This is a genomic window from Flindersiella endophytica (assembly GCF_054779015.1).
On the sequence record NZ_BAAGYY010000009.1, the window covers coordinates 388,964 to 445,325 of the forward strand.

Here is a 56,362-nt window from a genome sequence, read left to right on the forward strand (position 1 = left end):
TCTTCTATCTCGCCGGCCAGAGCGTGCCTGGCATGAGCACCTTGGGCAACTGGAACATCGTGGTCGGCATGGGCCTGATGATCGCCGGGTTCATCGTTGCCACCCAGTGGGAGTGACTTCTCCCGGGTGAGCGGCCGGTGAACGCCGGCCGAACGATGTCCGACGCCTGACTTACACCGATGTTGTTCTCCACACCACTGTCCCCAGCTGTGGATAACTCCGCTGGGAGCCTGTCTAGGGCAGCGTGATCGTGCGTACGACCACGGCCACGATCGTGAGCACCATCACCAAGCCGAAGCCGAACAGCTGGACCTGGTCCCTCCGCTCGCGTGGCGCGTACGCCAGGAACGCTCCGAGCACCAGCCCGGCCACCAGTCCGCCGAGGTGACCCTGCCAGGACAGCTGGCTGTGGAAAAGAATGTTGATCACGACGTTGACCGCGATCAGCCCGACGAACCACGACATGTCCGCGCGCATCCGCCGGGCGAACATGAACGTCGCGCCGAACAGCCCGAAGATCGCACCGGATGCCCCGACGACGTGAATCTGCGGCGCCAGTACGTACGCAGCAGTCGAGCCGACCAGAGCCGACACGAGGTAGAGCGCGGTGAACCGGAGCCGGCCGAGCACGGCCTCCAGCGGCGGGCCGAGCACCCACAGCGAGAACATGTTGATCATGATGTGCAACGGCTGGGTGTGAGTGAACGCGGCAGTCAGCAGCCGCCACACCTCGCCACCCTCGACCCCGCCGGTCATGCCGATCGTCTCGGCGAAGCCGCTCCTGCCGATCAGCTCCAGGCGCTGGATCAGCGCCGGAGCCAGCAGGCCGAGGAGGAAGACCGCGACGTTGATCCCGACCAGCACCTTGGTGACGATCGCGCCCTCGCCGCGGATCACGCCGCCGAAGCGCGTCCGGGCAGCCGGAACGCCCTGCGAGCCTTGCTTCACACATTCCGGGCACTGGAAACCGACCGCCGCCTGCCGCTGGCAGTCCGGGCAGATGTTGCGGTCACATCGCTGGCAGCGAATGTAGGTCTCGCGTTCGGGGTGCCGGTAACACGTGGGCACCGCTGCCGAGCCGGCGGGCGACTCGGGCTCCGCCGGCTGGTCGCGCGTGGGCTCCTCGGCCATCAGCCTGCGGGTGGTGCGGCGTGGGAGATCTCCACGGACTCCACAACGATCGGCTGCAGCGGCCGGTCCATCGGGCCGGTCGCCACCTCGCTGATCGCCTGGACGACCTGCTGGCTCGCGGGGTCGGTGACCTCACCGAAGATCGTGTGCTTGCCGTTGAGGTGCGGCAGCCGCGGGTTGACCGTGATGAAGTACTGCGAGCCGTTGGTGTTGGCGCCGGCGTTCGCCATCGCGAGCAGGAACGGCCGGTCGAACCGCAGGTCAGGGTGGATCTCGTCGCCGAAGCGGTAGCCCGGGCCGCCGGTGCCGGTGCCCAGCGGGCAGCCGCCCTGGATCATGAAGCCCGAGATCACGCGGTGGAACGTCAGCCCGTCGTAGAACCGACGGGTGGTCTGCTCACCGGTGCCGGGGTCGACCCACTCGCGCTTACCCTCAGCGAGCTCGACGAAGTTACGTACCGTTTTCGGTGCGTGGTCGGGGAACAGCTGCACCTTGATGTCACCCATCGAGGTGTGCAGCGTCGCGACGGTCTGTTCAGTCACCGGTCACTCCTTCTAGTCCCTCCCCCGGGCCGAAAAGCGTCTGGTCGATCCTCCCACGACCATGCGGTGGGCGGCCAAGGTGCCCCGAGGTCCGTACGGTGGGTCTCCGCGCGTGTGCTGCCGGTTCGTACGTGACCATCGGCCCGTTTACACAAGCATGATCGGGAATAAAGCTGGGAAGGCAAGAACACGACCTACGCATAACCCCACAGACCTACCAGTAAGCAGCACGAGCAGGAGGCGCACGTTCATGCGACGCCACAAGAGAGACGGCGTAGTCGGCCAGGTCATGCCGTACGCCCACCGGGCACAGAAGAAGGCTGCGAAGGCCCAGAAGAAGGCCGGACCGGTCGTCGAGCAGGCCTGGGATCGAGTTGCGCCCGCGGTCGAAAGCGCCAAGGACCGACTCGGACCGGCCGTCGAGGAAGCGCGCGACAAGGCTGAAGCCGCCGTCGTGACCGCGATGGAAGTAAGTGAGCCCTACCGCAAGGAAGCGATGAAGCGCGGCACGGCCGCCTGGCTCGCCCTGCGCGGCGACCTCCAGGCCCCGGCTCCCAAGAAGCGGCACTGGGTTCGCAACATCCTGCTGCTCGGCGGGATCGGCGGATCGGCCTTCGTCGCGTACAAGATCCTGCGCAACGGCACCGCTTCGCAGTGGATGCCCAAGCAGGCCGACGCGCCGGAGCAGTCCGAGTCAGAGTCCGAGACCACGCCACCGGCGTCGTCCGGCGCCACGACCACGGGCCTGACCGGCAAGCACAAGGACGACGAAGCCACTCCGGTCAACGGGCCGGGCAAGAGCACCGACAAGCAGCCCGCCAGCACCGGCACGAGGAGCACGGCCAACCGCACCCCGCGGTCGGCGACCGACGGCAAGGACGCGTCGACCAGCTGATTCCGGCTACGACAGCACGTCCTTACGCAGGAACCGCCACCAGGCGAGCGCGATGAACGCCGTCGCGTAGACCAGTGCGGAAATCGTGCCCTTGGTCATCGACTCGAGCTGAACGGGATCGGCGAACCAACCCTGCCAGCCGGTGCCGAAGTGGGTGGGCAGCATGTTCCGGACCACGCCCAGCGCGTCGATCTGGTCGAGGATGTCCGAGACGATGACCAGCAGCACCGCACCGCCGACGGCGCCGAGCGGTGCGTCCGTACTGACCGACAGCAGGAACGCCAGGCCGGCAACGATGAGCAACGTCACGGCCAGGAACGCCACCATGCCGGCGGTCCTGGCCAGTGCCGCGCCCGGCGGGATGCTGTCGCCGAGCGGTGTGCGTAGCGGGTGCCAGCCGAACGCCGCCAGCCCCACGACGAAGGCCGTTACGGTCAGCACCGCGAGCGCGGTGAGCGACGACAGCAGGCCCACCAGCAGCTTCACCGCGAGCAGCCGGGATCTCGGCACCGGAACCGCCAGCAGGTAGCGCAGGCTGCCCCAGCTCGCCTCACCGGCGATCGTGTCTCCGCAGAACAGCGCGACCACGACCGTCAGCAGGAACGCCGACGACACCGCGAGTGTGAACACCGTGAAGTTGGCCGCGCTCGAGGTCGCGAGGTCGATGAACGACTGCTGCTGCGCGTCGCCGTCGCTGCCGAGCTCGAACGCCGCCACCAGAATGAACGGCAGCAGCACGAGGAATCCGAACGTCAGCCGCGTCCGGCGGCGGGTGAGCTGACGGCGGATCTCGGTGCCGACCGTCAGCGTCTTCAGCGGCTTCGACGGCTCCGTCGTCTGCACAGGCAGGTCGGTCATCGTTCACCTCCTCCAACGAGAGCGAGGAACGCGTCCTCGAGCCGGCGATGCGGCGAGATCCGTTCGACGCCGACACCGCCGTCAACCAACCGGCGGACGAGGTCGGCACGGCTCAGCCCGTCGAGATCGACGACGAGGCTGCCGTTGTTGTGGGCGACCAGCTGCACGCCTTCGATGCCCGCGAGCACCGACTGCGCGAGCACCGAGTCGGTCACGTCGACGACCACACTGGCGGAGTCACCGATCACCTCCGACACCGGGCCGAAGCCGACGCGGATACCGCGGTGGAGCACGACCAGATGCGTGCAGGTCTGCTCGACCTCGGCGAGCAGGTGACTCGACACCAGCACCGCCCGGCCGTCGTCGGCGTACCGGCGCAGGACGCGGCGCATCTCGGCGATCTGCGGCGGGTCGAGGCCGTCGGTCGGCTCGTCGAGCACGAGCAGCTCCGGCAGGCCAAGCATCGCCTGCGCGACCGCGAGCCGTTGCCGCATGCCGTGGCTGTATGTGCTGGTCTTGCGGTGAACGGCTTCGCCGAGCCCGGCGATCTCGAGCACCTCCTCGAGCTTCGCCTCCTCGAACGGACGGCCGGTCGCGCGCCAGTACAGCTCGAGGTTGGTACGGCCGGACAGGTGCGGCAGGAACCCCGGACCCTCGACGAGTGCACCGATCCGGCTCAACGTGGGCGCGCCCGGCGTGAGCGGGTGGCCGAAGATCAGGACCTCTCCGGTGGTCGGGCGGATCAGGCCCATCAGTGTGCGCAGGCAGGTGGTCTTGCCGGCGCCGTTCGGCCCGAGCAGGCCGACGACCTGGCCACGGCCGACCTCGAAGTCTATGCCGCGCAACGCCTGCAGGCCGTCCGCGTAGGTCTTGGAGAGGTTGCGGACGACCAGCACGGTGTCCTCGTACGCGTCGACGACGGCGATCTCGCGGCGCCTGGCGCGGCGCCGGAACACCAGCCACGTAACGGCGATGCCGAGCGCGAGCAGCACGACCACGGCGAGCAGGACCCAGCTCCAGATCACCGACGGATCGGTGAGCGGCTTGCCGTCGACGATCGGGAACGCGATGTCGCCGGCCGCCAGCCCGGCGACGTAGACCTGGGGCTCGGCCGGGCCGACGTATGCCTGGTCAGTGGTAGCGATGGCGAGCCTCAGCGTGTGGCCGGCGCCGAAGCGGTAGGAGATCGGAGGCAGGTCGACCGTGATCGGCTTGGCCTGGTCGATGGTTTTGGCCAGTCCTGTCAGGCGAAGCGGCTGGACCAGGCCGCCGGGCAGCGTCGCGCGGCCCTGCTCGTTGACGTCGTAGAGCTTGACGAACACGACGGCTTCGCCGGTGGCCGAGGCGACCTTGATCCGGACGCGGGGCGAACCGGTGACGTCGAGCGGCTTGTCGAGCGGCTGCGAGGCGTACGGCACGGCCTGGCCGGGGATGTCGGTAGCGAGCAGCTGGCTCGCGGTCCCTGTCGTCGTGGCCGGCTGGCCGCCGGTGCCGGGGATCGACGACAGCGCCGCCGGGTTGCCGCCAGGTGGGTTCGCGATCGGCAGCGGGGTGCCTTGCAGCGCGACGGTCTCGTCGCGCTGGCCTTGAATTCCGGGGTATGTGCCGGTCGTCCGGCCGACGGTACGGAACCGCTCGCCGCCGACGTCGATGCCGGACACGCGGCTGTAGGTGAACGAGGTGCCGGGATCTGCCTTGCCCCTGAGGTAGTGGTCGAGCCACTGCAGCGTCAGGCCCTTCGTCCGCTCCTCGTCACGGCTCGAGCCCGCGCCGCCGTCGTGCCCGCCGGAGAACCAGGCGACACGGACGGGAGTTCCGGCCCTGGCGATGCCGCGGGCGTTGGCGTCGGCCTGGTCGAGTGGGAAGAGGGTGTCGGCCGTACCCTGGACAAGCAGGGTCGGGGCCTTGATCTGGCCGAGTACAGGCTGTGGACTTGATCTGCGCAGCAGTTTGTGGAGCTCAGGGCTCGGCCGGCCGGTGGTCGCGGCCTGCTCGTAGAGCGCACAGACATGAGGATCGAACCGGCCGCACAACGGGTCGTTGACCTGGCTGGCAGGGAGCCGGCCGGTGGCGGCACCGTCCTTGCCCGAGGTGAACAGCGCGCCGGCCCAGCCCTTCTTGAACACACCGCCGGGGAACAGGGCCGTCTCGAGGTTGTTCCACGTGATGTGCGGGACGATCGCGTCGACCCGCTGGTCGTTGGCGGCGAGCAGGAGCGCGAGCGCGCCGCCGTACGAGCCGCCGACCACGCCTGCCTTCGGGTCGCCGGGCTTGTCCTTCGCGACCTGCGGCCGCTTGGCCACCCAGTCGAGCAACGCGCGCGCATCGTTGACCTCGTAGTCGGGACTGTCGAGGTGGATGTCGCCACCGGACCGGCCGAAACCGCGAGCAGTCCAGCTGAGCACGACGTAGCCCTGGGCGGCGAGCTCCTGGGCGTCCTCGTTGACGCTGTCCTTCGTACCGCCGAAGCCGTGGGCGAGCAGGACGACCGGTGCCGGATCGCCCTGCGTAGCCGTCTCAGGGACGTAGAGCCGGGTGTCGAGCAGCGTCGGCTCGCTTCTGTCCGGGCCGGACGGCAGCGTGAGCAGGCGGTCCTCGGTCTGGTACGGAGTGCCGGTGGGGCGGTTGGCCCAGATCGTCAAGCCGGCCAGCAACGCCAGCCCCACCACCACCGCGACGACGATGCGTGGGCGGAGCAAGCGCCGGAGCCGATTGCGCATGGAGCCAACGTACGCGGCGTTACTTGGAGTCGAGCGCGAGGCGGACGGCCAGCGCGCCGAAGATCGCGGCGCAGGCCTGGTCGAGCCGCCGGCGGATCTTGGCGCGGCGGAGCAGCCGGTCACGGGCCGTGCCGGCGAGCAGGCCGACCGTGCCGTCCACCGTCAACCCGACGGCGATGAAGAGCCCGCCCAGCAGCAGGAACTGCAGCGTCGCCGGCCAGCTGCCGGGGCCGGTGGTGAGGAACTGCGGGAAGAACGCGAGGTAGAAGAGGATCACCTTCGGGTTGGCGAGGTTGGTGAGCACGGCCATGACGTAGACCCGCCGGACCGACCGCTTCGGGACGGTGGGCTGCTCGGTGAGCTCACCCCTGCGGCTGGCGCGCCAAGTCGCGATCGCCAGACAGAGCAGGAACGCCGCACCGGCGATCCGTACCGCGTCGAGCACGGCGGGCGCGGCCTGGATCAGCGCCCCCAGCCCGAACGCGGCGGCGACCGTGTGCACCGCGAGACCCGTGGACATCCCGACCGCGGCCGTGATCCCGGTCCGCCGGCCACCCGCCACGGCATTGGCCACGATGAACATCATGTCCGGCCCAGGCGCCAGACTGAGCAGCAGAACAGCCACCCCGAACGCGACGACGACGGTGAGGTCCATCCCTGCAGTCTTACGGGTGCGGGCAAACTTTGTGCGATGAGCTCTTCGGAGGATCTGCGGTCGTACGCACAGTCGCTGCCCAAAGTGGAAGCGGCCACGCTCACGCGGCAGAGCCGCATATGTCACAGCGGCATGCCGTCGTTCAAGGTGAAGGGGAAGTCGTTCGCCGGCCTGCGAATCGACCTGCCGCGAGCTCGTCGTGCAAGCCTGGTGCCACCGCGCACCCAAACGCCTCGTGGCTACGTACGAGCAGGGCGAGTGAGCCGGTGCGGCTGACCGTCCACAACAGCGGCGTCGATCTGGCTGTCCAGGTTCGCGGCACCGGACGCCCGGTCGTACTGGTGCACGGGCACGGCACCAGCCTGCGAAGCTGGGACCTGCTGGCCGCTCGGCTCGAGCAGCAGTACACCGTCGTCGCCTACGACCGGCGTGGACATGGCCGATCGTCGAGCGCCGGCTCGTTCGCCATCGAGGCTTTCGCGGCGGACCTGGACGCCGTGGTGCGCCGGCTCGAACTCGAAGCTCCGCTGTTGATCGGTCACTCCGTCGGTGCCTGGGACGTGCTGACCTACGCCGCGAGCAAGCCGGCGGCCGGGGTGATCTGCCTCGACCATGCGATCGCCAGCCGCGATCCTTATTGGGCGACCGTCTACGGTGGGCCGGCGGACGGTCCCCGTGATCCGCGAACCATCGAGGCGGGCTGGACGACGGTCGGCGACGAGCCGTACGACGAGATCCGTTGCCCGCTCGTCATCATGCTGGCCGAGCACAACAACGGGCCGGTACACGACATGCTGCACCGGCTGGTCCGGCGGCGCGGGTTGCGGACGGTCGAGGTCGCCTCCGACCACGACATCCAGATCGAGCAGCCGGATGTCGTGAGCCGGATGGTGGGCGAGGTGCTCGGCTAAATGCGCGGGACACATGCGATCGAGCACGTGGACGGCGTTGTGGTCAAGCGGTTCCGGTCCTGGGACAGGGGCGAGCCGCGGCGGGAGTGGGAGGCGTTGACACTGCTCGCCCGGTACGCACCCGGCCTGGCGCCGGAGCCGGTGCGGGCGGAGCTCGCGGGTGATCCGCCGACGATCGTGATGAGCCGGGTGCCGGGCGAGCCGCTGGGCGAGCGCCCGATCGGGTCCGCGCAGCTCGACGCGCTGGCGGATGCGATCCACCGCCTGCACCGGGCGGTCCCGTCCGACGCCTTGCGTAACCTGCCGCGCGCGTTCTCGCCCAGTGTGCTTGCGGACAAGGCGGAACGCCTGCACGGCCGGCATCCGCCATCCGCCGATTCCCTGGTCCGCAAGGCGTTCTCGGTCGGCGGGGCATGGTTGCACGGAGACGACGTCCCACGGTTGCTCGCCGCCGAGGCGGAGCTGGTGTTCGGGCAGGGAGACGGCAACCTGGCCAACTGTCTCTGGGACGGCCGGCGCATCCGGCTCGTCGACTTCGAGGACTCCGGCAGCGGCGACCGGGCGTTCGAGCTCGCCGAGTTGGTCGAGCACCTGTCCGCCATCGACGCCGGGCTCGAAGTTGCCGCGCTGCTCGGGCGTTTCGACCTGACCCGGGCCGAAAGCGACCGTCTGTTTGGCTTTCGCCGGCTGGAGGCGCTGACCTGGTTCCTCATGCTCCTGCCCGGCGGTGCCGCGCACGTACGGAACCCGCCGGAAGCCCTGCCCAGGCAGGCGATCCGGCTGCTCACCCTGCTCGAGTCACCCGGCTGAGCGGCCTGCGGGGTCGTTTACCCCGGCGGCCAACGCGGAATCACTCAACCGTTGTCTCCATTCTCCGGCCGATGTCGGTGGCCCTCGCTAGGCTGCCGGAAGCAGTTCGCACCAACCTAGGAGGACCAAATGGCCTCTCGACTCAACCCCTACATCAGCTTCGACGGCAACGCGCGGGAAGCCATGGAGTTCTACCACGGCATCTTCGGTGGTGAGCTCAACCTCAACACCTTCGGCGAGTTCGGCACACCGGACGCACCCGAGGCAAACAAGATCATGCACGGCATGCTCGAGGCTCCCAACGGCTTCGCGTTGATGGCGGCCGACAACCCGCCCGGCATGGAACACACGCCTGGCACCAACATCACGATCAGCCTGAGCGGCGACGACGGCGACGAGCTTCGCGGCTACTGGCAGCAGCTCTCCGCCGACGGCAGCGTCGCGGTCCCGCTCGAAAAGCAGATGTGGGGCGACGAGTTCGGCATGTGCACCGACAAGTTCGGCATCGGCTGGATGGTCAACATCTCGCAACCGCAAGCCGGCTGACCGATTCCCGAAGCTCGGCGGGGTTAGGTTGGATTCGTGACGAATCGACCTAGGCGACCGCTGTGAGCTTTTGGGGACAATCGCTTGGACAAGGCTGGACGGAGCTGGGCTACCTCGGTGTGGCCCTGCTCCTTTCAGCGCTGATCGGCCTCGAACGTGAAGTCCGGCAGAAGAGCGCCGGGCTACGCACGCATACGTTGGTCGGTGTCGCGTCCGCGTTGATCATGCTGGTGTCGAAGTACGGCTTCTTCGACGTGCTCAGCGAGCACGTGACGCTCGACCCGTCCCGGGTCGCCGCGCAGATCGTGTCGGGGATCGGCTTCATCGGCGGCGGCCTGATCTTCGTACGCCGCGACATCGTGCGCGGGCTCACGACCGCCGCAGTGGTCTGGCTGACGTGCGCGGTCGGCATGGCCGCCGGTGCCGGGCTTCCACTGCTCGCGGTCACCGTGACCGCGGCGCATTTCCTCGTCGTGTTCGGGCTCAGTCCACTGGCGCGTCGGCTGCCCACCTCGCCCTACACGCCGTCGCCGCTCCGCCTGCACTACCTCGACGGGCAAGGCGTCCTGCGCCGGGCTCTGGCCGAGTGCACCGGACGCGGCTTCACCGTCGTCGAGCTAGGCACAGCGCACGCGTTCGAGCCGGAGGAAGCCGACCAAGCGGCGCGCCGCCGGATCGTCGAACTCGACCTGGAGCTGCAGGGCAAGGGCTCGATGACCGAGCTCGCCACCGCGCTGACCGAGATGAACGGCGTGATCTCCGTCCACATCGGCGACCGCGACCGGGCCGGCGAGTAACAAGCCGGTTCGGTCAGCTCACTCTTTCGCTGTCAACTGCGGCGGAACGGTGAAGTAGCCGTCGGCGCCGGGTGGGAAGTCGTACACGCCGATCACGGCCTCGAGCGGGAGCGTTCCGTAGACATGCGGAAACCGCGTCGAGGCCGGGTCGGCGGGATCGCCCGGCTCCCAGCGAACGGGTGCGGTGAGGCGGGCCGGATCGATCTCGAGCAGCACGAGGTCTTCCCGGCCGCGCATCAGCGCGTTCGCCGGCAGGTGAACCTGCTCGGCGGTCGAGCAGTGGATGAAACCCTCCGTCGCGAGCGTGTCGCCCTCGTACCAGCCGGCTGCCTGCGCGGCCATCCACTCGGCGCGCGGGCAGAAATGCAGGAGATTTGCCATGCCCAGCAGGCTACGGTCCTTGCGTGCGGATTTATCTCGGTGGTGGCGGATCGGTGCAGGACGAAGCGGCGCTGTGGAACGAGTTCCTGTCGCCCGGCATACGGATCGTCTACTGGCCGTTCGCGCTGGAGCCGTCGGCACACGCCGATGCGCAGGCCTGGTTGGAGGGCAGCCTGGCCGCGTGGGGCGACTTCCAGGTGTCGATGTGGACCTCGCTGTCCGGGCGGACGGCCGCGGACTTGACGCCGGATCTGTTGTTCGTCGGCGGCGGCAACACGTTCGCCCTGCTCGACGAGATCCTGCGGCACGACTTCCTGCCCGTCGTACGCGACTATCTCCGCGCGGGCGGCGCGATGTACGGCGGCAGCGCGGGCGCGATCCTGGCCGGTGCCGACATCTCGATCGCCGCGAGCGCCGACGCCAACGACGTGGGGCTGACCCGGACAGGCGCACTCGACCTGCTGGGTGGGCTGGTGGTGCAGCCGCACTACGCGCGTGAACAGGACGCCGAGCTGGTCGCGTTGACGGCGGCGGACGGCCGTAGCGTGCTCGCGATCCCGGAACGCAGCGGCGTCGCGGTCGTCGCCGATGTGGCACGTACGGTCGGGCCGGAGCCCGTCCACCTGTTCGGCCCGGCCGGCATCGCGAGCCACGCGGCCGGCGAGAGCTGGCAGCTGGCGGCGTCGGGCAACGAGTCGGCTCTGGCCTAGGCCATCGAGACGGCGGCTGGATTCCCGCGGGCTACGTTGATCACGGCGTTCCGGCCGCCACGCTGATCATCAGCTCCGCGAACGCCTCGGCTGCCGCGTCGGCGCGGGCCGGGTCGGTGGCGACCAGCCGGTCGATGGCGAGCCCGTCGAACGTGCCGAGGATCAGATCGGCCAGCGCCGGCGCCCGTTCAGGTGCGACCCCGAACGCGACCAGTCCGGCGCGCATCGGCTCCTTCCACGGGCCTCGCAGCTGCTCGGGTGCGCCGCGCCAGCGTTCCGGCTCCTGGGCGGCGAGTACGCACACGTCCAGGTACAGCCTGGTCACCTGGTTCGTGTGAGGCGAACTGATCTCTGCCCAGAGGTAGCGGATGACGTCGCCGACGTTCCGCAGGTCGCCGTCGGGAGGCTCCAGCGAGGCGGCCAACCGCTGCTGCGCGAGTGCCAGCACGTCCTTGACCAGCTGTTCCTTGCTGCCGAAATGGTAGATCAGCATGCGGTCGCTGGTGCCGAGCGCGGCAGCGAGCGGGCGCAGCGACAGCCCGGCCAGGCCGTGCTCGAGGACGTAACCCAGCGCCTGTTCGGCAAGCTCGGCACGGCGATCCACCGCTGAACTGTAGCAACCGCTTCGTGTAGCACCTGCTACATTGGCCGTGTAGCAGGTGCTACGTAGGTGGCGAGGGAGGGGCGGACATGCGGATCGTGGTCGGGTTGCTGGCACCGGTGCTGTGGGGTGCGCTGGCGGGCTGGCTGACGCCACGAGGTCCGCTGACCGTGGCGGCCGCGCTCGTGAGCATCGTCGTCAGCCTCGGGGTTGGCCTCGCGGCCGGCTGGATTCTCCGGTCCCGCTGGGCCCTGCCGGCGGCGCCGGTGCTGTTCTCCGGCACGTTCGAACTGGTCCGGCTCGGCGCGACCGGGCCGACCGTCGACGCGCCACACCTGAGCCTGCTCGGCGTGCTGGCGCTGGTCGCGGGGAGGGGGGTGCACGCGTTGCTGACCCTGCTGCCGATGCTCGTCGGCGCTGCGTATGGTGCAGGGCTCGCCCGCCGTCGATCCGGTGCTGCGCTTGAGAGCGGCCGGTTCCGCCGCTACGCCGGCCGGGCCGCCATCGGCGTACTCGCGGCGGCTGTCGCGCTGGTGACCGTCGCGGTCGTACTGCCCGCTCGTACCCAGCCGATCGCTGCGGGACCCGGCGCTCGCAGCATCGCTGAGTTGACCACTGTCACCAGCGGGTCGCACCGTCTCGGCCTGATGATCCGAGGCGCCGACGTACGAAAGCCCGTCCTGCTGTTCGTACCGGGCGCACCCGGCGCCGCCGAACGCGGTGCCGTCCGCGCCCACCTGTCCACAGCCCTCGAACCCCACTTCGTCGTCGCGACCCTCGACCGCCGCGGCGGCGGCAGCTCGTACCCGGCGCTCGAGCCAACCTCGACGCTCACACTGGACAGCGAAGTCTCCGACGTCCTCGCCACGGCGACCTATCTGCAGCAGCGCTTCCACACCGGCCGCATCTACCTGGTGGCCCACTCCGGCGGAACGATCCCTGCCGTACTCGCCGTCCAGCGCCGGCCGAACCTGTTCCGGGCGTACGTCGGCGTCGGCCAAGCAGTCGCAACCGCCGCCGCAGATCGCGCCCAGTACGCAGCAACGCTGTCCTGGGCCCGCCACCACCACGACGCGCAACTGGTCGCCGCACTGACGAAAGCGGGCCGGCCGCCGTACGCGCGCCTCTACGACTACGAGCCCATGCTGCTCGCCGAACCACGCGTCTTTCCGGCCTCAGGTGGAGGCCAGGGCGGCCTGGACGAAAGCCTGTCAGCGAACGAGTACACGTTCCTGGACAAGGCGCACGTCCTGTCCGGCTTCGCCGACGCGTACGACCAGTACTACCCCCGCACCCAGTCCGTCGACCTCCGCGTTCGTGTGCGTCACCTGCAGGTCCCGGCATACTTCGTGGACGGCGCCGGCGAAGTGCCCGCCCGCATCCCGCCCTTTCGCGACTGGTTCGACGCGCTCGACGCCCCACACAAGGAACACATCGTCCTGCCAGACAGCGGCCATCGCTCCCTGTACCAACGCCCATCCGCCTTCGCCACGATCCTCACCACCCGCGTGGCCCGCTAGTTCGTTGGCGCCTCGGACCCAACGCTGCGAGGGCGACCTGCTAGGCAAGCTCCTCCTGAACGAATGCCAGGTCACGCAGGTAGCCCGCGCCATACCGCCACGGGTCCGGTTGCTCCCACTGCGCCCGCCAGCCGGGCCGGTTCTCGGCCGCCCAGATCCGCATGGTGTCGTACGCCGCTTGGATCCGGATGGGGATGAGGGTCAGCAACTCCTGCCATTGCGCCTCGGAACACCCGTACCCACGGCGGATGAGGTCGAGCCGCTCGTGCGTCGCAGTGGGAGAAGGCCAGCCCATCATCGGGAGGTTCTCCGGCGCTGCCAGCGGGACGAACGTGTAGGCGAGGTAGGTGAGATCCCACATCCGCGGCCCCGGCGCGACCGTGTCCCAGTCGACGAACGCGAAGGCCTTCTGCTGCTGGGTGATGAGGTTCCAGGGCGCGATGTCGTTGTGACACAGGACCTCCGGCCGGCCGGCAGCTACGGGCGCGGCCTGCCAGGTCGAGGTTGACGGGCGCCAGCCGTCGACGGCGTCGTGGTAGTCGCGTAGGAGCGCGGCGACGCTCTCCAGAAGCTGTGGATCCGTCAGTTCCTCGCGGTTCTCGCCGGGTGGCCAGGGCGCGTTGCCCGCAACGTAGGAAAGGATCTCGCGCCCGTCATCGTCGATTCCGAGAAACCGTGGGGCACCGCCGAACCCGACGGACTCCAGATGCTGGAGGAGCTCGTGCACCGCCGGCGACCACGGGCCGACTGGACGCAGGACGGTGTCGCCGCGCCGCACGACGTGGTTGATTCCGCCGTCGAGCCTTTCGTCCATTGTGCGATTCTGGCCTCCTGCGTGGATATTCGCTAGTTTCGCGGGATCGGCCCGCCTATGCTGTCGCGACATGGGCGCCCACCTACGTGACGTAAGCCAGATCCTCGATTTGCTTGGCGTTCCGGCGGCGCACACCGCCGAGATTCCGGCGAACCACGGTCCGGACGGCAACGCGAACTGGCACGTCTGGCCGCGGTCGGGCGAGCCGTGCGTGCTGCGTCGCTATTACGCCGGGACCACTGTCGAGGACCTGGCGTACGAGCATGCGATCCCGCGGCAGCTGAGCGGCCAGGGCTGGTTCGTGCCGGATCCCCTGGCAGAGCCTCTCGAAGTGGACGGCCGCTGGTACTGCCTCACCCGTTACGTACCAGGGCAGTGCCGGACGCGGGAGACTCCGCAGCAGAGCCGGCAGCGCGGCGCCGACCTGGCCCGCCTGGATGTCGCCCTGCGGCCGTTGGCCGAACAGCTCGGTCAGCGGGGCGGCTGGCGCCCGCTGTGTGCAGGTCTTCCCGTGCTGACCGTGGCCGACTGGCAGGCGGGACTCGACGGGTTCGCGGCCGAGCAGCCGGCGCTGGCCACGTGGGCAGCCCACGCAGCCGCGGTGACGGTGGATGAGCTGGCCGGCCTCGGTGCCGTCGACGACCTCCCGCTCACCTTGATTCACGGCGACTTCATGGCCGAGCAGAACGTCCACTACGACGGAGATCGGCTCGCCGGCGTCATCGACTTCGGCGTCTCCCACGTCGGCACCCGGCCGTACGAGCTGATCAGCGCGCGCAGCTATCGCGCACCGGAGCTGGTCACCGCCTACGCCGACGAGCTCCGCCGGCTGGGCTGGCCGTTGAGCGAGCAGGAGAAGGCGGCGCTCGTACCTGTGGAGAGAGGGTTCCGGCTCGGCATGGTGGCCTGGCTGCTGCTCGCCGGCACGCGAGCCGGCCGCTTCGACACCGCCGCGATCGCGGCCCACCTGGCCCGCACCGGAATCGCGCGGCCGTAAACGCCCGAGAGGAGCGCACCGGACATGGACGACAAAGGCCGGTTCGACGTGAAACAGGCACGGGCGCTGGTCTCCGCGAAGTACGACCTCGGAGAGCCGACCGACATCCGGCTGCTGAACTCCGCGGGCAACGACACGTATGCGGTCACCGCCGACGGAACTCCATACGTGCTGCGGATCTACGGCCGGAACAGGTGGCACATCTCCGGTCCTGGCGACTATCGCTTCGAGCTCGGGCTGCTCGCCCACCTTCACGCCGAAGGCGTCCCCGTCTCGACACCGATCCCACGCCGCGACGGCGACCCGCTCGGACGTGCGTCGACGCCGGGCGGAGACCGCTACTTCAGCCTGCTCTCCTGGGCGCCTGGCACTCCCGGCCACACCGAAACGCTGACACAGGCACAGGCGTACACCATCGGCCGGACGCTCGCCGCCATCCATGTCGCGGCTGACGGGTACCAGCCGGGGCCCGGCCAGAGCCGTTACAGGCTGGACGAACCCAACCTCCTGGACCGCTTCGTCCGAAAGCTCGAGCCCTCCCTCGCGTACGACGATCCGAGTGACGTCGCGTTCATCCGCGAACAGGTCGACGACATTCACCGGCGGATCCGCGCCTTCGACCCGGGGCCGGGCGGGTGGGGCATCGTGCACGGAGACGTCCAAGGCCTGAACCACAACTTCACCGACACCGGCGAGATCACGTGGTTCGACTTCGACCTCTGCGGCTACGGCTGGCGCGTGTATGACATCGCGTACTACTACACCCGCATCCCCGAGCCGGTACGAGCGCCGGTGCTCGAGGCCTACGAGTCGGTTCGCCCGCTCAGCCAGAGCGAACACGAAATGCTCCCCACGATCGGCCGGCTCGCCTGGATCCGCGAGGAGCTCCGCTCGAAAGCCCTCGTCCAACGCCTGCGCGACCCGTACATCTAGCCGGCTCCGCCGCGATCGCTTCGACAACAGCAGCCGGCGACGAATCGGAGGACGATGCCGGCCGACCTGCGTATGAGAGTTGTGGAGACGAGGGGACTCGAACCCCTAACCCCTGCCTTGCAAAGGCAGTGCTCTGCCAGTTGAGCTACGCCCCCAGATGGGGCGGCGCGGTGTGCGCGCCAGGTTCAGTATCTCAGGGTGGGCAAACCGGTTAGCGGTCGCCGGCAGGGGAGACGGTGTCGGTCGCCTCTGCCCAGAGGTTCTGCTCTTCCTTGTCGGCCTGGATTCGCTTGTAGATGAACCAGCCGCCGAGCAGGACAAGTGCTGCCAGTAACAGTTTCTTGATCATCGGGGAAGCCTCCTTGCCACCGAAACCCCGGGCGCTACGCGCCGGCGGCGCAGTGCGGGTGGGCCTAACTGGACTTGAACCAGTGACCTCTTCCTTATCAGGGAAGCACTCTAACCAGCTGAGCTATAGGCCCCTCATCGCCGACCGAGAGTATCGCACCAAACGGTGCGACGCCAAAGCGGTATCCCCCTTAGCGGCGATCGAACATATGCGCTAATCTCGCGCGCATGACAGACGATCCCATCAAGTATCACGCCGGTACGGACGCCTACGGGCTGGCGCTCTGGGTCGACGGGCGGGTCGTGGAACGGGAGCAGCGGAACGACGGTGAGTGGCTCTACGTGCTGCCTGCCGGCGCGGCTGACGCCGACCCTGCCGGGCAGTGGGTACGCGGCGCCGACACCAGGCCGGCCGCCCGGCGATAGGCCGCGCACACCTGCTCCGCAACCACCTCAGGCCGGCGCGGATGCGGCACCGATCTGCCGGAGCAGGCCGAACATGTCGAGCTGCCCGTGGTGCTCGACCAGCAGGCCGTCGACGAAACGGTCGATGTGGATGACGCCCGCCGACACCTGGATCCCAGTCGCCGCGACGCCGGCGAACGGGCCGGTGTGGGTGCCGGTGAAACGGCAGCGGGTGACGAAGCGTTCCCCGTCGACGAGGAACTCGTCGACAACGTGGCGGCCGTCGGGGAAGCCGGTGTAGAACCCGACCTGTGCGCGCCGCCATTCCTCCAGGCGCATGGGTGGTGAGCTGCCGACCTGGATCGAGAGCGACGGTGAGACGAGTGTCTCGATCAGCGGCCAGTCCTGGGCGTCCAGCGCGGCGTAGAGCCGCACGCCGAGCCTGGCGACAGGCAGCGGCAGCCGTGACACCGCTGGCCTACTCCTCTTCGGCGAGCGTCACTTCGACGCCGCCCAGCAGGCTGGCGGACAAGTTGTACAAGAACGCACCAAGTGTGGCGATCGCCGTGATCAGCACGACGTCGACGACGCAGATCAGCGCCGTCACCCCCAGGACCTTCTCGAGCCCGATGTACTGCTCCAGGCTGAACGCGTTCTGCGAAGCGCTCCCCAGCACATCGCGCACGGTGCTGTTGACCGAGTCGTAGACGCCGGCGGCCTCGAGCACCTTCCACACCACGGTGACCGACACCATCGTCACGATGGCGAACGCGATCGAGAGCAGGAACGCGGTCTTCATCACCGACCACGGGTCGAGCCGCACGGCACGCAGCCGGGCTCGCCGAACGCGGCTGCGTTCCTGCTGGTTGCGCCCCTGCTGACCCGGCGGCCGAAGCGGCGAACGGTTGCTGCTCATCGGCACCGGCGAGGCGAGGCGACGGTCCGGGCGCACACCGTCGAGCGCGAGCTGCTCGGTGCGCGCCTCGTCTCGACGCTGGCCCTGCCCCTGCTGACTCTGCCCCGGTCCCTGCAGTCTGGGATCGGTGCGTCCTTCACCGCGGCCCGGCTCCTCTCGGGTTCCGGGCCGCTGAAGGCCGCGGTCGCTCCTCCCCGAGTCTCCGCCTTGGGCCTGCCCGGCAGGCACCTGGTCAGGGCGCTGACGCGGGCTTGGGCCGTTGGACGGGACCGTCAGATTGGTCAGGCCCTCGTCTGGTCCGCCGCTCCGTGTCACGTGCTGTCCTCCTGGCTATCGGTCCGGTCTTGCTCGTCCGGACCCTCGCTGCTGACCTCGGTGGACTGGTCGTCCCCCTCCTCTGTGGACTGGTCGACCGCCACCTCGTCAGCGTTTTCCTCACCAGCATCGTGCTCTGCGTTACGCGCGATCGCAACGACCGAGTCACCTTGCTTCACGCCGGCGAAGATGACACCCATGGTGTCACGACCCTTGGCGGGGACGTCGGACACCGGGCTTCGAGTTACCTGTCCACTAGCCTTGACGCACAAGACCTCGTCTCCGTTGCCTACGACGATCGCTCCGACCAGTGAACCGCGACTGTCGGTGATCCGCATCGCCTTGATGCCCAGGCCACCCCTGCCTTGCTTCCGGTACTCCTCGACAACTGTCCGCTTGGCATACCCGCCGTCGGTGACCGTGAACACATACTGCTGCTCGTCCTCGTCGTGACGAATCACACCAAGTGCCAGCAACTCATCGTCATCACGGAAACGCATTCCGGTCACGCCGGACGTCGCGCGTCCCATCGGTCGCAACTGTCCGTCATCGGCCTGGAACCGGACCGCCATCGCCTTCTTCGACACCAGCAGCAGGTCGTCTTCGGGGCCGACCAGGCGGGCGCCGATCAGCTCGTCGTCGTCCTCGCGGAAGTTGAGCGCGATGATGCCGGCCGCGCGGTTGGAGTCGTACTCCGCGAGCGGCGTCTTCTTGATCAGGCCCTTCTTGGTGGCCAGGACGAGGTAGGGCGCCTGCTCGTAGTCGCTGATCGCCAGCACCTGTGCGATCTCCTCGTCGGGCTGGAACGAGAGCAGCCCTGCGACGTGCCCGCCCTTGGCGTCGCGGCCGGCCTCGGGCAGCTCGTACGCCTTCGCGCGGTAAACGCGGCCACGGTTGGTGAAGAACAGGATCCAGTGGTGGTTACGCGTGGGGAACAAGTGGTCCACCACGTCGTCGCCCCTGAGCTGGGCGCCGCGCACGCCCTTTCCGCCGCGGCGCTGGCTGCGGTAGAGACCGGACTGCGTGCGCTTGGCGTAGCCACCCATCGTGATCGTGACGACGACGTCCTCGTCGGGGATCAGGTCGGCCGCGGTGAGATCGCCGTCGGCCGGGATGATCTGGCTGCGCCGCTCGTCGCCGTACTTCTCGACGATCGTTCCGAGCTCGTCGGAGATGATCTGACGCTGCCGTTCGGGCGACGCCAGGATGTCGTTGAGGTCGGCGATCTGCGCCTCGAGCTCTTGCAGGTGGTCGAGGATCTTCTGCCGTTCCAACGCGGCCAGCCGGCGCAGCTGCATGTCGAGGATGTGCCTGGCCTGCAGCTCGTCGATGTCGAGCAGCGCGATCAACCCGTCGCGCGCCTCCTCGACGGTCTGTGAACGCCGGATCAGTGCGATGACCTCGTCGAGCGCGTCGAGCGCCTTGGCCAGGCCACGGTAGAGGTGGGCCTCTTCCTCGGCGCGCCGCAGGCGGTAGCGGGTACGCCTCTGGATCACTTCGATCTGGTGCTGGACCCAGTACGACACGAACTGGTCGAGCGTCAGCGTGCGCGGCACTCCGTCGACCAGCGCAAGCATGTTGCAGCCGAACGAGTCCTGCAGAGCGGTGTGCTTGTAGAGGTTGTTGAGCACAACCTTGGCGACCGCGTCGCGCTTCAGCACGATCACCAGCCGCTGGCCGGTACGCGACGAGGAGTCGTCGCGGATGTCGGCGATGCCGCCCATCTTGCCGCTGTTGACCAGCTCGGCGATCCGCCTGGCGAGGCTGTCGGGGTTGACCTGGTAGGGCAGCTCTGTGACCACCAGATAGGTGCGGCCCTTGTCTTCCTCGACCTCGACGACCGCCCGCATCGTGACCGAGCCACGTCCGGTGCGATAGGCCTCCTCGATACCGCGCCGCCCGACGATCAGGCCCGCGGTGGGGAAGTCGGGACCCTGGATTCGCTCCAGCAGCGCCTCGAGCAACTCTTCGCGGGTCGCGTTGGGGTTCTCCAGCGCCCACTGCACGCCGGCCGCGACCTCGCGCAGGTTGTGCGGCGGGATGTTGGTCGCCATGCCGACCGCGATACCGCCGGGGGAGCCGTTGACCAGCAGGTTGGGGAACCGCGCCGGCAGGACGACCGGCTCCTGGTCGCGACCGTCGTAGTTGGGCCGGAAGTCGACCGTGTCCTCGTTGATGTCGCGCAGCATCTCCATCGCCAGCGGCGCCATCCGGCACTCGGTGTTGTGGCTGACGAATCCGTTGGTGATGAACGCGTGGTCGTCGGAGTCGACCCGGAGGCTGTAGACCGGCTGCACGCCGGCGTCGGTGACGGAGGCGACCTCGGCGTACGCGAACCGTCCGTCGGTCAGCGGTTGTGCGATCGACGCGCCCTCGTCGGTGATCCGGGTGAGCACCTCGTCGGCGCCATGCTCCCACTGGCCGAGCCGGTCGACGAGCGTGCCGAGCAGCCAGGCGCGGTCGACGTCGCTGCGAGCGGCCTGCTCGCGGAGGTAGGTTCCGAGGAACGGCACGTAGTCGGGCAGCACCGGCGAGAACTCCTCGTCGGTCTGCGAGACGTACGGCGGCCGGAGGTTCTGCATCGCGACGTAGTCGCCGGGACGGATCTCCGACAGCAGCTTCCACAGCAGCGTCGGCACACCGCCGAGGTCGACCAGGCACAGCACGGGGTGGTTGTGCGTGCCGGTCAGCTCATGCCCGGAAGCCGTACGCAGCTTCAGCGTCGGGTGTGAGCCGGAGTGGAAGAACTTCGACGCGTGGACGGGTACGCCGTCCTTGCCCATCAGCTTCAGGTCGACGTCGTGGTCGGAGTTGGGCTCCGCGTCCGGCACCAGGTCGGCGATCCGGATCCCGCCGTTCTCGTACGTACGGACGCGGGTCTCGCCCACCACGCAGTACCGCATCGCGGCCTGCTTGTCGTCGCCGGACGAACCGAAGTTGCCCTGGCCATCGACCAGCGGGTAGCGCATCGCCCACGGCTGAGCCAGCCGCGCGAGCGTGTCGTAGACCGCGGTGTCGCCGTGCGGGTGGTAAGTACCGATGACATCGCCGACCACACGCGCGCACTTGAAGAAGCCGCGGTCGGGCCGGTAGCCGCCGTCGTACATGGCGTACAGGATGCGCTGGTGCACCGGCTTCAGGCCGTCGCGGACGTCGGGGAGGGCCCGGCCGACGATCACGCTCATGGCGTACTCGATGTAGTTGCGCTGCATCGAGGCCTGCAGGTCGATCGGCTCGATCCGCTCCGGCTGCGCGGGAGGCGGGATGTCGATGGTGTCAGTCACGTGCGATTTCCTTCATGACAAAAGCAGGTGGGGCTGCGAGGAGAGACATGAGTCCTAGATGTCGAGGAACCGGACGTCCTTGGCGTTGCGCTGGATGAACGACCGGCGCTGGTCGACGTCTTCGCCCATCAGGATGGAGAAGATCTCGTCGGCCTGAGCCGCGTCGTCCAGCGTGACCAACTGCAGGATGCGCTGGGTGGGATCCATCGTGGTGTCCCACAGCTCGTCGGGGTTCATCTCGCCGAGACCCTTGTAGCGCTGGATCCCGTTGTCCTTGGGCAGTCGCTTGCCCGACTCCTGCCCGGCGGCGATCATCGCGTCGCGTTCGGTGTCGGAGTAGACGAACTCGTGCTCGCTGTTGCTCCACTTGAGACGGTAGAGCGGTGGCTTGGCGATGTAGACGAAGCCCTTCTCCACAAGCGGCTTCATGAACCGGAAGAGGAGCGTCAGCAGCAGCGTGCAGATGTGCTTACCGTCGACGTCGGCGTCGGCCATGATGACGATCTTGTGGTACCGCAGCTTGTCGATGTCGAAGTCGTCGTGGATGCCTGTGCCGAGCGCCGAGATCAGCGCCTGCACTTCGGTGTTCTGGAAGACCTTGTCGATCCGGGCCTTCTCGACGTTGAGGATCTTGCCGCGGATCGGCAGGATCGCCTGTGTCCGTGGGTCGCGGCCCTGGCGTGCGGAGCCACCGGCCGAGTCACCCTCGACGATGAAGACCTCACACTCTTCGGGGTTGGTCGACTGGCAGTCGAGCAGCTTGCCCGGCAACGAGGTGCCGCCGAGCAGTCCCTTGCGTCGTGTGAGATCGCGAGCCTTACGCGCGGCGACGCGGGCCGTGGCGGCCGCGATGCCCTTGCGTACGATGTCCTTGCCCTCGGTGGGGTTCTTCTCGAACCACTCGGTCAGGCGTTCGTAGACAACCGACTGCACGAAGGTCTTGGCCTCGGTGTTGCCGAGCTTGGTCTTGGTCTGGCCCTCGAACTGCGGCTCGGTGAGCTTCACCGAAACGATCGCGGTGAGACCTTCCCGGACGTCGTCGCCGGTGAGCCGGTCTTCCTTCTTCTTGATCATTCCCCAGTCTTCGCCGAACCGGTTGACCAGGCTCGTGAGTGCGCTGCGGAAGCCCTCTTCGTGGGTGCCGCCCTCGTGGGTGTTGATCGCGTTGGCGAAGGTGTGGACGGACTCGGTGAAGGCGCCGCTCCACTGCATCGCGAGCTCGACGCTCATGCCGACATCGTCGTTCTCGGCCTCGAGCGATATCACCGAACGGTGGACCGCTTCCTTGCTGGCGTTGAGGTGCTCGACATAGTCGATCAGGCCGTTCTCGAAGTGGTAGACCACCTCGCGAGGCTCGCCGGTGTCCGTCATGTCGGTGCGCTCGTCCCGCAGCACGATGCGCAGGCCCTTGGTGAGGAACGCCATCTCGCGCAGCCGGGTGGCGATCCATTCGAACGAGAAGACGGTGGTCTCGAAGATCTCGTCGCTCGGCCAGAACGCGATCGAGGTGCCGGTGCGCTCGGTGGCCTCGTGCCGCTCGATCGGCGCGTCGGGGACACCCATGTGGTAGGTCTGGGTCCAGCGGTAGCCGTCGTTCCAGACCTCGAGCTCGAGCTTGGACGACAGCGCGTTGACCACAGAGCTGCCGACGCCGTGCAGGCCGCCGGAGACCTTGTAGCCGCCGCCGCCGAACTTGCCGCCGGCGTGCAGGACGGTCAGCACGACCTCGGCCGCGGACCTGCCTTCCTGGGGATGAATGCCGGTGGGAATGCCGCGACCGTCGTCGACCACGCGGCAGCCGCCGCCGGCCAGCAGCGTGACGTCGATCTGGTCACAGCGGCCGGCCATGGCTTCGTCCACAGCGTTGTCCACAATTTCCTGGACCAGGTGGTGGAGGCCGCGTTCGCCTGTGGATCCGATGTACATGCCCGGCCGCTTACGGACCGCGTCGAGCCCTTCCAGAACCGTGATCGCGCTGGCGTCATAGGTGGGCCCCTGCTCCGCCGCGGCGGTAGATTCGTGGTTGGCCCCGTTGGTTTCCGGCTCGTTGCCGGGAGCGACCCCGGTTCCCGACACATCGGCAGTCGTCACGTGTTGCTGACCTCTCGCTCGTGCTCGGACACGAAAAGACCGCCCACGGTGCACGCCGGGCGCCCGACGGAACGTGGCGCCCCCTGACGGCGGAGCGGCCTTCTCAACGGTTCCAGTGTACCCGATGGGGTGGCCCGATATCGGCGAGGCGCGGCTCTAGGGCGGTTCTCGCCGCCCTAACCCTCGATCTCGTACCCCTCCACAGGATGACCGTCTCGCGCCGCCTGCCGGGCCTTCTTTTGGCCTCAGGGTCTGAACCGCCCAGATGGGGTAAGGCGGACTCATGGGCGAAAATCCGAATAGTACGAACCCTGCTGAAGACGTAGTTGGTGGCACGGATCCTGCGGTCGCGCCTGGTTCCACGTCGAACGTCGACAAAGTGGTGTTCGGGGTCGCTGCCGGACTCACCGTCGTGTTCGTCCTCTGGGGTGTGCTGAGCCGGCAGTCGCTCGGCGACATCTCGGGCCGCATGCTGAGCTGGCTGGAGGCCAACGGTGGGTGGGCGTTCGTCCTCGCGGCAAGCGGTTTCGTGGTGTTCGCGCTGTGGCTGGCGTTCAGCCGGTACGGACGGATCCGGCTCGGCAAGGACGACGAGGAGCCGGAGTTTCGTACCATCTCCTGGGTCGCGATGATGTTCAGCGCCGGTATGGGGATCGGGCTGATGTTCTTCGGCGTGGTCGAGCCCCTCGCGCACTTCACCGAACCCCCTCCAGGCACCGCCGGGGCAGGTACGAACGCCGCCCTCGACGTGTCGATGGCGACCACCTTGTTCCACTGGACGCTGCATCCGTGGGCGATGTACGCGGTCGTGGGACTGGCGATCGCGTACGGCACGTTCCGGCGCGGTCGTTCGCAGCTGATCAGCTCGGTGTTCACGCCGCTGATCGGCAAGCGCCGGACGGAAAGCGCTGCGGGCAAGGCGATCGACGTGATGGCGATCTTCGCGACGTTGTTCGGATCGGCCGCTTCGCTCGGCCTCGGTGCCCTGCAGATCGGACGCGGGATCTCGGCCGTCGGCTGGATGGACGAGGCCGGCACCGGCTTGCTGGTCGCTGTGATCGCCGTGCTGACGTGTGCGTTCGTGCTGTCGGCGATCTCGGGTGTGGCCAAGGGAATTCAGTGGCTCTCGAACACCAACATGGTGCTCGCCGTGGTGCTGGCGGCTTTCGTGTTCGTAGTCGGTCCGACCGTGTTCATCCTGAACCTGATCCCCACCGCGATCGGTGACTACGTCGCCGACTTCGCGTCGATGGCCGCCCGTACGTCTGCCAGCGGAGGTGAGGCGATGGCCGGCTGGCTGTCGACGTGGACGGTCTTCTACTGGGCGTGGTGGATCTCCTGGACACCGTTCGTCGGCATGTTCATCGCGCGGATCAGCCGCGGGCGGACGATCCGGGAGTTCGTCGTCGGCGTCATGCTCGTGCCGAGCGCGGTGAGCCTGCTGTGGTTCGCGATCTTCGGTGGATCGGCGATCGACCAGCAGCGTTCCGGTGTGGATCTGGCCGGCGCGTCGACACAGGAGGAGCAGCTGTTCGGGCTGCTCGACCAGTTCCCGCTCGCGCTCGTCACGTCGATCATCGTGATGGTGCTGGTGGCGATCTTCTTCGTGTCGGGCGCCGACGCCGCGTCGGTCGTGATGGGAACGATGTCGCAGCGCGGCACTATCCATCCGGCCAACACCGTTGTGGCGTTCTGGGGCGTGCTGACCGGCGCGGTCGCACTGATCATGCTGCTCGTGGGTGCCGGGGGAGGGAGCGCGCTGGAAGGCCTGCAGAACTTGACGATTCTGGTGGCGGCGCCGTTCGGCATCGTCATGATCGGCATGTGCGTGTCGCTGGCGAAGGACTTGCGCAACGATCCGCTGATGCGGCGTGAGGACAAGAGCACCGAAGTCGTCGAAGAGGCGGTGAAGCGCGGAGACCGCCGGTACGACGGCGACTTCCGGCTCGAGGTCCGCCCGACGAGCGTGCCTGGCCAACGTAGTGAACAGGAACAGCCGTCGGACGCCGGGCGAAGGTGACCGCGGCTCAGCCGTAGGTGTCGCGAGGGCCCCGGCCGTCGCGTACGGACCGCGGGCCCTTGCGCCAGCTCGGCGCCGTGGGCCCCAGCACGTTGACCTTCTTCACGGTGCCGTCGCCGAGCTCCTCGTTCAGGCGCTTCACCAACGTCGCCGCCAGCAGGCGCACCTGCGTCGCCCACGCGGTCGAGTCGGCTCGGACGGTCAGCTCGGCGTCGGCGAATCGCTCGGCCTTGCAGTGCGCGGCGACGTCGGCCCCGACGATGTGGTCCCAGCGCGCGATCGCGCCCGCGACCGCGACGTCGGTCGTCCAGCCACGCTCGGAGACGAGCCGCTCCAGCGTCGCGTCGAGCAGCTGTGGATCCCGGTCGTCTGGACGGGCACCGGAGGACTTCGCCGGCTCACCGGACTTCGACCGGAACGACCGGCCGCGGCCCTTCCGGAAGCCGAAGCGGTGCGCGTTGGTTCCAGCCGCGGCCGCGACCGATCTCGCCACCGCCCGGGCCAGCTCCAGCCCGGTCGGCTGCCAGCCCTCGGCATCGTTCCCGGGCTGTTCTCGCTCGTCAGGAGGCTCCGTCGACAAGGCACACCTCCCCTTGTTTCACGGCAAACCGAATACCGGTGAGCTCCTCGGGCACGTCGCCGTCGACGGCGGCCGTGACCAGGACCTGCTCGGCCCGCGCCACCAGCCCGGCCAGCCGGCTCCGCCGTCCGGAGTCGAGCTCGGCGAACACGTCGTCGAGGATCAGCACGGGTTCGCCGCCGTCCTCGCACATCAGGTCGTACGACCCGAGCCGCAACGAGAGCGCCAGCGACCAGGACTCGCCGTGGCTGGCGTATCCCTTGGCCGGAAGGCCGTTCAGGCCGATGACCAGGTCGTCGCGGTGGGGGCCGACCAGCGAGACACCGCGGCGTAACTCCTCTTCGCGTTTCTCGGCGAGCGCGTCGGTCAGCGCGGCGCCGAGCTCGGCAGGCGAGACCGAGTCGCCAAGCGGGGTTGAGGATTTGTAGTCGACCGTGACGTCGGCGTCGCCGGCTGCGACCTGCACGTAAGCCTTCTGCATCGGCGGTCGCAGCTGGTCGATCAGCGAGAGTCTGGCCGCGAGCAGCTGTCCCCCGAGCTGGGCGAGATGGGTGTCCCAGGCTTCCAGTGCTGCCAGCGACCCGCCGGCCCGGGTCGCCTGTCCGGCGGTCTTCAGCAACGTGTTGCGCTGCTTCAGCACCCGGTCGTAGTCGGCGCGGACGCCCGCGAACCGGGGCGTCCGGACCACCAGGAGGTCGTCGAGGAATCGCCGCCGCGTGTCGGGATCGCCCTTGACCAGGGCCAGGTCCTCGGGCGCGAACAGAACCGTGCGCAACACTCCGAGTACGTCCCGCGGCCGGGTTACCGGAGCGCGGTTCAGCCTTGCCCGGTTGGACTTTCCGGGGTTGATCTCCAGCTCGATCAGCGCGTGCCGGCCCTCGTGGACGATGTCGCCGCGGATGATCGCGCGTTCGGCGTCGGTACGGATCAGGGGAGCGTCGTAGGGCACTCGGTGTGAGCTGTGGCTGGCGAGATAGCCGATCGCCTCGACGAGGTTGGTCTTGCCCTGGCCGTTGCGGCCGACGAAAACCGTGATGCCGGGACCCAGCTCGAGCTCGACCGCGGGATAGCTGCGGTAGTCGATGAGCGACAAGTGGGCGACATGCACGAGTCGACGTTACCGGTTCGGGACGGGGGACGACAGCGGAAGCTGCGGCTACGGTGCTTCCGTGTCGGGCCGTGCGGACGTCGAGTCGGGATGCGTCGCGTGCCCGCCGAACTGGTTGCGCATCGCCGCGATCGCCTTCATCGCCGGCGAGTCTTCCTGCCGCGAGGCGAACCGGGAGAACAGCGCGGCGGCGATCGCGTTCATCGGCACGGCGTTGTCGATCGCGGCCTCGACCGTCCAGCGGCCCTCGCCGGAGTCGTCGGCATAGCCTCGGATCTTGGCGAGGTCCTGGTCTTCCTCCAGCGCCCGGACCAGCAGGTCGAGCAGCCAGGAACGGATGACCGTGCCCTCCCGCCAGGAGCGGAACACGTCGGGAACGTTGTCAACGATGTCGGTCGCCTCGAGCAGTTCGTAGCCCTCGGCGTAGGCCTGCATCAGGCCGTACTCGATGCCGTTGTGGACCATCTTGGCGAAGTGGCCGGCGCCGACCTGGCCCGCGTGGACGAAGCCGAACTCGCCCTCGGGCTTCAACGCGTCGAACGCCGGCTGCACCTTCACGACGTCTTCGGCGTTGCCGCCGCACATCAGGGCGTAGCCGTTGGTGCGGCCCCAGACGCCGCCGGACACACCGCAGTCGACGAAGCCGATACCCTGCTTGGCCAGGCGTTCCGCGTGCATCCGGTCGTCGGTCCAGCGGGAGTTGCCACCGTCGACGACCACGTCGCCTTCCGACAGCAGGTCTTCGAGCTCGTCGATCACCTTGTGGGTGATCTCGCCGGCCGGAACCATCACCCAGACCACCCGTGGAGTGGGCAGCTGCTCGACCAGCGCGGTCAGCGTGTCGACGTCGGCGATGTCGGGGTTGGTGTCGTAACCGACGACTGTGTGGCCCTTCTCACGCAGGCGATCCCGCATGTTGCCACCCATTTTGCCGAGGCCGACGAGCCCGATGTCCATGCTGAGGTCTTCCCTTTGACGCGGATCGCGGAACTAGCTCTGCAAGCGTACGGGCATCAGCAGGTAGCGGTAGTCGGGGTTGGGCTCGGCGTCGGCCGCTGCGACCGCCGTGAGCACGGCCGGCTTACCGGCCTGAGTGAAAGCGAACTGAACCCACGGTGCGTCGACCACGCCGAGCCCGTCGAGGAGGTAGTGCGGGTTGAAGCCGGTGGTGATCGCTTCGCCTTCGATGTGAGCCTCGAGCGACTCCGACGCCTGCGCCTCGTCGCTGCTGCCGGCGTCAAGCGTGGCTTGGCCGTCCTCGAACGTCAGGCGTACCGGCGTGTTGCGTTCGGCGACCAGCGCGACGCGCTTCAGCGACTCGACCAGCGGGGCGGTCTCGACGCGGGCGAACGTCTGCTGCTCGGCGGGGAACAGCGTGCGGTACTTCGGAAACTCGCCGTCGAGCAACCGGGTCGTCGTGCGGCGCTGAGTGCCGCCACTCGAGCCGGAGAAACCGATCATGCCTTCGCCCGAACCGGATCCCGGCGCCGAGAGAGCGATTGTGACGTCGGACCCGCCGGCGAGTGACTTGGCGGTGTCGAGCAGGACGCGGGCCGGCACCAGCGCGGTCGCGTTGTGGTCGGGACGCTCGGGCGACCAGGTGAACTCCCGGACGGCCAGGCGGTAGCGGTCGGTCGCGGCGAGCGTGACGGCCGTGCCGTCGATCTCGATCCGGACGCCGGTCAGCACCGGCAGCATGTCGTCGCGGCCGGCGGCGATCGCCACCTGCGACACGGCGTTGGCGAACGCGTCGCCCTTGACCGTTCCGGAGGCCGCGGGCATGTCGGGCAGCGAGGGGTAGTCCTCGAGCGGGAGCGTCTGCAGCGTGAACCGGGAGCTGCGGCAGGTGAGCACCACCCGGCCGGCCTCCGCGGACAGGTCGACTGGCTGGGCGGGGAGGCTCCGGCAGATGTCGGAGAGCAGGCGGCCGAGGACCAGCGCCGAGCCTTCCTCCGCGATCTCCGCGGGGACGGTCACTCGGGCGGAGGTCTCGTAGTCGAAGCCGGACAGCACGAGCTCGCCGTCGCCGGCGTGCATCAGCAGACCGGACAGGACCGGCAGCGACGGCCTGGTCGGAAGGCTACGGGCAACCCAGGCCACGGCGTCGGCAAGCACATCACGGTCTACACGGAACTTCACCGCAGCTCACCCCCTTGAAGGGTTGTAGAGACAAGCAAGTCAGGAGAGCACGACCGTACACCGACCTGCCGGTCGTCCCGGTCATCGGGCCAGAGCGAAGCAGATGTCCACAGATGGGCGCCGGAGTGGATTGCAGGCGATGTGTGATCCATGTAGTTCCCAGTCTTCGTTATAGCTTGTGTGGACACTGTGGACAGGTCACCGTCTGCGCAGGTCGGCACCGCTTTTGTTATCCACGTGGGGTGTGGGTGGAGCTGGGGATGTGCACAGGTGCCCGTGGACGGCCGAGAGCTCGTACACAGCCATCCACAGGTCGTCCAAAGCTCGTCCCCGTTTCTTCCACAGCGTTGTCCCCAGCTGTGTGAACCTCGCTGTGCCTTTCCGGGGACGACCCCGGACCCCGAAAACGCAGATGGGTCAGCCTGAAAGTCGGTTCTGAACGACCCTCGGTTACGGCAGCGGCGGCCGCGAGCGGCAGCCTCGTACGGCCCGGGCGCCGTTGGCACCGAGGCGAAGGAGGGGTGGGCCGGCTTACGGCTGCGAGCGGGCCTGCTGCTTGATCCGGTTGGTCAGCTCGGTGACCTGGTTGTAGACGCTGCGACGCTCGGCCATCAGCTGCCGGATCTTGCGGTCCGCGTGCATGACGGTGGTGTGGTCGCGGCCGCCGAACTGCTGTCCGATCTTGGGTAAAGAGAGGTCGGTGAGCTCACGGCAGAGGTACATCGCGATCTGCCGGGCCGTCACCAGCACCCGGCTGCGACTCGAGCCGCACAGGTCGTCCATCGACAGCCCGAAGTAGGCCGCCGTCTGAGCCATGATCTGCCCGGCGGTGATCTCCGGCTCGGAGCCGGTGGGGATCAGGTCCTTCAGCACGATCTCGGCGAGCGCGAGGTCGACCGGCTGACGGTTCAGGCTCGCGAACGCCGTGACCCGGATCAGCGCGCCCTCGAGCTCGCGGATGTTGGTCTGGATCTTGCTGGCGATGAACTCCAGCACCTCCGGCGGCGCGCTGAGGCGTTCCTGAGCGGCCTTCTTCCGCAGGATCGCGATCCGCGTCTCCAGATCGGGCGGCTGGATGTCGGTGATCAGACCCCACTCGAACCGGTTGCGGAGCCGGTCTTCCAGCGTCTCCAGGCGCTTCGGCGGCCGGTCGGACGAGATCACGATCTGTTTGTTGGCGTTGTGGAGGGCGTTGAACGTGTGGAAGAACTCCTCCTGAGTTCGTTCCTTGCTTTCCAGGAACTGGATGTCGTCGACCAGGAGCACGTCGACGTCGCGATATCGGCGCTGGAACGTCGGCGCCTTGTCGTCGCGGATGGAGTTGATGAAGTCGTTGGTGAACTCTTCGCTGGAGACGTAGCGGATCCGGGCGCCGGCGTAGAGGTTGCGTACGTAGTGGCCGATCGCGTGCAGCAGGTGGGTCTTCCCCAGCCCGGACTCGCCGTAGATCAGCAGCGGGTTGTAGGCCTTGCCGGGCGCCTCTGACACCGCGACGGCCGCGGCGTGCGCGAACCGGTTGGACGACCCGATCACGAACGTGTCGAAGGTGTACTTCGGGTTGAGCCGCGGTGGCTCGGTCTCGCGCTTGCGCGCTTCCACAGCCGAGGCCGGCGCGAGCGTGAAGACGTCCTGCCCGTTGCCGCCGGGCTGCTGGTGCTGCGGGATCGAGTGGCTCGGCGAGCCGATGGGCGTGCCGATCGGAGACATCTGCGACGGCTCGCCTGTGTCGTAGCCGCGGTGGTGGTCGGGCGTCCGGCTGTCGTCGCGGCCCTCACGCACGTCGCGGATGTCGTCGACGGGCGAGGTCATCTCGTGCCCCCGGCCCGTCTCGGACAGCCCGGAGTGATAGTCGGAGGACCCGTCGTACGAAGGAGTGTCGACGTCGGGCCGCTCGTCGAGCGAGAGCGACGGGTCGACGGTGACGGCCAGGCGGATCGGCTGGCCGAGCTCCGCGGTCAGGGCCTTCTCCAGCCGCGGCCGCAGCTTCGCCTCGAACTGGGTGCGGGTGAAGTCGTCGCGAACGGCGACGATCGCTGTGGTTCCGTGCAACGTGACCGGGCGACTTTGAGCGAGCCACGTGCGATGCGTGACGGAAAGCTCCTGATCCAGATCCGCACGGATCCGCGACCAGATGGCGGCCAGTGCACTGGATTCAGTGGCCACGCGATCTACACCCCTCTCATCAGCCTGCCCGTAGGCGCGTAGGAAACCCTCGTGATCGACAGATTCCACAGATCTTTCCACAACCTGTGTACATCCATCGCCGACCTCCGTCGAGGAAGGCCTGGAAGGCGCTTGGCCAGGCGTGTTGCAGCCGCCTGACTCCCCGTGACCCGTCTTGGCGAAAGGTCAGATGTAGTCGGATACGTGACGAACCATCGCTGATGTCCGAATCGCGCATCCAACCATGGCACTACCGTAGCGGTACGCCGAGAAGTTCGGGCCGGTACCGGCGTGTCCCGTCGACATTCAGGCGCAGAGGTTGCAATCTGGAGTGTTCCGCGTCGCGACTGCTGGTCTACAGTGGGGACGCGATGACGGTGTGGACTGAGCTTCCTGGCCTACTCGCGGGCTCGATCGGAGCGTTCGGACTCGGCCTGTAGAGTTGTCGAGGGGCGGTTTGACCACGTGCCAGGCTGCCCCGTACCGTATGTCGGTCGTTTTCCTCGGCGATTGCCGTATGCCCACGCACCATCCGCACCAGGGCCAGGCGCGGGTGCACGGTGTTGCCGAGCGTCTCGACACCGCAGACATGACCAGAGCAAGACCAAGGACTGACCAGGAGACCCTCGCATGAAGCGCACGTTCCAGCCCAACAACCGTCGCCGGCACAAGACGCACGGCTTCCGGTTGCGCATGCGCACGCGTGCGGGCAGGTCCATTCTCGCCGCGCGGCGTCGTAAAGGGCGTCACGAGCTCGCTGTCTAGCCGCTGAGCTCCCGGTTGGATTTGGAGTCTCGGCGACATGGTGCCGGCCAGCCATCGGATGCGTCGCTCGCAGGATTTCGCGACGGCGGTCCGGCGCGGCCGGCGCTCTGGTAGTAAGACCGTTGTCGCCCACCTCGTGGTGGTTGGTGACGATTCGCCGGTCCGGGTCGGGTTTGTCGTCAACAAGGCAGTCGGAGGAGCGGTGACGAGAAACGTCGTACGTCGCCGGCTCCGGCACCTGATCCGGGACCGGCTCCAGCAGTTGTCCGAGCGCCTCTCCGGCGGCGGGCTGCTGGTGATTCGCGCGCTGCCGGCGTCGGCCGGCGTTCCCAGCAGTGCACTGGCAGCCGACCTCGACTCCGTACTCGAGTCGGTGTCGCGTTCCGTGCTGCGATCCACGCCCCCAGGAGACCGGAAGGTCGCGGTTTCATCATGAGGGCGGTCTTGATTTTCCTGCTCAAGGGCTACCGGATGGTTATCAGCCCGCTGTACGGCCAGGTCTGTCGCTTCTATCCCTCCTGCTCCGAATACGCTTTGCGAGCGGTTGAGGTCCATGGAGCGGCCCGCGGAAGCTGGCTGGCCGTGCGCCGGCTGGCTCGGTGTCACCCCTGGACGGCCGGCGGCGTCGATCACGTGCCCCCGGCCCGTCCTCGAGCATCCACCCCTGCGTCCACACGAGGTGCCTGAAGCGTGCTGATCGTCAGCCAACAACAACAGTCTTCGCAGAGCTGGTACGACACTCTGCTGTCGCCGCTCTATGACGTGGTCTCGTGGATCATCCGCGGGTTCTACGAGGTCATCTCACCGGTCCTCGGCAAGGACTCGGGCTGGACCTGGGCACTGTCGATCGTCGGTCTGGTCGTCGTTATCCGGATCCTGTTGATCCCGCTGTTCGTGCGGCAGATCCGGGCCAGCCGGAACATGATGCTGCTGCAGCCGAAGATCAAGGAGCTGCAGAAGAAGTACGGCCACGATCGTCAGAAGATGGGCGAGGAGACGATGAAGCTGTACAAGGAGTCGGGCACCAACCCGTTCTCCTCGTGCATGCCGATCCTCCTACAGTCGCCGATCTTCATCTCGCTGTTCCGTGTGCTCGACGGCGCCGCGCTCGGGCACGTCCGCGGCCGCGGGCTCAACCAGCAGCTGGTCGACTCGCTGCAGAACGCAACGATCTTCGGAGCCAAGATCTCCGACAAGTTCATCGGTGCCGACACGCTCAACGTGCAGGTCATCACGGTGATCCTGATCCTGTTGATGACAGCGACGACATTCACCACACAGCGCCAGCTGATGCGCAAGAACATGCCTTCGACGGCGATGACCGGGCAGTACGCCCAACAACAGAAGATCTTGCTCTACGTCCTGCCGCTCGTGTTCGCGGTCGGTGGTGTGAACTTCCCGATCGGTGTGCTCATCTACTGGTTCACCACCAACCTGTGGACGATGGGTCAGCAGTTCTGGGTGATCCGGCGCAACCCGGCGCCGGGCACACCCGCATACGAGGCTTGGGAGAAGCGCAAGGCCGAGAAGGCCAAGCGCAAGGATGGCGGCGTGTCGGTGTCCACCGCCAACGGCGCGTCGGGTGCTGTGAATGGGGCAGAGACCACGCAGGAGGCCGAGAAGCCTGCCGTGAAGCGCGTACAGCCGCAGCGGCTGCCGCGCAGCAAGCGGAAGGGCCGCTAGGCACACCTGCACCAACAATCGAGCGGCTGCGTGCATGACCGGGTGCTCGGCACCCGCCCGTGCCAAGGCCGATTACGAAGGAGTACGCCGTGAGCGACGTTCGCGAGGAGACCGCGTCCGTGGCAGATGAGGAGTCGCGTCCAGAGCTGGATGCCGAAGTCGATGCCAACGACGGTGCCGACGAGCCCTCCACCGAATCGGACACCGACTCGGATCAGGGTGAGGCGGAGAGCGCGCTGACCGGTGCCGACCTGATCGCTCACCTGGAGCACGAGGGCGACATCGCTGCCGACTACCTCGAAGAGCTGCTCGACATCGCCGACCTGGATGGCGACATCGACCTCGATGTCGAGGGTGATCGGGCCGCGGTCGCCGTCGTTGGTGGCGGGCTCTCGCATCTGGCCGGTTCCGACGGTTCGGTGCTCGAGGCGCTGCAGGAGCTGACCCGGCTGGCGGTCTACCGCGAGACCGGGCGGCGCAGCCGCCTGATGCTTGACATCGCCGGCTTCCGGGCCGGCCGCCGGCGCGATCTGACCACGCTGGCCGAGCAGGTCGTGGAAGAAGTGCGGTCGACAGGCGAGTCGGTTCGGCTCGACCCGATGACGCCGTTCGAGCGGAAGATCGTCCACGACACGGTGGCCGCGAAGGGACTGATCAGTGAGTCGGAGGGCGAAGAGCCTGAGCGCCGGGTGGTCGTCCGCCCTGCCTGACGCGGAAACCTCCGGCGAGCCGTTGCCGGCGGCTCCGGCCGCGGCGTCGACTGTCTTCGGCGAGCGGCTCGAGGCGGTTGTCACCTACGGCCGTTCCCTTGCCGGCGACGGCGTCCTGCGCGGACTGATCGGACCCGGCGAGGTCCCGCGGCTGTGGGATCGCCATCTGCTCAACTGTGGCGTCCTGGCTCCGGTGTTCGCATCAGGCGAGACGGTCTGCGACGTCGGCACCGGAGCGGGACTGCCCGGAGTCGTGCTCGCGATCGCACGGCCGGACATCGAAGTCGAACTGGTCGAGCCGCTCTTGCGGCGGACCACCTATCTGGAGAGCGTCGTCGCCGAGCTCGGCTTGACCAACGTGTCGGTGGTGCGGGCCAGGGCGGAGGAGCACACCGGCTCCTACCACTGGGTGACCGCCCGCGCGGTCGCGCCGATGGATCGGCTGGCGAAATTGACCTTGCCGCTGCTGCGGCCGGGCGGGTCGCTACTGGCTTTCAAGGGCGCCAGGGCCGAAGCTGAGCTTGCGGCAGCAGAACCGTCCTTACGACGGCTCGGTGCGAGAGACTGGCGCGTCGAACGGTATGGCGTCGAGATCCTCGAGACGCCGACGACTGTCGTACGGGTGACAGCGGATGGAAATCCATCCGTCGAGTGACAGCTATGAGGTGTGAGATGGGAACAACGGGACTGGGTTGGCCGGAGACGAAAGACCCCGGCGCTCGTGGAAGCATCGCTGACGTCAGTCGGCGAAGCGGTCTCGGTTGGCCGGATGACACCGGAGCCGACGTCGTTGAGGAGGATGCTCCCGCCAGCGGCGAGGCGGCACCGGCGACCGGTCGGCAGGACGATCTCGTCCACTCGACGGACGCGGCAGAGTCCGGCCAGGCGCCGATCGCCGAGGACGTTCCACGTGAAACCGAGCCGGTACCACCGCCGTTGGAGGCGGAGGTCGAGGACGACAGCGATGTGGTGTTCGACCAGGTGCCTCGGCCGGTACGGACCCGGACCCTGGTCGTAGCCAACCAGAAGGGTGGCGTCGGCAAGACCACCACGGCGGTCAATCTCGCAGCGGCGCTCGCCGGGTCGGGGTGCCGAGTGCTCGTCGTCGACTTGGACCCTCAGGGCAACGCGTCGACGGCGTTCAACATCGAACACCACGACGAGGTGCCGAGCGTCTACGAGTCGCTGATCGACACCCAGCCGCTGGGCGATGTCGTTCACACGGTCCGCCGCTTCCCGTCGCTCTTCGCGGTGCCGGCGACCATCGACCTGTCCGGCGCGGAGCTCGAGCTCGTCTCCGTCATCGCGCGCGAGTCGCGACTGAAGAAGGCACTGGAGATCCACTGCGGCGAGCAGGAGGCCGCCGGCCAGCGCTACGACTATGTCCTGATCGACTGCCCGCCGTCGCTCGGCCTGCTGACCATCAACGCGTTGGTCGCCGGCGACGAGGTCCTGGTGCCGATCCAGTGCGAGTACTACGCACTCGAAGGTGTCGGCGCGCTGTGGCGGACGATCGAACGGGTGCGCACTCAGCTCAACCCCCAGCTGCAGATCTCCACCGTGCTGCTCACGATGTACGACGCCCGCACACGGCTGTCGGCTCAGGTCGCCGACGAAGTGCGGTCCAACCTCGGTGACGCGGTGCTCGACACGGTCATCCCACGGTCGGTGCGGATCTCGGAGGCTCCGAGCTTCCAGCAGACCGTTCTCACCTGGGACCCGAACTCGCCCGGTGCACTGTCCTACCTCAACGCCGCCCGCGAGATCGCCGGGCGCTACGAGCCTCTCTGAGCTTCCCGGACTTCCGGCCGGCTGATCGTTGTCAGTGGCCCTACCGGTGGACGATCTCACGCCTCAGCCTTGAGGGGGCGACCCAGGCGGTCCGCATGTCCGTTCGGACGCATACCCTAGGACCCAACCTGCTTTCCGCACTTCACTGCTCGGTGTGCTGCACGTGCCGAATCTGCCGGCGCTAGCAAGTCCTTAGGAGTTCCACATGACGACTGTTCGTCGCGGTCTCGGTCGTGGCCTCGGTGCGCTGATCCCGACCGCTGCGCCGGAGAAGGCACGCGAGGAGACGCCCTCGCCCTCCGATGTTTCCCGTGAAACATCAGCGCCGAGCGCGCCACCGGCGGAGGAAAATCCGGACGGTCTCGCAACGGTCGACGGTGCCGCGTTCGCCGAACTCCCGGTCGGATCGATCACGCCGAACGCGCGGCAGCCGCGGCAGGTGTTCGACGAGGACGCGCTGAGCGAGCTGGTGCATTCGCTCAAGGAGATCGGTCTGCTGCAGCCGATCGTCGTGCGGCGGACCGGGCCGGAGAAGTACGAACTGGTGATGGGCGAGCGCCGTTGGCGTGCGGCCCAGCTCGCCGAGCTCGAGACGATCCCCGCGATCATCCGCGAGACGACCGACGACGCGATGCTGCGTGACGCGTTGCTGGAGAACCTCCACCGCGCTCAGCTCAACCCGCTCGAAGAGGCGGCGGCGTACGGGCAGTTGCTGGAGGACTTCGGCTGCACGCACGAAGAGCTCGCCTCCCGGATCGGCCGCTCGCGCCCGCAGATCACCAACACGCTCCGACTGCTCAAGCTGCCGCCGTCGGTGCAGCGCCGAGTCGCCGCCGGCGTGCTGTCCGCCGGACACGCACGCGCGCTGCTCGCCCTCGACGACGAGGAGCGCCAGGAGCAGCTGGCGCACCGGGTGGTCGCCGAAGGAATCTCCGTCCGGGCACTCGAAGAGATCATCGCGATCGAGGGTGGCCAGAAGGCGAAGAAGGCCAAGGCTCCCAAGCAACCCCGGCCGTACTCTCCCAAGCTGGCGGACTTGGAGGGCCGGCTCGGTGACCGCTTCGAGACGCGGGTCAAGGTCGACCTCGGCCGGTCGAAGGGAAAGATCACCGTCGAGTTCGCCTCGCTCGACGACCTCCAGCGGATCGTCGACCTGATGGATCCCAACAAAAACCAGAGCTGACAAGCTCCAGCGAAGACCAAGTCGGCCGCGGCTCCCGGATGAGGGGAGCCGCGGCCGATTCGTCTGTGAGAAGGGCGGGCCTAGACGTCGGCCCGGCTGGCCGCGATCTGCAGCAGATCGCGGCAGACGACGGCGAGCTCGAGACCGGCCGACTCGACCGCCAACGGCACGAGTGAGGTCTCGGTCATCCCCGGCGCGACGTTGACTTCGAGGAACCAGGGCGTGCCGTCGGCGTCGACGATCAGGTCGGTACGCGACAGGTCGCGCAGCCCGAGCGCCCGGTGTGCCGCCAGCGCGGCGGCCGAGCAGGCCGCTGCCGCGGCGTCGGGCAACCGGGCCGGCGCGACGAACTCGGTGGAGCCGGCGTTGTAACGAGCGGCGTAGTCGTAGACCCCGCCGTCCGGCTCGATCTCGACAGCCGGCAGCGCCCGCGGCCCGTCGCCGGTGTCGAGTACGGTGACGGCCACTTCGGTTCCCGCCACGAAGCTCTCAAGCAGCGCGACCTCGCCGTAGGCGAAGCAGGCGACCATCGCGGCCGGCAGGTCTTCGACCCTGCGTACAACCGAGCAACCGAGGGCCGAGCCACCACGGGCGGGCTTCACGACCAACGGGAGGCCGAGCCGATCGACGATCCGGTCGAGCACCGTGCGGGCGCCGAGCTCGCGGAAGGTTTCGTGTGGAAGCACCACGGCCGCAGGGGTGCGGACGCCGGCGGCCGTGACGATGGTCTTGGCCACCGGCTTGTCGAACGCCGACCGGCAGGCCTCGGCTGTGGACCCGACGTAGGGAACGCCGAGCAGGTCGAGCACTTCGCGCAGTGCGCCGTCCTCTCCCGCGATCCCGTGCAGGAGAGGAAACACGGCTGAGGGTGGGTCGTCCTGTAACGCGGGGATCAGCCCAGCGTCGGCGTCGCGTTCCTCGACCTCGACACCGATAGTCCGGAGCGCTTCGCTGACTCGCCGGCCAGACCGTAACGAGACATCACGCTCGTGGGACAGCCCGCCTGAGAGTACGAGTGCACGTCCCAGATCGCTCATCCTTACTTTTCCTTCCGCGACAACGTTCCCTAAAGCAGATCCGGCCCAGGCGACTCAACGCCAGACCCTCTGCCCAGGTTCATGGGGCCGAAGGTGTTCCGAAGCTCGATCTCGTGCTCGATCACCGCCGCCAGTCGCCTGACGCCCTCCCGAATCCGGTCCGGTGGCGGAAAACAGTACGACAACCGCAGCGAGCGACCGCCGAAGCCGTCAGCATAGAAGGCCGTGCCAGGCACGTAGGCGACCCGGGCGGTGATCGCGCGTGGCGACATCGCCTTCGAGTCGAGACCGTCAGGCAGCGTCACCCACACGTAGAACCCCCCGGTGGGTGTTGTCCAGTGGGCGCCCGACGGCATCAGGTCTGCGAGCGACTCGAGCATCGCGTCGCGGCGCTCGCGGTACATCTCGCGAAATTTCTTGATCTGTCCCATCCAGTCGTGCTTCTGGAGGTAGGTGGAGACCGCCGCCTGGCTGAACGTCGGCGGGCACAGTGTCGCCGACTCCTGCGCGAGCACGAGCTTGTCGCGTACGGCATGCGGAGCCAGCACCCAGCCGACCCGGAAGCCCGGCGCGAACGTCTTGGAGAACGATCCGAGATAGACCACCCGCGGGTCGTCGGCGCGCAGCGCCCGGAAAACCTCGCCGTCGAAGCCCAGCAGGCCGTACGGATCGTCCTCGACGACCAGCACGTCGTGCCGCCGGCAGATCTCCAGCACCTGCGGCCGCCGTTCCAGCGACAGCGAGACCCCCATGGGGTTGTGGTAGCTGGGGACCGTGTAGAGGAGCTTGGCCGGCCGGCCCGAGGCGGCGGCCGCCGACAGCGCGTTGTCGAGGTGCTCGGGCACCAGCCCGTCGGCGTCCATCTCGACGTGGACGACGTTGCATTGGTAGGACGCGAACACGCCCAGAGCGCCGACGTAGGAAGGCGCCTCGCAGATCACGGTGTCGCCGGGGTCGCAGAAGATCCGCGTGACGAGGTCGAGGGCCTGCTGGCTGCCGACGGTGATGACCACGTCGTCGGGGTTGGCCTCGATGCCGGTCGGGCGCATCACGTCGGTGATCTGCTCGCGCAGCACCGGATCGCCCTGGGCGACGGAGTATTGCATCGCGACGGTGCCGCGTTCGGCGACGAGGTCGCCGAGTGCCTGGGCGACGCTGTCGAGCGGGAGCCCTGAGATGTTGGGCGATCCACCGGCCAGCGACACCACCTCGGGGCGGTTCGCGACCGAGAACAGCGCTCTGATCTCTGACGAGACCATGCCCCGAGCTCGGGCGGCGTACCGGGCGACGTCGGCGTCGAACCGAGTTTCGCGGGGTACGGGCCGGGGCTCAGGACTGCCGTTCATGGCTGGCCGCTCCTTCCGAGAGCTGTTAAGTGCCATTGGTCTGTGCCAGCGTACGGGGCGACACCGCTACCATGCATCTCGGAAGCGTCAAGGTTGAGCATGGAACCGAACTGGGCGCGTGGGGGAGCAAGCGCCGCCGCGTCTACCGGGGGGCGAAGCCCAGACCCCGAAGTGCCGAGTCATCGAGGATGAAACTGGAATGCGGATCGTTTGGTGGATCCTCGGCGCAGTCCTGATCGGGATCGCCGCCGGGCTGGCCACCGGACTGCTGCGCCGCCAGCCGGTCCGGAGCGTACAGAAGACGGCGGAGCCCCGTGCCGCCTACGCCGGCGGATACGCCGCTCCCACCCCGTCCGTGGATCGAACGGCCGCGCGCCACACGGCAGCCACTTTGGAGGAACCCGCCGACCGCGCGTCGGACGGTTGATCTTGTGAGCAACACCCGCCGGCTCGTCAACGTCACGCTGGACAACCTCGACGACCTACCGCTCCAGTGCCGGCGTTGTGTGTTCTGGGAGCTGGACCCCGTGGCCAAGCAGCGTGCGGAGCAGTCCGGCGACCCCGGCCTGGAGAAGGAGGCCTGGGTCTCGGCCGCGCTGCTGGAGTGGGGGTCGGTCGGAAAGCTCTGCTATCTCGACGACCTGCCGGTGGCGTACGTCCTGTACGCCCCGCCTGCCTACGTGCCGCGGTCGTTCGCGTTCCCCACCTCGCCCGTGAGTGGCGACGCGGCGCTGTTGATGACGGCGTACGTCGTGCCGGAGTTCGCCCAGGGCGGCCTGGGCCGGGTGCTGGTGCAGACGGTGGCCAAGGACCTGATCAAGCGCGAGATCAAGGCGATCGAGGCGTTCGGTGACGCGAAGTGGGAGAAGCCGGGCTGCGTGCTGCCTGCGGACTTCCTGCTCTCGGTGGGATTCAAGACCGTACGCCCACACCACCGCTATCCACGGCTCCGCCTGGAGCTGCGTACCGCCCTGACCTGGCGGGAGGACGTCGAGGCGGCGTTGGAGAAGCTGCTCGGCTCGATGGCGCCCGAGGGCGCTTTCCGGCCGGTGTAGCGGCCCACGTTCCACGTGAAACGCGGGCCGTACACAGCCTTATCCACAGATATCCACAGCGTTGTCCCCAGCTGTGGACCAATCGAATCAGTGCAGTGGCGGTCGGTAGCCGCGAGGCAGCTTGAACCCTCGGTCCGCCATCACCGTGCGGAGACGGTCAGGGTAGTCGGTGATGATGCCATCGACACCGTCGTCGATCAGCTTGTTCATCGTGGCCGGGTCGTCGATCGTCCACGGGACGACCTTGATGCCCAGCCGGTGCGCCTCGCTCACCATCGCCTCGGTGACGTACGGCTCGTAGTCCGGGTCGCTGATCTTGCCGTTCTGGGGGAACCCGTGCACAGGCGAGAACGCGTCGGCGCCGAACGACCTGATCGCGAGCAGTGGATCACCGCCGAAGTCGTCGACGTCGATGCCACCGAGCCACGGCGACGCGCCGGGCTGGCCGGTCTGCAGGAAGTCGCGGTTGGTGAGCGCGACGATCGGCAGCCTCGGCTCGACCTCACGCATCCGCATCAGTGCGCCCCAGTCGAAGCTCTGGATCGTCACCTGAGGCACCATGTGCGCCCGCCGGATCTCGCGGACGGCCACCTGGACGAACTGCTCGCGCGGTGCCGTCTCCTGCGGCGCGCCGGCCTCGACCTTGGTCTCGACGTTGAGCTTCACGCCGTACGCGCGATAGGCGTGCACGAGCGCGAAAACCTCACGAAGCAAGGGAATCTTCGCTCCCGGCTCCGCGCGCTGGCCGGGGAAGTCCGGCAGCGTGAGCGACCCGCAGTCCAGCGTGCGTACCTGCGCGAGAGTCAGGTCCTTGATGTACTTGCCGATGTAGGGGTACTCCGGGTCGCTGGGGAACGCCGGTGCGGTGTCCTGGCACTTGCTGCCGTTGACCCTGCGGTCGTGGGTGACGACCGCCTGGCCGTCCTCGGTGATCTGGATGTCCAGCTCGAGCGTCGAAACGCCCAGCTCGAGTGCGTTCGCGAACGCGGGAAGCGTGCTCTCCACGACCAGCCCGAGCCCACCCCGGTGGGCCTGCAGGTCGAACGAACGGTGAGCCTGGCCGCCTGCGGAGGCTGTGGAGGGTACGGCCAGCAGTGCGCCGGCCGCGAGCGTCGCGGCGCCGAAGGCAGCCGCCTTACGCCAACTGAACCTGTTGAAGCTACTGAGCATGGACATCTGGATACCGCACGGCGAGGGCGCCGCGCGGGACTATTCGGATGAACCCTTCAGGAAATGAGCTGGCCGAGGTGCAGCACGCCGGTCGGAGCGTCCATCTCCGGCGGCAGGTAGACCCGTTGGATCGCGACCACGATCGCCTCGGCCACGATGTCGCGGAAGTCCGCGTCGGCGAGCCTCTGGGCGTCGCCCGTGTTGGTGACGTAGCCCAGCTCGATGCGTACGGCCGGCATCCGGGTGTGGCGCAGCAGCTCCCAGGTCTTGGCGTGGGTGCGGCAGTCGCGCAGGCCCGTCCGGGCGACGATCTCGCGCTGCACCAGGCCTGCGAACCGCTCACCGAGCTTGGAGTGCAGGCCCTCACCGCCGGGGCCGTCCGAGCCGTAGAAATAGGTCGAAACGCCGCTGGCGTCGGGGTTGCGGTAGGCGTCGAGGTGCAGCGAGACCAGCAGTTCGGCGCCGACCTCGTTGGCGAACCGGGCCCGCTCGACCTCGTCGGGTGCCGCGTCGCGGCCACGGGTGAGGAACGCGCGGACGCCGGTCGCCGCGAGCCGGCCCTCGATCCGCGACGCCAGGTCGAGCGCGACCTCGGCTTCGGAGAGGCCGTTCACGCGGTGCCCGGGGTCGTGGCCGCCGTGCCCTGGATCCAGGACGACGACCTTGCCCGGCAGCCGCGGACCGGCCCGGTGAATGCGCTCGGACTCGCGCAGAGCGTCCGCGCGGCCGCCCGAGACGCGCGGTGAGAGGCGGGCCAGCGCCTTGAACGTGGCAGGGCCGCAGGTGCCGTCGGCGGGGACGCCGACGCTGCGCTGGAACTCGCGTACGGCCCGCTCGGTAGCGGTGCCGTAGTAGCCGTCGACCCGGTCGATGGGGAAGCCCAGCTCGCGCAGCCGGCGCTGCAGCGCGGCCACGTCGTCGCCACTGAGCGGTTGGGTGGGGAGGTAGCTCAGCAGGCGGTCACCTATCCGCCAGTGCGCCTCGTCGAGCACGCGATAGGTCTCGTCGTCGACGACACCGTTGGCGGTCAGCCCGCGCTGCTGCTGGAAGTGGCGTACGGCGCGTTCGGTCGCTCGGTCGAAGACGGCCGCTCCGGTTTCGGGCCGCATCGGCACTGGGTCGAGCAGTCCGAGCCGGCTGAGCTTCGCCCGCACCTCGGCAACGGCCGGACCGTGGTCTCCAAGGCCGTATCGGCCCATGTGCATGCCCTCCACAGATCGAGGCTCAGATCGAGAATGTCTGCACACCTATCCGCCCGTCCGGCAATCGTAATCGCACCCTCCCGCCGAGCGACGGCGGGCAAGAGCGGGCGCGCCGGATGCATGCGCTACGTGGCCGTCAGCGCAGCTCGGCGTTCCGATCAGCGAGCCAGTGGGCGGCGCGAATCAGGCCCGTGGCGTAAGTGCTGGTGCCGTGGCCCTCGCCGATCTCCCAGTCCGCCGAGTCGAGCTCGTTGACGAGCAGTCCTGGACCGAGTGCTGCGAGCTCCTGGTCGCTGAGGTGGCTGACCTCGGAGTATCCGGCCAGCAACGCGTCGACGAGCCACAGGAACGTGGGCCAGCGCCGATCCGGTGCGCGCAGCGCCCACAGCATGCGGCTTCCGAGCCAGCGGATGACGTCGCAGATGCGGGGCGTGGTGGTGAGGTGGTCGAGATCGATGAAGCCGACGACCGCTCGTCGATGACGATCTCATAGGACGACAGCGGAAACGGGCAGTCGGCGAGTGCCTGGTGCAGCCGGGCAATGGCGGCGCCGACGCGCCGGTAGACATCGATGGCGTCCGGATGATCCTCCGGATCCCCACTGTCGAAGGCGATTCTCGGCAGCAGGACGTAGAGATCACCGTCGGACTCCGCGCAGATGCTGCCGTCGTCGGCGACGATCGGCAGGGCGACGGGGATGCCGGCCCCGTGCAGGTGGGCCAACAGCCGGAACTCGCGGGCCATCCGCAGCCGTGGTGCTGCCGGATCCCAGGACATCGGCCGCTTGAGCACATAGCCGCGCCCATCCGCAGCCGTCACGTGTGAAACGCGCCCGTTGGCGGGTTCGGCGATGCGGTCGGAGCCGAGCAGGGTGGTCCAGGAGGCGAGCGGCATGGCCCGCACATTACGGCGGCGCACCGACACAAAAAGGCCCGTCCGCACCACGGGGGTGACGGACGGGCCCTTCGAACGTACTGAGAGCCGGATCAGGCGGGAGCGACGCTCGCCAGCTCGGCCTTGATCGCGGCCTTCGGCCGGGCGCCGACGATGGACTTCACGACCTCGCCGCCTACGTAGACGTTGATGGTCGGGATGCCGGTCACGCGGTACTGCAGCGGCGTCTGGGGGTTTTCGTCGACGTTCAGCTTGTAGAACGTGATCTTGTCGGCGTACTCCGTCGCCAGCTCCTCGAGTACGGGCTGAACCTGGCGGCACGGACCGCACCATTCGGCCCAGAAGTCGACGACGACCGGCTGGTCGGAGTCGAGAACGGAAGCCTTGAACTCGGAATCGGTCACGGGCTTGATGGCGCCCACGGGTGTTCTCCTCTCGGAACTGATGTTGCTCAGGCGGTCTGTGCGCCGGCGGTAGCCGCCACGGCGGTGGTCTCGGCGTGTTCGAGGGCGGCGAGGTAGCGTTCGGCGTCCAGAGCGGCCGCGCAGCCTGTGCCGGCGGCGGTGATCGCCTGCCGGTAAGTGCTGTCGACCAGGTCGCCGGCGGCGAACACGCCTTCGAGGTTGGTCCGCGTCGACGGCGTCTGGACGAGGACGTAGCCCTCGTCGTCGAGGTCGACCTGGCCGCGCACCAGTTCGCTGCGCGGGTCGTGGCCGATGGCCTCGAAGAAGCCGGTGACCGGCAGGACGGTCTCCTGGCCGGTGGTCACGTCTGCCACCTTCACGCCCTCGACCTTGTCCTGGCCGAGCACCTCGCGAGGCTCGCTGTTCCAGGCGAACGTGATCTTGTCGTTGGCGAACGCGCGGTCCTGCATGATCTTGCTGGCGCGCAGCTCGTCGCGACGGTGCACCACGGTGACGGACTTGGCGAAGCGGGTCAGGAACGTCGCCTCTTCCATCGCGGAGTCGCCACCGCCGACCACGGCGATGTCCTGCTCGCGGAAGAAGAAGCCGTCACAGGTCGCGCACCACGACACGCCATGCCCGGACAGTGCCTCTTCGCCGGGGATGCCGAGCTTGCGGTAGCCCGAGCCCATCGCGAGGATGACAGCCCTGGCGTGGTACTCGTTGCCGGCCGAGTCGACGACCACCTTGGGGTCGGCGGTGAGGTCGACCCTGGTCACGTCGTCGGGGATCAACTCCGCGCCAAAACGTTCGGCCTGCTTGCGGAAGTTGTCCATCATGTCCGGCCCCATGATGCCTTCGGGAAAACCGGGGTAGTTCTCGACGTCCGTGGTGTTCATCAGCGCACCGCCGGCCTCGACGGAGCCTTCGAACACCAGGGGGTTCAGCCGCGCCCGGGCGGCGTACAAAGCCGCGGTGTAGCCGGCCGGACCAGAGCCGATCACGATCACGTTGCGGACATCGGACACCGAGAACTCCTCGTGCGTTTGGGGGTTGAAGCGCTATCGGGTTAACCGATCCTAGGCGCCTGGCATTCCACCATGCCCCGCCGACGCACCGTCGGCCACCCAGCGAATCGCGTCAGTTGCCGATAGCGATCGTCGTCTTGGGCTGAGCCACATCGGCGCTGGGGCCGGGGCAGCCGGTGACGACGTAGGCGTCGACCGAGTTGGGCTCCTCCGACCTCGTGATCGCGAGGAACGCCGGCTTGCCCTTGAACTTCGTGTCGGCGATGGAGAGCGGCTCGAGACCACCCGACTGCTGCTTGACCAGCTTCTTCGCGCAGTCCTGCGGCCGGGTGCCCAGGATGCCGTACTTCGGGTCCTTGGCGTCCTTGGGCGGCACACCGGCCTTGACCGCCCCTCGTACGTCGGCCTTGAAGGTCTGCGGGGTGATGTCGGCCGGCGCCGAGTCGATGAAGTACTTGTCCGGGTCGTTCGGAGGCTTCGAGCTGGCCGGATGCGACGGACCGGTGGCGACGTTGGATTCGGGACCGCCGGCGAACATCGTCTGATAGGTCACCAGGCCGCCGACCGCGAGCACGACGAGAGTGGCGGCGACGGCGAGGATTCGCCCGCTGCCACTCCGGCGATTGCGTGGACCCTTCCGGCTACGCGGGCGTCCGCGCGGCGCCACATGCTTGCTGCGGTGACTGCCGCGCCCGCCTCGCGAGCCGCCGGCATCAGCTCCGGCGTGCGACACGACGTGGGCGCCTGTGGGTTCACTGACCGGTTCGGCCGAAGCGTTCGGCACGCCACCGGACTGCACGCGCGCCATAGACTCGGCCGCCAGAACGGCTTCGAGCCGGTCCTGAACGGACGCCGGCATCGCAGGCGCCTCACGCCCGATCTCGTGGAGCGCACGACGCATCAGGATCAGCTCGTCGAGCACCGCCTGGCAGCGCTCACAGGTCTCGAGATGGGCGTCGGCGGCACGCTGGTCGCGTTCGGACAGCAGCTCCTCGAACGCGGCAGAGATGCCCTCGGTCGTGAGATGCGGACCTTCGCTCATGGGCCCTCACCTCCGTGACCTCGACTGGGACCCCTGTTGGGTGTACCGCGTTGCAGGCCTTGGACGTCGTTGTCGCCGTTACGGTTCCCAGTCGTCCCGGTTACGCCACCGGGTGTCAAGCTGGAACTGCGCAGGTGGGCCAGCAGCGGCACCAGTTTGGCCCGGCCCCGAGCGCAGCGGCTCTTGATCGTGCCGGGCGCGCAGTCGAGAATCTGGGCCGCCTCGTCGACGGAATAGCCCTCCATGTCGACCAGCACGATCGCCGAGCGCTGGTCGGCGTTGAGCGACTCCAGCGCGTTGAGGATGTCGATGCGCAGCTCCTGCGCCTCAGCCGGGTCCGGTGCCCGGTTGGCGGCCAGTCCGCCGGCCCGGTCGTCTTCCGGCAGCGGGTCGGCGGCCCGGACCTGCCGGCGGCGTACGCGGTCGAGGCAGGCGTTGACCACGACCCGGTGCAGCCACGTCGTGACGGCCGACTCGCCCCGGAACTGCGCGGCGTTGCGGAACGCCGAGATCAGCGCGTCCTGCAGTGCGTCGGCCGCTTCCTCGGGGTCGGAGAGCGTGCGTAATGCGACGGCCCACAGGCGGTCACGGTGGCGGCGGAAGATCTCGGCGAACGCATCGGGGTCACCCGCGACGTGCCGGGCGATCAGTTCCTTGTCCGAGGGCTCGTCGGCGGTCGCGAGGACCGAGTCCTGGCTGTCGATGGTCATTGCCGGACGACGATCTCCGCGACGCCTCCCCGGTAGTTTCCGCCTTCTTTCGGCAGTTTCGTGAACCAGACCAGCAAGAACCGCGTCTTGGCCGGCTCGTCGAGCTTGATGTCGGCCGTCTCGCCGGCTCCCGCGGCCTTTCCGACCTGCTGCCAGGCATCCAGGGATGAGGGTGCGTCAGACGCCGCTTCCGGCGCCGCCAGCAACTCGAGATCGCTCCCGGTGCCGAGCAGCGTCAGCTTCACGTCTGCGATGTCCTTGACCGAGCCGAGGTCGACCCACATGCCGACGCCGGGCTTCTGCTGCTCCAGTGGGTCGTAGTAGGTCTGGGTCTTCCACGCCGTGTCGGCCTTGCCGTCGTAGGCGAGCGGCGCGTCGTCGCCGTTCTCCTGGCCGTTGCCCTGAGGCCTCGGATCGAGGTCGCCGCCGGCGGCGATCGAGAGGGGCTTGGACGGCTGGGTAGGCGTCGGCGTGTCCTGCTTGGTCTGCTCGTTCTTGGTCGTCGGCTGGTCGTCAGCGGTGTTGTTGGACTGGAACGCGCCGCGCAGCAGCTGCCAGCCGAGCAGGATCAGCCCGATGAACAGCACGATGCCGACCAGCAGCGTCGCCGCCCGTCGCCACCGGGTACCCGAGGGCTGGCGATACGGACGGTCGGCCGGCCGCGGTGGCGGGCCACCGGGATAGCCACCCCGGCCACCGCCGCCAGGCCCACGACCGGCCGGCGGCCTGGGCGGGCGACCACCCGGCGCGGGCGGCCGGTTGCGCGGCGGACCCATGGGCTGGCCGGTGGGGACCGGAACGGTGCGTTCGGAACCGGGCGGCGGACCAGGCGGAGCACCGTTGGGGTGCTGCCGGCCCTGGAACGGCGCGGTGAGCTCATAGCCGCCGACCAGCGCGGAGTTGGACGGCGGGGGACCCGAGATCGGCAGCACACCTTCGGGCGGGGTGATGCCGACCGCCTCGATCAGCGCCGCCGATACCTGGTCGGGGCTCTCCAGTGGCGTGCCGTGGCGAGGCTGGTCGGACAGGATCCGGTCGGTGATCTCGTCGAGTGCCTTCGGGATGCCGGCCAGGCACTGCCGGGGAGACAGCAGGCTGCCGTCGCCGGAACGCAGCGCGGCCTCCAGCCCGGACCGGGGTCCGGTGGGCCAGCGCGCGGTCAGCCCGGCGTAGAGCAGCCGGCCGAGCCCGAGCGCGTCGGCGCGGGCCGGATCGCGGTCGGCGCCGCCGTCGGCCCCGTGGTTGGTGCCGTCGGTCAGCGCGAGCTGTGTGGCGAGCCCGACGATCTTGATCGACCCGGCGTCGGTGACGACCACGCAGTCGGGGTCGAGGCGTTCGTGGGTGAGTCCCTGGGTGTGGGCGCTGGCCAGCGCCTCGGCGACCTCACGGACGATCAGGCCGGCGTTGCGCGGTGGCAGCGGGCCGTCGGCCAGCAACGTGGCCAGGCTGCGGCCGTGCACCCACTCGCGTACGACATAGGCGACGCCGTCCTCACCCATCGCGTCGAGCACCCGGATGAACCGGGCGTCGGAGACGGTGGCGGCGTGTCGCGAAGCCTCCAGGAGCGTGGGAGCGCGCGGATCTTCAGCCGCTAAGACATGGACGACAACGGACCTGGAGAGGACCTCGTCGATCGCCCGCCAGGTCTGAGCCACCCCGCCGTCACCGGGCGACTCCGCAAGGAGTTCGGCAACCCTGTAGCGGCCGGCGAGGGTCACTCCAGGGTCGACATCGGTTGGATGCACGGCCCTCCTGCCCGCCGGGGGCCGGGGCTCTCCCCGACCCGTAAATGAGGTCAACTCGCTTGCGCCTACATGCTAGTCCGCTGTCAAGCTCCCTGTGGGACGCCTGACCTACCTCTCAGGTTGCCCGACGCCGAACCAGGCCAAGGATCTGGGTCAGTTCGGGAACCCGCAGCAACCGGGCCACCACGACGTAGACACCGAGGAGCACCAGCCCGCCCGCGAACGTCGCAAGCAACGCGGGCAGAGGGTCCTCGCCGAGCCATGCCGTGATCGCCGTCGCCACACCATAGGCGGCCCCGCCCCCCAGCAGAGCAGCGATCCCGGCCCGTACGTACGTGCCCAGGATCCTGCCACCTTCCAGCCCGCCGAGCCGGCGGCGCAGGATCCCGCTGCTCACCGCGAAGCCGGTCCAGTAACCGATGCCGTACGCGACCGCCACGCCGACCGTCTTCCACTGCACGGGCAGCACGAAGTAGGCGGCGATCGCGCATCCGACACCGACGCCGACGACCACGATGTTGATGAACAGCGGGGTCCTGGTGTCTTCGTACGCGTAGAAACCGCGCAGCAACGTGTAGTGGCTGCAGAACCCGAGCAGCGCGGGCGCGAACCCCATCAGCACGAAGCCGATGAACATCGCGGCGGTCTTGCTCATGTCACCGCTGATCCGGTACAGCCCGAGCGTCAGGTGCGGTCCGAGCGCCAGGAAAGCGGCGACCGCGGGCAGGATCGCCACACAGATCACCCGCAGTGCGTGCGAGATGTCGGACCGGACCTGGTCGGTCGCGCCGTCGGCGGCGAGCCGGCTGATCCGCGGCAGCAGCGCCGCGACCAGCGAGACCGTGATGACCGCGTGCGGCAGCTGCATGATCAGGAACGCCTGGAGGTAGGGCGTCAGGCCGTAGCCGAGGTCCTCGCCGAACAGCTCCTTCGCCTGGGCGGCCGCACCGGTCGTCAGCTTGGTCGCGGTGGCGAACCAGATCTGGTTGACCAGCACCAGGGCGACCGTCCAGCCCGCGAGCCTGGTGGCCTTGCCGATGCCGCCACCGCGGAAGTCGAAGCGCGGCCGCAGCCGGAACCCGGCCCTGCGGAGCACGGGCAGGAGTACGAGCGACTGCACCGCGATGCCGAGCGTCGAGCCGAGGCCGAGCAACATGATCTCGCCGCTCGTGATCTGGTCCGGCGTGCGCGCGTCGGAGACCACGATGAACGCGACGAACACCACGATCGACACCAGGTTGTTGACGATCGGCGCCCACATCATCGGCCCGAACTTCCCACGGGCGTTGAGGACCTGGCCGATGATGACGAACAGGCCCATGAAGAAGACCTGCGGCAGGCAGTAGCGCGCGAACGTCACCGCCAGGTCGAAGTACTCGCGGTTCACCGGCGTCAGCAGATCGTTGCTGGCGAAGATCCGGACCAGCAGCGGAGCAGCCGCCACCGTGACGATCGTGGCGCCGGCGAGCACGAGCGTGGTCAGGGTCAGCAGCCGGTTGCCGAATCCTTCGCCGCCGTCGTTGTCCTGCTTCATCGCCCGGACCAGCTGGGGTACGAAGACCGCGTTCAGCGCGCCACCGGCGACCAGGATGTAGACCGAGGTCGGCAGCGCGTTGGCGAGGCTGAACGTGTCGGCGAACAGCGCGCTGCCGAGCGCCCACACCAGGAACAGGCTGCGCACGAAGCCGGTGATCCGCGAGACCACCGTGCCGATCGCCATCACCAGGCTCGACCGCAGCACTCCCGCGTCCTCGCCGTTCGGTGGGCCGGAGGGTGCCGCGTTCGGCGCCGCCGGCTGGTCGCTCACGGTCATACCCCTCCTTCAGCGGGCTGGCGAAGACCAGCTGCTCAGACCCGTTCCTTCGGCGGCTGCGGGCCGTCGAGAACGGGTGAGCTCACCCGCCCGTTGGTCGAGCCGTCCGGCTCCGCCGGCTTCTCGCCGGCCTCGCTGAGGTTAGCGGCCGGCTGGCGGCGACTCCGGACCGCGGCCCGGATCCGCCGGAAGATCCGCAGCACGGTCGCCAGGCACAGCAGGCCGAGGCCGACACCGATCACACCCCAGCCGATCTGGCCGTAGCCCTCGACCCGGACGGTGAACGTCTGCCAGTCGGTGATCGGCGTGCCGTTCGGCGTGACCACACGCGCCTTGACCAGGGTGGCGCCGGGGTCGCTGGAGTTGGCCTCGGCCGTGACCCGGATCGTCTGACGGCGCAGCGGAACGATGTTGACCGGATCGGTCGGCTCGATCGTGAGCACCGGACGCTGTGGCTTGATCTCGAGCGCCACCTGCACCGTGAGGTCGCGGTTGCCGTTGCTCACGGTCAGCGGAAAGCGCCCACTGTCGCTGGACATGGTTACGATCGAGGGCTTGACCAGGCGGATCCGGCCGATCTGACTGCTGATATCGGCTTCGAGCGCGTTGATCAGCGCGGCGTTGCGGGTCTCGTCCGACCGCCATGCCGTCGAGGCGGCCCGGGCGAACGAGAGCTGGAGCTCGCTGCGCCGGTCGGCACCGTCGGTGAGGACGTCGAGGTAGGTCGCGTTGGTCTTGGACAGCGTGCGCAGCTTGCCGATGGTCTGCTCGCCGAGCTCGGCCTTGCGCTGCGAGGCGGGATAGGCGGCCGGCCGGCCGTACGCCGACGGTGCGCCGGACAGCACGGCGTTCGCCGACACCGTACGAAGCCACGGCATGGAGTCGACGGCGTCGAACAGTGCGCTCTCGCGGCCGCCGGGGTTCCAGTCGCGTGGCAGCGCGGCGACCACGCGGCGCTGCCCGTCTGGCGAGGCGCCCTGCAGGGCGAGCAGCGCCGTCTCGGCCAGGAACCGCTGCTGCGTGAACACCGGGTTGTCGGCGACGCCGGGCTGGGCCGCCGTCAGCGCCGGGTCGTAGACCAGCGCGGTGAGACCCTTGGACGGCGCGACCAGCGCCGCGGTCGGGTTGGTGCCGTCGGCCTTCAGGCCGGGAAGCGCGGACCTCGACAGCAGAACGTTGGAGCCGTCGGCGCCGGCGATCGCCTCGAGCGTGGCGTTGTCGGCGTAGCCGGTGCCGGGCCAGGTGATGGTCGTGCCGGACGTCTCGAACCGGCCCGCGGCCGCGTTCGACTCCTGCAGCGCCGCGCCGAAGCTGCCGGTCAGCTTGTTGTGGGTGAGTGCGGCGACGTCGGGATCGGCGTACGGCAGCATCAACGTGTCGTGCGTCGCGAGCAGGCCGCGCGCCTTCTCCAGCCAGGCCAGCGCCTCGGCCGAGCCGGGGTACCGCCGGCTGCCGACGGTGTAGCCGTCCGGATTCGACATCACCTGGGCCTTCTCGAGCAACGCCGGGTCGACGAGGTAGCTGAGGTTGTGGGCGGCACCGAGGTCGAGCAGCTTCGACAGCCGACCGTCCCGCCCGAACAGCTTCGTGTCGTTGTCGTCGAGCAGCTCGCGGTCGCTGGTGCTCACCACGTCGGGCTTGGCGGCCATCGGCAGCAGGAACGCCACCTCGACCGGAGTCAGCTTGTTTTCGGCCGGCAGCCAGGGCTGGAACGTACGCGAGCTGGACATCACCCGCTTGCTCCAGCCGGACGGTGTTCCGCGTACGTCGGCGCCCGCGACGTAGATGCCGGGCGTGAGCGCTCCGGCCTGGTCCTTGTACTTCTCCCTGAGCACGGAGACCGGGACCGTGAGCGTGAACCGGGCCGTCGCGCCCGGCTGCAGTTCGTCGGTGACCGGAGCCTCGTAGCCGCCGGGCCAGGTCAGCCGGCCGTCGTGGTCGGTCTTCTCCTCCAGCCGGGGCTGCTTTCGCGCCTCTTCCGCGATCTGGGCCGGCGTCGTGAGCGGCTTGCCGTCGCGGGAGAACCAGAAGTAGGCGACGACGTTGTCGAGCGGAAGCTTCCCGGTGTTGATCACCCGCCCGCTCACGGTGATGCTCTTCGTCGCCGGTGAGACCGTGGGCGTGATCGAGTCGAGAACGGTCTTGGAGGCGCCCTCCGGAGCCGCGAAGGCCGGCTGGGCGGGCGTTCCTACGACCAGTCCCAGCGCCATGACCAGCGAGAACAACGCCGCAAAGGCAGATAAGGGCACCGCTCTCCCGGTCCTTTGGTACGGACGCGGATGAGGCATTCCCCAAGGCTATTGCCATAACCTGAGACAGACATGCACCGGTCGAGCCAGAACTCCGCCTCCGACGAGGCGCGCACGAGGCCCGACCACCCCCAGGTTTCACCGTCACGCCACCGTAGCCTTGCCTCCCGTGTCCACATCGTCCAGCCATGAACCACAGCGGCGCGCCGTCGCCGAGTTGTTGCGGATCGCACCCGTTGTCGACGAGCTCGGCGCGCGCTTCGTCGCGTCCGGTGAGCAGATAGCTCTCATCGGTGGCTCGGTACGCGACGCGCTGCTCGGTCGGCTGGGCAAGGACCTCGACTTCACCACCAGTGCCCGGCCGGAGCAGACCGAGCGGCTGCTCCGCGGCTGGGCCGACTCGGTCTGGGATGTCGGCCGGGCGTTCGGCACGATCGGCGCGCGCAAGGGCGACCAGCAGATCGAGATCACGACGTACCGCGCCGACTCCTACGCCTCCGACAGCCGCAAGCCCGAGGTGAAGTACGGCGACTCGCTCGAGGGCGACCTGCTGCGCCGCGACTTCACCGTCAACGCGATGGCGTTCACGCTGCCCGACAGGCAGTTCGCCGACCCGTTCGGCGGGTACGACGACCTGCGCCACAGGACGTTGCGGACGCCGGGCCGTCCCGAGGACTCGTTCACCGACGACCCGCTGCGCATGATGCGGGCCGCGCGGTTCGCGTCGCAGCTCGGCTTCCAGGTGGCTCCCGAGGTGTTCCGGGCGATCCAGGAGATGACCGACCGGATCGAGATCGTCTCGGCCGAACGCGTCCACGACGAGCTGATCAAGCTGATCTGTGGAGCCAACCCGCGGGCCGGGCTCGAGCTGCTCGTCGAGTCCGGACTGGCCGCCAAGGTGCTGCCGGAGCTGCCCGGCCTGCGGCTGGAGGTCGACGAGCACCACCGGCACAAGGACGTCTACGAGCACACGCTGATCGTGCTGGAGCAGTCGATCGCGCTGGAGGACCGGATTCAGCCCGGAAACGAACCAGGTGGCCCGGACTTCGTGAGCCGGTTCGCCGCGCTGATGCACGACATCGGCAAGCCCGCGACGCGGCGGTTCGAGGCCGGCGGCCGGGTCACGTTCCACCACCACGAGGTCGTCGGCGCCAAGATCACCCGGAAGCGGATGCGGGCGCTGAAGTTCTCGAAGGACATGATCGACGACGTCTCGAAGCTGGTCGAGCTGCACCTGCGCTTCCACGGCTATGGCACCGGGGAGTGGACCGACTCCGCCGTACGCCGGTACGTCCGCGACGCCGGACCGCTGCTCTCCCGGCTGCACGTGCTCACGCGGGCCGACTGCACCACCCGCAACAAGCGCAAGGCCGCGGCGCTGCAGCGTACGTACGACCAGCTCGAGGAACGGATCGCCCGGCTGGCCGAGGAAGAGGAGCTGGCGGCGATCCGGCCGGATCTCGACGGCAACGAGATCATGAAGATCCTCGGTATCGCGCCAGGCCGGCTCGTCGGCCGGGCCTGGAACCACCTGCTGGAGGTCCGGCTCGACCAGGGTCACCTCGACTACGACGCGGCTAGAGCCGAGCTGCTTCGCTGGTGGGCCGAGCAGCCGGAGTCGTCTGCGGAGTAGGGATCCGGGAGTAGGCCAGCGCGGCGAGCGCATAGCCGGTGACGCACAGCGCGGTGATGGTGTACGACTTGCCGCTGTCCGGCAGCGTCATCGCGGCGAAGCTCGCGGCGGCGACGAAGACGACGTTGAACAGCATGTCGTAGAAGGAGAAGACGCGTCCCTGATAGACGTCGTCGATGTTCTCCTGCACGATCGTGTCGACGCAGATCTTGATGCCCTGCGCGGTGACGCCGAGCACGAACGCCGCTGCCAGCACTCCCGGGAAGAGATAGAGCCCGGCCGGCACGGCCTGCACGACGGCGGCGACCACCAAGAGCCAGCCGATCCAGCGTTGCTTGGACATCCGGCGCACGGCGACGGGTGTGACGAACGCGGCCGTCGCGAAGCCCGTACCGGACGCCAGCACCACTGCGGCCATCAGGCCGAGCGCGTCCTCCGGCCGCGTGCTGAAGTAGTTGCGGCAGAGCAGGATCGTCGCGACCGTCGAGATGCCGTACCAGAAGCGATGCACGCCGATCGCGCCGAGAGCGAACGCGGCCGGCCTGCGCTCGGCGACGTGCCGGGCACCGTCGGCCAGACCCTGCATGACATGGCGGACGGCCTCGCGTACCGCGCGCTTCGCGACGTCCAGGTCCGGTCCGAGCAGGGTGCGCGGCATCCGCAGCGGCAACAGGGCGCTCGCCGCGTAGCCGGCCGACGCGACCGCGATCACCGCGACCTCGGTGCCCACGGACGACACGGCCCAGCCGGTCGCGAGGCCGGTGAGGTAGGCGAGCGTCCCGCAGGTCGGCGAGACCGCGTTGGCCGTGACCAGCCGGTCCTTGGGCACGACGTGCGGCAAGGAGGCGGACAGCGCGGAGAGCAGGAAGCGGTTGACCGACAGGCACGCCAGCACGAGAGCGAACAGCGCCGCGCCCGTCCGGCCGGACCCGATCAGGACGGCGAGCGGGACCAGGAGCAGCGCGCGTACGGCGTTGGACCAGGCCAGCACCTGGCGCCGGGACCAGCGGTCGAGGAGGACGCCGCAGAACGGCCCGAGCACGGAGTAAGGGAGCAGGAGAGTTCCGAAACCGGCCGCGATGGCGGCTGCGTTCGGCTGGCGTTCGGGCGAGAACAAGAGGTACGACGCGAGCGCGACCTGGAAGACGCCGTCGGTGAACTGCGAGGCCAGGCGCACTGCGAAGAGCCTCCGGAAGTACCGGAAGCCCAGCAGCGTGTGGACATCTCGCAGGAAACGCACGGAGGCAGGGTAAGCAGGTAAATCCGGCCCAGCCAGGCGTGCGGACCGATTTGGTCAGGGTCGGTCAGGGGTTGGTCACGCCCGCCTGGCTGGTGGAGCCGGTTTCCTCTCCGGGGACCCGGAATGTCAGCGGTCGACCTCGCCGCGGATGAACTTCTCGACCTGCTCACGCGCCACGTCGTCGGAGTACTGCTCCGGCGGGCTCTTCATGAAGTAGCTGGACGCCGACAGGATCGGACCGCCGATACCGCGGTCCTTGGCGATCTTGGCCGCCCGGATCGCGTCGATGATGATGCCGGCGGAGTTGGGAGAGTCCCAGACCTCGAGCTTGTACTCGAGGTTGAGCGGCACGTCGCCGAACGCGCGGCCCTCGAGGCGTACGTACGCCCACTTCCGGTCGTCGAGCCACGGCACGTGGTCGCTCGGGCCGACGTGGATGTTGCGGTTGTCCATCTCGTGCGGGATCTGCGAC

55 protein-coding genes and 2 tRNA genes (2 of these 57 cut by a window edge) are annotated in these 56,362 nt (G+C 68.5%); 23 read left to right on the forward strand and 34 right to left on the reverse strand.

Features of this window, described 5'->3' with window-relative positions; translation table 11 throughout:
* A protein-coding gene (crgA, locus tag ACYVF6_RS07160; protein WP_460517433.1) for a cell division protein CrgA crosses the window boundary here: on the forward strand, positions 1-116 show its end. It extends 139 nt beyond the left edge of the window; 116 of the gene's 255 nt are visible here — the last part of the coding sequence; the start codon falls outside the window, past its left edge; its stop codon occupies positions 114-116.
* Positions 117-234: 118 nt separating this feature from the next.
* On the opposite strand, the gene ACYVF6_RS07165 is transcribed toward crgA, so the two are convergent.
* Entirely contained in the window at positions 235-1,131 is an 897-nt protein-coding gene (locus ACYVF6_RS07165) for a rhomboid family intramembrane serine protease (protein WP_460517435.1), read from the reverse strand.
* Positions 1,131-1,673, reverse strand: a complete 543-nt coding sequence (locus ACYVF6_RS07170; protein ID WP_460517438.1) for a peptidylprolyl isomerase — start codon at positions 1,671-1,673, stop codon at positions 1,131-1,133. The genes ACYVF6_RS07165 and ACYVF6_RS07170 overlap by 1 nt, the downstream gene beginning before the upstream one ends.
* A gap of 250 nt (positions 1,674-1,923) precedes the next feature.
* On the opposite strand from ACYVF6_RS07170, the gene ACYVF6_RS07175 reads away from it, so the two are divergent.
* Positions 1,924-2,568: a hypothetical protein gene (locus ACYVF6_RS07175; RefSeq protein WP_460517441.1), complete on the forward strand. Its 645-nt coding sequence runs from the start codon at positions 1,924-1,926 to the stop codon at positions 2,566-2,568.
* Positions 2,569-2,574: 6 nt separating this feature from the next.
* Here the strand turns inward: ACYVF6_RS07175 and ACYVF6_RS07180 are convergent, their stop codons facing one another.
* From ACYVF6_RS07180 to ACYVF6_RS07190, 3 genes are read right to left on the reverse strand one after another with little or no spacing between them, the layout of a single operon-like run.
* Positions 2,575-3,426 carry an ABC transporter permease gene (locus ACYVF6_RS07180; protein WP_460517444.1) on the reverse strand — a complete coding sequence of 284 codons (852 nt, stop codon included), beginning with the start codon at positions 3,424-3,426 and terminating at the stop codon, positions 2,575-2,577.
* Positions 3,423-6,146 carry an alpha/beta fold hydrolase gene (locus tag ACYVF6_RS07185; RefSeq protein ID WP_460517447.1) on the reverse strand — a complete coding sequence of 908 codons (2,724 nt, stop codon included), beginning with the start codon at positions 6,144-6,146 and terminating at the stop codon, positions 3,423-3,425. Before ACYVF6_RS07185 ends, ACYVF6_RS07180 begins: the two co-directional genes overlap by 4 nt.
* A 19-nt stretch (positions 6,147-6,165) precedes the next feature.
* The gene (locus tag ACYVF6_RS07190) at positions 6,166-6,801 is read right to left on the reverse strand and encodes a LysE family translocator (protein WP_460517450.1); all 636 of its coding nucleotides are present in this window, start codon (positions 6,799-6,801) and stop codon (positions 6,166-6,168) included.
* Positions 6,802-7,067: 266 nt separating this feature from the next.
* Between ACYVF6_RS07190 and ACYVF6_RS07195 the strand changes: the two genes are divergently transcribed.
* From ACYVF6_RS07195 to ACYVF6_RS07210, 4 genes are all read left to right on the forward strand, one after another.
* Positions 7,068-7,712, forward strand: coding sequence for an alpha/beta fold hydrolase (locus ACYVF6_RS07195; protein ID WP_460517453.1), 645 nt, complete (start codon positions 7,068-7,070; stop codon positions 7,710-7,712).
* Complete coding sequence (locus ACYVF6_RS07200) at positions 7,713-8,522, forward strand: aminoglycoside phosphotransferase family protein (protein WP_460517456.1); 810 nt, start codon at positions 7,713-7,715, stop codon at positions 8,520-8,522.
* 129 nt (positions 8,523-8,651) lie between these two features.
* Entirely contained in the window at positions 8,652-9,068 is a 417-nt protein-coding gene (locus ACYVF6_RS07205) for a VOC family protein (protein WP_460517459.1), read from the forward strand.
* Positions 9,069-9,130: 62 nt separating this feature from the next.
* Positions 9,131-9,865, forward strand: coding sequence for an MgtC/SapB family protein (locus tag ACYVF6_RS07210; RefSeq protein WP_460517461.1), 735 nt, complete (start codon positions 9,131-9,133; stop codon positions 9,863-9,865).
* 18 nt (positions 9,866-9,883) lie between these two features.
* Here ACYVF6_RS07210 and ACYVF6_RS07215 read toward each other — a convergent pair whose 3' ends face one another.
* The gene (locus tag ACYVF6_RS07215; RefSeq protein ID WP_460517464.1) at positions 9,884-10,246 is read right to left on the reverse strand and encodes a DUF952 domain-containing protein; all 363 of its coding nucleotides are present in this window, start codon (positions 10,244-10,246) and stop codon (positions 9,884-9,886) included.
* 23 nt (positions 10,247-10,269) lie between these two features.
* On the opposite strand from ACYVF6_RS07215, the gene ACYVF6_RS07220 reads away from it, so the two are divergent.
* A complete protein-coding gene (locus ACYVF6_RS07220; protein ID WP_460517466.1) occupies positions 10,270-10,956 on the forward strand; it encodes a type 1 glutamine amidotransferase family protein in 687 nt (228 codons plus the stop codon).
* Between the two features lie 40 nt (positions 10,957-10,996).
* Here ACYVF6_RS07220 and ACYVF6_RS07225 read toward each other — a convergent pair whose 3' ends face one another.
* A complete protein-coding gene (locus tag ACYVF6_RS07225; RefSeq protein ID WP_460517469.1) occupies positions 10,997-11,560 on the reverse strand; it encodes a TetR/AcrR family transcriptional regulator in 564 nt (187 codons plus the stop codon).
* 86 nt (positions 11,561-11,646) lie between these two features.
* Between ACYVF6_RS07225 and ACYVF6_RS07230 the strand changes: the two genes are divergently transcribed.
* Entirely contained in the window at positions 11,647-13,077 is a 1,431-nt protein-coding gene (locus tag ACYVF6_RS07230) for an alpha/beta fold hydrolase (protein WP_460517472.1), read from the forward strand.
* 40 nt (positions 13,078-13,117) lie between these two features.
* On the opposite strand, the gene ACYVF6_RS07235 is transcribed toward ACYVF6_RS07230, so the two are convergent.
* A complete protein-coding gene (locus ACYVF6_RS07235; protein ID WP_460517475.1) occupies positions 13,118-13,891 on the reverse strand; it encodes a phosphotransferase in 774 nt (257 codons plus the stop codon).
* A gap of 70 nt (positions 13,892-13,961) precedes the next feature.
* Here ACYVF6_RS07235 and ACYVF6_RS07240 point away from each other — a divergent pair, with 70 nt between their 5' ends.
* Positions 13,962-14,888 carry a protein kinase family protein gene (locus ACYVF6_RS07240; protein WP_460517478.1) on the forward strand — a complete coding sequence of 309 codons (927 nt, stop codon included), beginning with the start codon at positions 13,962-13,964 and terminating at the stop codon, positions 14,886-14,888.
* Positions 14,889-14,912: 24 nt separating this feature from the next.
* Positions 14,913-15,821: a protein kinase family protein gene (locus ACYVF6_RS07245; RefSeq protein ID WP_460517481.1), complete on the forward strand. Its 909-nt coding sequence runs from the start codon at positions 14,913-14,915 to the stop codon at positions 15,819-15,821.
* Positions 15,822-15,903: 82 nt separating this feature from the next.
* Here ACYVF6_RS07245 and ACYVF6_RS07250 read toward each other — a convergent pair.
* The 3 genes from ACYVF6_RS07250 to ACYVF6_RS07260 all read right to left on the reverse strand — a co-directional run bounded on the left by ACYVF6_RS07250 (position 15,904) and on the right by ACYVF6_RS07260 (position 16,303).
* Positions 15,904-15,976 (reverse strand) — tRNA-Ala (locus ACYVF6_RS07250).
* Positions 15,977-16,032: 56 nt separating this feature from the next.
* The gene (locus ACYVF6_RS07255) at positions 16,033-16,170 is read right to left on the reverse strand and encodes a DLW-39 family protein (protein ID WP_460517484.1); all 138 of its coding nucleotides are present in this window, start codon (positions 16,168-16,170) and stop codon (positions 16,033-16,035) included.
* A gap of 59 nt (positions 16,171-16,229) precedes the next feature.
* A tRNA-Ile gene (locus ACYVF6_RS07260) sits at positions 16,230-16,303 on the reverse strand.
* Between the two features lie 94 nt (positions 16,304-16,397).
* On the opposite strand from ACYVF6_RS07260, the gene ACYVF6_RS07265 reads away from it, so the two are divergent.
* Complete coding sequence (locus ACYVF6_RS07265; RefSeq protein ID WP_460517487.1) at positions 16,398-16,595, forward strand: hypothetical protein; 198 nt, start codon at positions 16,398-16,400, stop codon at positions 16,593-16,595.
* A gap of 27 nt (positions 16,596-16,622) precedes the next feature.
* Here the strand turns inward: ACYVF6_RS07265 and ACYVF6_RS07270 are convergent, their stop codons facing one another.
* The 4 genes from ACYVF6_RS07270 to gyrB all read right to left on the reverse strand — a co-directional run bounded on the left by ACYVF6_RS07270 (position 16,623) and on the right by gyrB (position 23,180).
* Positions 16,623-17,045: an ester cyclase gene (locus ACYVF6_RS07270; RefSeq protein WP_460517490.1), complete on the reverse strand. Its 423-nt coding sequence runs from the start codon at positions 17,043-17,045 to the stop codon at positions 16,623-16,625.
* Positions 17,046-17,052: 7 nt separating this feature from the next.
* Positions 17,053-17,490, reverse strand: coding sequence for a DUF3566 domain-containing protein (locus tag ACYVF6_RS07275; protein WP_460517493.1), 438 nt, complete (start codon positions 17,488-17,490; stop codon positions 17,053-17,055).
* A 311-nt stretch (positions 17,491-17,801) separates the two neighbouring features.
* A complete protein-coding gene (gyrA, locus tag ACYVF6_RS07280) occupies positions 17,802-21,089 on the reverse strand; it encodes a DNA gyrase subunit A (protein ID WP_460517496.1) in 3,288 nt (1,095 codons plus the stop codon).
* Positions 21,090-21,143: 54 nt separating this feature from the next.
* The gene (gene gyrB / locus ACYVF6_RS07285; protein ID WP_460517499.1) at positions 21,144-23,180 is read right to left on the reverse strand and encodes a DNA topoisomerase subunit B; all 2,037 of its coding nucleotides are present in this window, start codon (positions 23,178-23,180) and stop codon (positions 21,144-21,146) included.
* 283 nt (positions 23,181-23,463) lie between these two features.
* Here gyrB and ACYVF6_RS07290 point away from each other — a divergent pair, with 283 nt between their 5' ends.
* Positions 23,464-25,200: a BCCT family transporter gene (locus ACYVF6_RS07290; protein ID WP_460517502.1), complete on the forward strand. Its 1,737-nt coding sequence runs from the start codon at positions 23,464-23,466 to the stop codon at positions 25,198-25,200.
* Between the two features lie 7 nt (positions 25,201-25,207).
* Here ACYVF6_RS07290 and ACYVF6_RS07295 read toward each other — a convergent pair whose 3' ends face one another.
* From ACYVF6_RS07295 to dnaA, 5 genes are all read right to left on the reverse strand, one after another.
* Complete coding sequence (locus ACYVF6_RS07295; RefSeq protein ID WP_460517504.1) at positions 25,208-25,780, reverse strand: DciA family protein; 573 nt, start codon at positions 25,778-25,780, stop codon at positions 25,208-25,210.
* On the reverse strand, positions 25,761-26,888 hold the full coding sequence (gene recF / locus ACYVF6_RS07300; protein ID WP_460517507.1) for a DNA replication/repair protein RecF: 1,128 nt from the start codon (positions 26,886-26,888) through the stop codon (positions 25,761-25,763). Before recF ends, ACYVF6_RS07295 begins: the two co-directional genes overlap by 20 nt.
* A gap of 48 nt (positions 26,889-26,936) precedes the next feature.
* Entirely contained in the window at positions 26,937-27,845 is a 909-nt protein-coding gene (gene gnd / locus ACYVF6_RS07305; RefSeq protein WP_460517510.1) for an NADP(+)-dependent, decarboxylating phosphogluconate dehydrogenase, read from the reverse strand.
* A 33-nt stretch (positions 27,846-27,878) separates the two neighbouring features.
* Positions 27,879-29,027 (reverse strand): DNA polymerase III subunit beta, encoded by a 1,149-nt coding sequence (gene dnaN / locus ACYVF6_RS07310; RefSeq protein ID WP_460517513.1) that lies wholly within the window; start codon positions 29,025-29,027, stop codon positions 27,879-27,881.
* 531 nt (positions 29,028-29,558) lie between these two features.
* Positions 29,559-31,190, reverse strand: a complete 1,632-nt coding sequence (gene dnaA, locus ACYVF6_RS07315) for a chromosomal replication initiator protein DnaA (protein WP_460517516.1) — start codon at positions 31,188-31,190, stop codon at positions 29,559-29,561.
* Between the two features lie 630 nt (positions 31,191-31,820).
* Between dnaA and rpmH the strand changes: the two genes are divergently transcribed.
* The 8 genes from rpmH (at position 31,821) to ACYVF6_RS07355 (ending at position 37,322) form a co-directional block, all read left to right on the forward strand.
* Positions 31,821-31,955: a large ribosomal subunit protein bL34 gene (rpmH, locus tag ACYVF6_RS07320; RefSeq protein ID WP_460517519.1), complete on the forward strand. Its 135-nt coding sequence runs from the start codon at positions 31,821-31,823 to the stop codon at positions 31,953-31,955.
* A gap of 37 nt (positions 31,956-31,992) precedes the next feature.
* On the forward strand, positions 31,993-32,391 hold the full coding sequence (gene rnpA / locus ACYVF6_RS07325; RefSeq protein WP_460517522.1) for a ribonuclease P protein component: 399 nt from the start codon (positions 31,993-31,995) through the stop codon (positions 32,389-32,391).
* Positions 32,388-32,642, forward strand: a complete 255-nt coding sequence (yidD, locus tag ACYVF6_RS07330) for a membrane protein insertion efficiency factor YidD (protein WP_460517525.1) — start codon at positions 32,388-32,390, stop codon at positions 32,640-32,642. The genes rnpA and yidD overlap by 4 nt, the downstream gene beginning before the upstream one ends.
* A gap of 3 nt (positions 32,643-32,645) precedes the next feature.
* Positions 32,646-33,638, forward strand: a complete 993-nt coding sequence (gene yidC / locus ACYVF6_RS07335; RefSeq protein WP_460517528.1) for a membrane protein insertase YidC — start codon at positions 32,646-32,648, stop codon at positions 33,636-33,638.
* Between the two features lie 89 nt (positions 33,639-33,727).
* Complete coding sequence (locus ACYVF6_RS07340; RefSeq protein ID WP_460517531.1) at positions 33,728-34,348, forward strand: Jag family protein; 621 nt, start codon at positions 33,728-33,730, stop codon at positions 34,346-34,348.
* A complete protein-coding gene (rsmG, locus tag ACYVF6_RS07345; RefSeq protein ID WP_460517534.1) occupies positions 34,296-35,003 on the forward strand; it encodes a 16S rRNA (guanine(527)-N(7))-methyltransferase RsmG in 708 nt (235 codons plus the stop codon). The genes ACYVF6_RS07340 and rsmG overlap by 53 nt, the downstream gene beginning before the upstream one ends.
* Positions 35,004-35,020: 17 nt before the next feature.
* The gene (locus ACYVF6_RS07350) at positions 35,021-36,139 is read left to right on the forward strand and encodes a ParA family protein (RefSeq protein ID WP_460517537.1); all 1,119 of its coding nucleotides are present in this window, start codon (positions 35,021-35,023) and stop codon (positions 36,137-36,139) included.
* A 205-nt stretch (positions 36,140-36,344) separates the two neighbouring features.
* Positions 36,345-37,322, forward strand: a complete 978-nt coding sequence (locus tag ACYVF6_RS07355) for a ParB/RepB/Spo0J family partition protein (RefSeq protein ID WP_460517540.1) — start codon at positions 36,345-36,347, stop codon at positions 37,320-37,322.
* Positions 37,323-37,402: 80 nt separating this feature from the next.
* Here ACYVF6_RS07355 and ACYVF6_RS07360 read toward each other — a convergent pair whose 3' ends face one another.
* Both ACYVF6_RS07360 and ACYVF6_RS07365 read right to left on the reverse strand, forming a co-directional pair.
* On the reverse strand, positions 37,403-38,359 hold the full coding sequence (locus tag ACYVF6_RS07360; protein WP_460517543.1) for a D-alanine--D-alanine ligase family protein: 957 nt from the start codon (positions 38,357-38,359) through the stop codon (positions 37,403-37,405).
* 29 nt (positions 38,360-38,388) lie between these two features.
* Entirely contained in the window at positions 38,389-39,705 is a 1,317-nt protein-coding gene (locus ACYVF6_RS07365; RefSeq protein WP_460517546.1) for an aminotransferase-like domain-containing protein, read from the reverse strand.
* Between the two features lie 199 nt (positions 39,706-39,904).
* Here ACYVF6_RS07365 and ACYVF6_RS07370 point away from each other — a divergent pair, with 199 nt between their 5' ends.
* Together ACYVF6_RS07370 and ACYVF6_RS07375 are read left to right on the forward strand one after the other, a co-directional pair.
* On the forward strand, positions 39,905-40,132 hold the full coding sequence (locus ACYVF6_RS07370; RefSeq protein WP_460517549.1) for a hypothetical protein: 228 nt from the start codon (positions 39,905-39,907) through the stop codon (positions 40,130-40,132).
* 4 nt (positions 40,133-40,136) lie between these two features.
* On the forward strand, positions 40,137-40,760 hold the full coding sequence (locus ACYVF6_RS07375; RefSeq protein ID WP_460517552.1) for a GNAT family N-acetyltransferase: 624 nt from the start codon (positions 40,137-40,139) through the stop codon (positions 40,758-40,760).
* Between the two features lie 87 nt (positions 40,761-40,847).
* Here the strand turns inward: ACYVF6_RS07375 and ACYVF6_RS07380 are convergent, their stop codons facing one another.
* From ACYVF6_RS07380 to ACYVF6_RS07425, 10 genes are all read right to left on the reverse strand, one after another.
* Positions 40,848-41,930 (reverse strand): glycerophosphodiester phosphodiesterase, encoded by a 1,083-nt coding sequence (locus tag ACYVF6_RS07380; RefSeq protein ID WP_460517555.1) that lies wholly within the window; start codon positions 41,928-41,930, stop codon positions 40,848-40,850.
* Between the two features lie 56 nt (positions 41,931-41,986).
* Positions 41,987-43,135: an N-acetylmuramoyl-L-alanine amidase gene (locus tag ACYVF6_RS07385; protein WP_460517558.1), complete on the reverse strand. Its 1,149-nt coding sequence runs from the start codon at positions 43,133-43,135 to the stop codon at positions 41,987-41,989.
* A gap of 133 nt (positions 43,136-43,268) precedes the next feature.
* Positions 43,269-43,523 carry a hypothetical protein gene (locus ACYVF6_RS07390; RefSeq protein WP_460517561.1) on the reverse strand — a complete coding sequence of 85 codons (255 nt, stop codon included), beginning with the start codon at positions 43,521-43,523 and terminating at the stop codon, positions 43,269-43,271.
* A 595-nt stretch (positions 43,524-44,118) separates the two neighbouring features.
* On the reverse strand, positions 44,119-44,448 hold the full coding sequence (gene trxA, locus ACYVF6_RS07395; RefSeq protein WP_460517564.1) for a thioredoxin family protein: 330 nt from the start codon (positions 44,446-44,448) through the stop codon (positions 44,119-44,121).
* 29 nt (positions 44,449-44,477) lie between these two features.
* Positions 44,478-45,458: an NAD(P)/FAD-dependent oxidoreductase gene (gene trxB, locus ACYVF6_RS07400; RefSeq protein WP_460517567.1), complete on the reverse strand. Its 981-nt coding sequence runs from the start codon at positions 45,456-45,458 to the stop codon at positions 44,478-44,480.
* A gap of 112 nt (positions 45,459-45,570) precedes the next feature.
* Positions 45,571-46,500 (reverse strand): anti-sigma factor family protein, encoded by a 930-nt coding sequence (locus ACYVF6_RS07405; protein WP_460517570.1) that lies wholly within the window; start codon positions 46,498-46,500, stop codon positions 45,571-45,573.
* Positions 46,497-47,210 (reverse strand): RNA polymerase sigma factor SigM, encoded by a 714-nt coding sequence (gene sigM, locus ACYVF6_RS07410; RefSeq protein WP_460517572.1) that lies wholly within the window; start codon positions 47,208-47,210, stop codon positions 46,497-46,499. The genes ACYVF6_RS07405 and sigM overlap by 4 nt, the downstream gene beginning before the upstream one ends.
* Positions 47,207-48,955, reverse strand: coding sequence for a protein kinase family protein (locus ACYVF6_RS07415; protein WP_460517575.1), 1,749 nt, complete (start codon positions 48,953-48,955; stop codon positions 47,207-47,209). The genes sigM and ACYVF6_RS07415 overlap by 4 nt, the downstream gene beginning before the upstream one ends.
* 115 nt (positions 48,956-49,070) lie before the next feature.
* Positions 49,071-50,762, reverse strand: a complete 1,692-nt coding sequence (gene murJ, locus ACYVF6_RS07420; RefSeq protein ID WP_460517578.1) for a murein biosynthesis integral membrane protein MurJ — start codon at positions 50,760-50,762, stop codon at positions 49,071-49,073.
* A 41-nt stretch (positions 50,763-50,803) separates the two neighbouring features.
* On the reverse strand, positions 50,804-53,056 hold the full coding sequence (locus ACYVF6_RS07425; RefSeq protein WP_460517580.1) for a DUF6049 family protein: 2,253 nt from the start codon (positions 53,054-53,056) through the stop codon (positions 50,804-50,806).
* Positions 53,057-53,186: 130 nt separating this feature from the next.
* On the opposite strand from ACYVF6_RS07425, the gene ACYVF6_RS07430 reads away from it, so the two are divergent.
* Positions 53,187-54,650, forward strand: coding sequence for a CCA tRNA nucleotidyltransferase (locus tag ACYVF6_RS07430; protein ID WP_460517583.1), 1,464 nt, complete (start codon positions 53,187-53,189; stop codon positions 54,648-54,650).
* Here ACYVF6_RS07430 and ACYVF6_RS07435 read toward each other — a convergent pair.
* Positions 54,595-55,890 (reverse strand): MFS transporter, encoded by a 1,296-nt coding sequence (locus ACYVF6_RS07435; RefSeq protein ID WP_460517586.1) that lies wholly within the window; start codon positions 55,888-55,890, stop codon positions 54,595-54,597. The genes ACYVF6_RS07430 and ACYVF6_RS07435 overlap by 56 nt on opposite strands.
* A 126-nt stretch (positions 55,891-56,016) precedes the next feature.
* On the reverse strand, positions 56,017-56,362 hold the end of the coding sequence (locus tag ACYVF6_RS07440) for an inositol-3-phosphate synthase (RefSeq protein WP_460517589.1). The gene runs 734 nt beyond the window's last position; 346 of the gene's 1,080 nt are visible here — the last part of the coding sequence; the start codon falls outside the window, past its right edge; its stop codon occupies positions 56,017-56,019.

Bases quoted from the DNA above. Each gene is read 5' to 3' on its own strand.
- ACYVF6_RS07165 (WP_460517435.1), bottom strand. From the start codon at position 1,131: ATGGCCGAGGAGCCCACGCGCGACCAGCCGGCGGAGCCCGAGTCGCCC.
- ACYVF6_RS07175 (WP_460517441.1), top strand. From the start codon at position 1,924: ATGCGACGCCACAAGAGAGACGGCGTAGTCGGCCAGGTCATGCCGTAC.
- ACYVF6_RS07180 (WP_460517444.1), bottom strand. From the start codon at position 3,426: ATGACCGACCTGCCTGTGCAGACGACGGAGCCGTCGAAGCCGCTGAAG.
- ACYVF6_RS07185 (WP_460517447.1), bottom strand. From the start codon at position 6,146: ATGCGCAATCGGCTCCGGCGCTTGCTCCGCCCACGCATCGTCGTCGCG.
- ACYVF6_RS07190 (WP_460517450.1), bottom strand. From the start codon at position 6,801: ATGGACCTCACCGTCGTCGTCGCGTTCGGGGTGGCTGTTCTGCTGCTC.
- ACYVF6_RS07200 (WP_460517456.1), top strand. From the start codon at position 7,713: ATGCGCGGGACACATGCGATCGAGCACGTGGACGGCGTTGTGGTCAAG.
- ACYVF6_RS07205 (WP_460517459.1), top strand. From the start codon at position 8,652: ATGGCCTCTCGACTCAACCCCTACATCAGCTTCGACGGCAACGCGCGG.
- ACYVF6_RS07215 (WP_460517464.1), bottom strand. From the start codon at position 10,246: ATGGCAAATCTCCTGCATTTCTGCCCGCGCGCCGAGTGGATGGCCGCG.
- ACYVF6_RS07230 (WP_460517472.1), top strand. From the start codon at position 11,647: ATGCGGATCGTGGTCGGGTTGCTGGCACCGGTGCTGTGGGGTGCGCTG.
- ACYVF6_RS07235 (WP_460517475.1), bottom strand. From the start codon at position 13,891: ATGGACGAAAGGCTCGACGGCGGAATCAACCACGTCGTGCGGCGCGGC.
- ACYVF6_RS07240 (WP_460517478.1), top strand. From the start codon at position 13,962: ATGGGCGCCCACCTACGTGACGTAAGCCAGATCCTCGATTTGCTTGGC.
- ACYVF6_RS07245 (WP_460517481.1), top strand. From the start codon at position 14,913: ATGGACGACAAAGGCCGGTTCGACGTGAAACAGGCACGGGCGCTGGTC.
- ACYVF6_RS07255 (WP_460517484.1), bottom strand. From the start codon at position 16,170: ATGATCAAGAAACTGTTACTGGCAGCACTTGTCCTGCTCGGCGGCTGG.
- ACYVF6_RS07265 (WP_460517487.1), top strand. From the start codon at position 16,398: ATGACAGACGATCCCATCAAGTATCACGCCGGTACGGACGCCTACGGG.
- ACYVF6_RS07275 (WP_460517493.1), bottom strand. From the start codon at position 17,490: ATGAGCAGCAACCGTTCGCCGCTTCGGCCGCCGGGTCAGCAGGGGCGC.
- ACYVF6_RS07290 (WP_460517502.1), top strand. From the start codon at position 23,464: ATGGGCGAAAATCCGAATAGTACGAACCCTGCTGAAGACGTAGTTGGT.
- gnd (WP_460517510.1), bottom strand. From the start codon at position 27,845: ATGGACATCGGGCTCGTCGGCCTCGGCAAAATGGGTGGCAACATGCGG.
- rpmH (WP_460517519.1), top strand. From the start codon at position 31,821: ATGAAGCGCACGTTCCAGCCCAACAACCGTCGCCGGCACAAGACGCAC.
- rnpA (WP_460517522.1), top strand. From the start codon at position 31,993: ATGGTGCCGGCCAGCCATCGGATGCGTCGCTCGCAGGATTTCGCGACG.
- yidD (WP_460517525.1), top strand. From the start codon at position 32,388: ATGAGGGCGGTCTTGATTTTCCTGCTCAAGGGCTACCGGATGGTTATC.
- ACYVF6_RS07350 (WP_460517537.1), top strand. From the start codon at position 35,021: ATGGGAACAACGGGACTGGGTTGGCCGGAGACGAAAGACCCCGGCGCT.
- ACYVF6_RS07355 (WP_460517540.1), top strand. From the start codon at position 36,345: ATGACGACTGTTCGTCGCGGTCTCGGTCGTGGCCTCGGTGCGCTGATC.
- ACYVF6_RS07360 (WP_460517543.1), bottom strand. From the start codon at position 38,359: ATGAGCGATCTGGGACGTGCACTCGTACTCTCAGGCGGGCTGTCCCAC.
- ACYVF6_RS07365 (WP_460517546.1), bottom strand. From the start codon at position 39,705: ATGAACGGCAGTCCTGAGCCCCGGCCCGTACCCCGCGAAACTCGGTTC.
- ACYVF6_RS07370 (WP_460517549.1), top strand. From the start codon at position 39,905: ATGCGGATCGTTTGGTGGATCCTCGGCGCAGTCCTGATCGGGATCGCC.
- ACYVF6_RS07380 (WP_460517555.1), bottom strand. From the start codon at position 41,930: ATGCTCAGTAGCTTCAACAGGTTCAGTTGGCGTAAGGCGGCTGCCTTC.
- ACYVF6_RS07385 (WP_460517558.1), bottom strand. From the start codon at position 43,135: ATGCACATGGGCCGATACGGCCTTGGAGACCACGGTCCGGCCGTTGCC.
- ACYVF6_RS07390 (WP_460517561.1), bottom strand. From the start codon at position 43,523: ATGCTGTGGGCGCTGCGCGCACCGGATCGGCGCTGGCCCACGTTCCTG.
- ACYVF6_RS07405 (WP_460517570.1), bottom strand. From the start codon at position 46,500: ATGAGCGAAGGTCCGCATCTCACGACCGAGGGCATCTCTGCCGCGTTC.
- sigM (WP_460517572.1), bottom strand. From the start codon at position 47,210: ATGACCATCGACAGCCAGGACTCGGTCCTCGCGACCGCCGACGAGCCC.
- ACYVF6_RS07425 (WP_460517580.1), bottom strand. From the start codon at position 53,056: ATGCCTCATCCGCGTCCGTACCAAAGGACCGGGAGAGCGGTGCCCTTA.